Raw genomic sequence first — 55,731 nt, 5'->3', positions numbered from 1 at the left:
CCGCCACGATGTTCACCATCTACCACCACAGCGGCAACTGGCTAGGCCGCGCCACTGCCTAGCCGGCACTTGGGAACTGGCTAGGCCGCGCCACTGCCTAGCCGGCACTTGGGAACTGGCTAGGCCGCGCCACCGCCTAGCCGGCACTTGGGGACGTTCCTTTTCTGCCGGCACATAGGGACGTTCCTTTTCTGCCGGCACATAGGGACGTTCCTTTTCTGCCGGCACTTTGGGACACTCCTTGGGAAGTAATTTCGCCTTTTTCGGAGACTCTGTTTGTCGTGCCCTGTAAACTGTCAAAACGGGCTTAGCAAATTAGATCGTCCGCGCCTATCAGATGTTGCCCGGTGGGTTTGTGATGGGAGGGCGATATGCCAAGAACGGGTAGAGTCGTTTCGTTAACAGGCTATAACCACATAATCGCACGCGGTAATGGCGGCATCTGCATCTTCGAAGACGATGAAGATCGCTATCGGATGCTTACGCTGTTCGAGGATAAACTTGTCGGTAATGGCGTTGGCGTTACAGCATGGTGTCTCATGTCGAATCATTTCCATCTTATGGTCGACGATCATCATGAGAAGATATCTTCGTGCATGAGCGGCGTTCTTACCTCGTATGCGATGTATTTCAATCGCAAAACAGATCGAGTTGGGCACTTGTTCCAAGATAGATTTACTAATATTCCGGTCGAGAATGATGTACAAGCAATTTCGCTTGCCGACTATATTCATATGAATCCGGTCAAGGCAGGCATTTCCGCCGTTGATACATATCGTTGGTCCAGTTACCGAGCGTATGCTTACGGTTATGATGGATTTGGATTCTGTGACCCCGGGATTGTTCTAGATCTCGTGGGTGGATCTCTTGAGTATCGTCACTATCTTGCCGATCGAATTGACCAAGCGCCCTACGATGCTGAGCCTCGACCACGCATCCTGGATGATGAGGCTCTTGAGGTCGCCAAAAGCGTTGCCGCCCCTATATCACTTCCCGAGCTTGCTTCCATGAAACCATCTGAGCGGAAGCCCATTCTCTGCAAATTGAGAAGAGCGGGTCTCACGATTAATCAAATAGTGAGGGTCGTTGGCATTGGTCGTACGTCTGTTGTTTCTGGTACGGCAGGTTGGAAGAAGATTTAGGTTACTGGATAGGTGACGGCGCAGGAGTGTCCCCAACTGCCGGCAAAAAAGAAACGTCCCCAAGTGCCGGATTAGTATTCGATGCCTTGGCGGGCTAGGAGGCCTTCGTCGAAGTAGTGTTTGATGGGACGCATTTCGGTTACTAGGTCGGCAAGGTCGGCGAGGGGCAGCAAGCCGCGGCCGGTGAGCACGAGCTCTGTGGTGGTCGGTTTCATTGCGATCAACGCTTCGACATCTTCGCGCGTCACAAAGCCTCGGCGCATGGCTTCTCCCAGCTCATCCAAGATCAGCATGTCTACCTGGCTAATCTGCTCGCGTGCGAGCTCCATGATCTGTGCAGCGCAGGCTTCGGGTGTGTCGCGGTTGGCTTGTACGATGCGTAGCCCCAATCGAGGAGCTGCGTCATGTTCGGCGCAGTGCAGCTTCTTGGCAAACTGAAGCATGAGTACGTTAAGTCCATAGCCCGTGGCGCGCAGCGCGAGCCCCAGCGCAGCCGTCGTCTTGCCCTTGCCGTCGCCCGTGTAGATCTGAACCTTGCCGACTTCCAGTGATGCCATCTCTGTCCTTTCGTGCCCGGCGTCGGTTTATCGCCGTCCGCGTTGGGTATTCTAGATAGCATTATCAACCCCAGTAGATGGAGTTCAAGCAGATGGAGATGGATGACAACAAACGTAGACGGAATATGATCCTCTACGTGCTCATCGCCTTCGTCGTCTACCTCGTGCTCTCGACCGTTCTGTTCCCCAACATCGGTCACACGCAGCAGATTACGAAGACCGATTACTCGACGTTTGTCAAAGCGCTCGATAAGAAGAGTGTCGACAAGGTCGAGTACAATACCGACGATTACACCATTTATTACACCAAGAAGGGTGAGGACGAGAACATCGCCTACAAGACGACCGGTGTGCCGAATGACGCGGGCTTTACCGATCGTGTGCTTGAATCCGGTGCGTCCCTGGAGTCGGTCGTTCCCGATAAAAACTCGGGTCTGATGACCTACTACCTGCTTACGCTTATTCTTCCCATGGCCATCTTCTTCCTGATCGGTTGGTGGCTTAACCGCCGTATGAAGAAGGCTATGGGCGATGACGGCCCGTCGATGAACTTTGGCGGCGGTGGCTTTGGCGGCGGTGGACTGGGTAAGTCCGGCGCTCGCGTTATCGCCTCCAAGGATGTGGGCGTGACCTTTAAGGATGTCGCTGGCCAGGAAGAGGCCAAGGAATCCCTCAAGGAGGTCGTCGACTTTCTGGAGAAGCCGCAGCGCTACGAGGAAATTGGCGCCAAGCTGCCGCGCGGTGCTCTCCTTGTTGGCCCTCCGGGTACCGGTAAAACCCTGCTCGCTAAGGCTGTTGCCGGCGAGGCGGGCGTGCCGTTCTTTAGCATTTCGGGTTCTGAGTTCGTCGAGATGTTCGTCGGCCGTGGCGCCGCCAAGGTCCGCGATCTGTTTAAGCAGGCCAAGGAAAAGGCCCCGTGCATCGTCTTTATCGACGAGATCGATACCATCGGCAAAAAGCGCGATGGCGGCGGCTTTAGCGGCAACGACGAGCGCGAGCAGACGCTCAACCAGCTGCTGACCGAGATGGACGGCTTCGATAACCACAAGGGTATCGTTGTCCTCGCTGCTACCAACCGTCCGGACAGCCTTGACCCGGCCCTGCTGCGCCCCGGTCGTTTTGATCGCCGCATCCCCGTTGAGCTGCCCGATCTGACCGGCCGCAAGAACATTCTTGAGCTGCATTCCAAGAGCGTTAAGACGCAGCCGCCGATCGACTTGACTGCGATTGCCCGCGCCACGCCCGGTGCTTCGGGCGCCGACCTGGCCAACATCATCAACGAGGGCGCCCTGCGCGCGGTCCGCGAGGGTCGTAAACGCGCGACCCAGGACGACTTTGAGGAGTCGGTGGAGGTCGTCATTGCTGGTCAGCAGCGTAAATCCACGGTGCTGTCCGACCACGAGAAGCAGGTCGTTTCCTACCACGAGATCGGCCATGCTATCGTCGCAGCCCGCCAGAAGGGCTCTGCGCCGGTCACCAAGATCACCATCGTGCCGCGCACGAGCGGTGCTCTGGGCTACACCATGCAGGTCGAGGAGGATGAGCGCTTCCTGACCACGCGCCAGGAGGTGCTGGACAAGCTCGCTGTCTACTGCGGCGGACGTGCCGCCGAGGAGCTCATCTTTGGCGAGATGACGACCGGCGCAGCCAACGATATCGAGCAAGCAACCAAGCTCGCCCGCAACATGGTGACGCGCTTTGGTATGTCCGATGAGTTTGGCATGATGGCGCTCGGTACCGTTCAGAATGCGTACCTCAACCAGGATACGTCGCTCACCTGCGCCCCCGGTACGGCCGAGCGCGTGGACGCAATTGTCGCCAAGCTGATCGAGGATGCGCACGACCGCGCCCTGCAGATCCTGAAGGAGAACAAGTTTAAGCTCCATGAGCTGGCTCGTTATCTGTACAAGAAGGAGACGATCACGGGCGAGGAGTTTATGAATCTCCTCACGCGCGAGAATCCGCTGATGCCTAAGCAGCAGTAGCGTTGCATTCGGGTCAGTAAATATCGACGCCCCATTTGAGTGCCTATCTCAAATGGGGCGTTTTGCTTGGGAGGGATATGTATGAAGATCGTGGTGAGTGCCTGTTTGATGGGCGAGAGCTGCAAGTATAACGGCCTCGATAATTACCACCGCGCGTTGGTCGAGGCTTGCGAGCGTACGGGGACCGAGGTCCTCTTGGTGTGCCCTGAGGTCTTTGGCGGCCTGCCCACGCCGCGTGACCCGTCCGAGATTGTGAACGGCGAAGTCCGTACCTGCGCGGGCGTGTCCGTTGACCGGGAATTCCGCCTGGGCGCTCAACGTGCGCTCGACATGTGCGAGCAGGCGGGCGGCCCTTCCGAGATTGCTGCGTGCATCTTGCGGGACCGCAGCCCCTCGTGCGGCGCGGGTCGCATCTACGACGGCACCTTTAGCGGTACGCTCACCGCGGGCAACGGCGTTTTCGTCGATCTGTTGCTGCGTCACGGCTACCGCGTCATTCCGGCTAGCGAGTTCGACCCCAGCATGTTGGAACATTGTCCACAGTACTCGAACCCAACACTTCCTCACGGGTGACCGTTTTGGCATCATCCGTGAATTTGATATTGAGTACGACCCGGTCATCAAAGACGTAGACCGAGTTGACAGGCGCCGTACCCAGGCAGCCCCTCCCCGCGGCCCTCGCGCAGGAACGCGTACACGGCCCTCCCGTCTTTTGCGCCCCTCCCGGAACTGTCCACATCAGTGTAGCCAATCCAGTCCGCCAAGGGCTGCAGCCCGGACAACGCGGCGATGGAGGGCTTCTTCGGCCTGCCCAAGAAGGATTTCTGGCACGGCAGGGACTGGTCGGACTGGACCCCCGCGCGCTTCATCGAGGAGCTCGGGGGCTGGATCGGCCGATACAATACGGAGAGGCGCAGCGATGCGCTCGGTGGCCGCACGCCGGCCGAGTTCCGCTCCGCGCTGGGAAGGGTCGCGTAACGGTCCAAGAAATCGTCCGCAGTCCCCATTCTTGCCCCTTTGGGACGGCTTCTTGTTGGGGCGTGCCTGCCCCAAACCCTGCTAGGAACGAGTGCAGCAAACTGGAATTTTAAATTAGTCTTTGCAAATAACCTTTGAACCTTCACCATCAATTACAATTCCCTGACGATTGTTAATTGGGTATAGATTCAAATCCGAAAACTCAGTCATTATTTTCTCGGTAACTTTCTTAAATGGTGCTGTAAGAAAATGCGGAAGAACATAGAAATCAATCAAATTAAGCCCTGCATCATCCTTTTGTGAGTAGTCCTCCGGCTTTTCATCCATTTGCTCGATATATTGGATGCTTGGAGCGCATACAATCGCACCTGCCGATTCACCAATCATTAGTTTTCCCTTTGCCAATTCTTTCTTCAACAGCTCATCCGTTCCCGTTTTACGGAGCTGGTCTATAAGGAAAAAAGAATTTCCGCCGGTAAAATAGATTACATCCGCATCTTCAAATAGAGACTTTATCGTTGAATAAGCCTCCGTTGAAATATCAATTTCAGTTACGATTGCTCCCAACTTTTTGAATAATTTTCGAGCCGAGCCGACATAACCGGTGTAGCCTTCACGCAGCGAAGCTGTTGGAATAAATGCGACTTTTTTATTTTCAATTTCTTCCGTTATCAGACTTCCTACACTTGAAAAGTGCGAACATAAAAACATTTTCATCAATATTCTCCTTCATATATAAATTCTTATTTGTTGAACTAAGCCGTGTATACCATACTCTCCAATGAAAGAACGCCCTGATATAGCGTAATTTGCTGTTTTCCTGCGTACGTGCGTACACACTCCACAGGAATTCTAAGGGCCCTGCCCCCTTAGCACACGGACTTTGGAACAAAGTCTAGTGTGTTACGCCTTGCCAGAGGTGTACAGGCTCCCGGTACGCACGTACGCAGCAATTGCCATCAATGCGCCATATAAGTGGCGATCAAGTTCGTATAAAGCGACCTTGGTTCCGCAAAACAAAAGGCAGGATGCCATCACCACGATGACACCCTGCCTCTGTTCGTTCCTGTTTACCGTTCCGAGTAGTCCTTCCGCAGAATTTCCGATAAACAAAAAACGTACCCGAACCCTTTCTCGTAAAGAATCGGGTTCGAGTACGAACTGAATGCTGGAGCAATAAAAAACCACCACAAAGGTGCCTGTCCCCTTTGTGGTGGTTTTGGGCTTGGCCTAGAGTGTGTGGCCGTAGGCGTTGGCGGCCTTGATGGCAGCGGCGAACTTCTCGTCGGTGAAGGGCTCCGGGTTTCCCTGCTTCCACTCGTTGGTGGCGTGCGCGTATTCGCACAGGGCCGGGATATCTGCCTCGGTAAGGCCAACCTGCTCAAGCGTTACGGGCAGCCCCATCTGCTTGTTAAAGGCGGCGTAGCGCTCAAGGTTTTCGGTGTCGCCCGTATAGGCGAACAGTACTAGCACACCAAGGCTCACGACCTCGCCGTGTAGGTAGGAGCCCTCGCGCGGAATGCTGCAGGTGGCGTTGTAGAACGCATGCGCCACGCTCGAGTTGTAGTAGTAATCGTTTTGGTTGGTCAGGTTCGAGACATAACCCGTGTTGACCACGATGTCGAGCGCGATCTGCTTGACGGCTTCGGTCGACTGGTCCTGGCGCACGTCCTTTAGACCCTGCACACCATAGGTAAACAGCGGCTCGGAGCAGGTGTGGGCGAGTGCCAGGCCAAGACCGGCGGTGTGCTCCAAGTTGCCGGCGCTCGTGGCGTACTCCACCTCGGGCTGTTTGGACAGGGCATCGCCTACGCCCGCCCAGAAGTACTCTGCTGGCGCCTCGGCGATGATCTTGGGGTTGATGAAGATGTGAGCGGGGCGGTTGGGGTACGAATAGCCCTCGAGCGAGCCGTCGTCGTTGTAGACAACGGCAATGGCGGTCGCGGCGGAGCAGTTGGAACAAATCGTCGGGACGGTGAAGACGATCTTCTTGAGCTCGATGGCCGCCGTCTTCACGGTATCGAGCGCCTTGCCGCCGCCACAGGCAATGAGCACGTCGGCTTCCTGGCAGGCAGGGGAGTTCACGACCTTGGCGATATTGGCACGCGTACTGTTGGTACCGTAGACACGCGTCTCCAGAATCTCGACGTCGGTACCTGCCAGCGCAGCTTCGATACCGGGAAGTGCTGCGGCCAGTGCCCGCTTGCCACCGATGATCGCGACCTTTGTCGCGCCGTACTCCGCCAGTGCGGCGGGCAGCTCGTCAAAGCAATCCTCGCCAACGGTGTAGTCGCTCATTCCAATCGTGCGCATAGCAACCTTCTTTCGTTCGATAGAGTGCTTTCAGGTATTTTGCTCCTAGAGCAGGGCTGTAATAGCGAGAAATTTCGAACGTATAAAACCAGTGTTGAGGGTTTTTCGCCGGCGAGGAACGTGCTAGCATACTCCGCATAAGCGTTGATGGGGACGAGTAGTCGGCCGTCCGCATGCTACAGAGAGCGGGGAGCGCTGAGAGCCCGTGCATGCGACCGATGAAAATCACCCCGGAGCTGCGATCCCAACGGACGTGCCTCGTAGGCACGTCTTAGTAGATATCGCCGAGATGGTCGTCGATACAGGCCAGCCGAGTAACGGATGCGAGCGCGCGATAACGCGGGCGAGGGCATCTAAGCTGGGTGGTTAAGCGAAGAGCTTTTGCGGGCGCATAGTCCGTTTCGTGGCGCTTCGTCCCAGCTTGTAGGGACGGGCGCTATTTTGGTGCCCAACGGGCGTGCGCGCCCACGACATGAAAGGGGTACCGTGGCAAACGAGTACAAGCAGACGATGAATCTGCCCAAGACCGGTTTTCCCATGCGTGCCGGTCTTTCCAAGTCCGAGCCCAAGCGACTCAAGGACTGGCAGGACAACAAGGTCTACGAGCAGGTTCTGAAGAAGAACGAGGGTCACAAGAAGTTCGTGCTGCACGACGGTCCTCCGTACGCCAACGGCCCGATCCACATCGGCCACGCCATGAACAAGATCTCCAAGGACATGATCAACCGCTACTGGATGATGCAGGGCTATGAGGTTCCCTATGTCCCCGGTTGGGACTGCCATGGCCAGCCGATCGAGCATAAGGTCGAGGAGAAGCTCGGCACCGAGAAGTTCAACCAGACCCCCACGGCCAAGATCCGTGAGCTCTGCAACGAGTTCGCTGTCGAGAACATCGAGCTTCAGAAGGCCGGCTTCCGCCGTCTGGGCGTGCTCGGCGACTGGGACAACCCCTACCTGACGCTCTATCACCAGCACGATGCCGCCGACATCGAGGTCTTCAAGGCCATGTTCGATAAGGGCATGATCTATCGCGGCCACAAGCCGGTTCACTGGTGCAAGCACTGCCACACCGCACTGGCCGAGGCCGAGATCGAGTACTCCGACGAGACGAGCCCCTCCATCTTCGTGCGCTTTGAGATGACCTCCAAGCCTGCCGGCCTCGAGAACTTCGACGGCCCGGTCGACTTTATCATCTGGACGACCACGCCGTGGACCATCCCCTCCGACCAGGCCGTTTCCCTCAAGCCCGGCGCCGCCTATGTCGCCGTTGAGCACGAGGGCCGTGCCGAGGTCATGCTCGAGGACCTGGCTCCCAAGTGCTGCGAGGAGTTTGGCTGGGAGTACACCCCGGCCATGGTCGACGGTAAGCCCTACGTGGTTCCCGCCGAGACCTTCCACCACATCCACTACAAGCAGCCGATCTTTGACGGTGTTGAGGGCGTAGCGCTGCTGGCCGATTACGTCGGTGTCGATGACGGTACCGGTATCGTCCACAACTCGCCCGGACACGGCGTCGACGACTACTTTGCCTGCCTCAAGGAGGGCATCACCGACATCTGCATGCCGGTCGACGACGACGGCAAGTTCTACACCGGTGAGGAGTTTGGCACCGGTGGCCCCTTCAGCGGTATGGATACCGACGAGGCCAACCCGCACATCATCGAGTTCCTGCGCGAGCGCGGCACCCTGGTCCTCGAGAAGAAGATCACGCACAGCTATCCGCACTGCTGGCGCTGCAAGCATCCGGTGCTCTTCCGTGCCACCGACCAGTGGTTTGTCTCGATGGACAAGACCGGTTTGCGCGAGCAGGCTGGCAAGGAGGTCCGCGAGAACGTCAAGTGGTATCCGGCGCATGCCGCCAACCGCATTGGCGCCATGGTCGAGCAGCGTCCCGACTGGTGCATCAGCCGCCAGCGCAACTGGGGCGTGCCGATCCCCAGCTACACCTGCGCCGACTGCGGCGAGAAGGTCATGAACGACGCCACGCTCGACGCCGTTATCAAGCTCTTCCACGAGAAGGGCTCCGACGCCTGGTTTACCGATGCTCCTGAGAGCTATCTGGGCGAGGCCTGCGTCTGCCCTAAGTGCGGTGGCCATCACCTCAAGGCTGATAAGGACATCCTTGACGTGTGGTGGGACTCCGGCGTGTCTTGGAAGGCCGTCTGCGAGTACCGTCCCGAGCTGGAGTACCCGGCGGACGTCTACCTCGAGGGCTCTGACCAGCACCGCGGTTGGTTCCAGAGCTCGCTGCTCACCTCGGTGGGCGCCAACGGCCACGCTCCGTACAAGGCGGTCGTCTCGCAGGGCTTCACCCTCGACGGCCAGGGCCGTAAGATGTCTAAGTCACTCGGCAACGTCATCGACCCCAACAAGGTCTGCGACGAGATGGGTGCCGACATCATCCGCCTGTGGGTTGCCTCCGTCGATACCAGCTCCGACGTTTCCATCGACCACGAGATTCTCGCTCGTACGTCCGATGCCTACCGTCGTTTCCGTAACACGCTGCGCTTCCTGCTCTCCGAGCTCGAGGGCCAGTTTGAGCCCGAGACCGACGGCGTCGCTTTTGCCGACCTGCTGCCGCTCGACAAGCTCATGGTTGCCCGCCTGACCCAGGTCCAGGCCGAGGTCGACGACGCTTACTCTTGCTACGAGTTCCCGCGCGCCTACCGCGCGCTCTACGACTTCGTGGTTACCGAGCTCTCTAACGTGTATCTCGACGCTCTGAAGGACCGTCTGTACTGCGACAAGCCCGGCTCGCTCGAGCGCCGCAGCGCCCAGACCGTGCTGGCTGAGCTCTTCTCGATGCTCATGCGCGACCTGCAGCCGATCCTGTCCTATACGGTTGACGAGGCCATGGCCTATGCGCCTTCTGGCTGCGTCGATCACCAGAAGTACGCCGCGCTGCTCGATTGGTATAAGTCGCCCATTACGGTCGACGAGGCCAACGAGTTTGAGGGCGTGCTCGAGGCTTCGCTCGAGCTCCGTAGCGCCGTGACCAAGGCCCTTGAGGATGCCCGTTCTGCCGGCACCTTCACCAAGAGCCAGCAGGTCCGCGTCAAGGCGGTCGTTCCCGCCGAGATGTACGCGCTGCTGACCGGCGACAAGGCCGTCGACCTGGCCGAGTTCTACATCGTTTCTGATGTTGAGCTTACCCAGGGCGAGGAGCTTTCTGTTGCCATTGAGGCCGCCGAGGGCGAGTGCTGCGACCGTTGCTGGAATTACCGCACCACTGTCGGCGAGTACAACGGCCATGCTCACATCTGTAAGCGTTGTGCGAATGCCCTTTAAGGCACGGTAACTCGGCATTTTAGTTATAGGGAGAATTTGGGCGCCTTCGGCCCATTTGCTCCGCTGAATAAAAGCGGCATTCTGTTTTTCGGAATGCCGCTTTTGTTTTATGCTGATTATTTCGCTTGCGTTGGTGGATATGTCGTGCGCTCTGCGTGTGGCAATATAAGATGGTTAATTGCGTTAAACGGAATTCGATTGTTTTGAGGGTAGGGGATTGATTTGGGTCGTACTGGGGATATGACGCCGCCTTTGCGTTGGCGGTTGGGTGTTGCTGGTGGGGTAGCGCTGGCTTTGCTGCTTGTTGACCAGCTGACCAAGCTTGCGGTTCGTGCCGTGGGCGACGCTTTGCATGCGACCATCATCCCTGATGTCATCGACTTTATGTTTGTCCGCAATATCGGTGCTGCCTTTAGCATGGGCGAGGGGCATGGCATCGCGTTTGCCGTGCTGGCGTTGGCGGTCATTATCGCTATTTTTGTGTACCTCGTTCGTGCACCCCAGCTTGCCCATCTTGAGGTTGTGGGCATGGCGATGGTTGCGGGCGGTGCTATCGGTAACGCAATCGATCGTTTGGCCTTTGGCTTCGTGACCGATTTTATTGCCACCACCTTCATCGACTTCCCCGTCTTCAATGTGGCCGATATCGGCATTACGGTCGGTGTAGTGCTCGCCCTCTTCGGTTACATGTTCTTGAGCCCCGCGGCCCGTGAGGTCGATGCGACCGCCGAGCTTAACGCCCGTGATGAGGCCCGCGCCAAGCGCAAGGCTAAACAACGTGGGGAGCGTGCCCGCAAGATTCGTGAAAGGAATGAGCGCTAATGGCCGACATCCATATCCTTGTTGCCGACGATGCCGCTGGTCAGCGTCTTGACGCCTATCTGGGCGCCAATGACGGCTGCCCTACGCGCTCTGCCTGCGCGCATCTGATTGAGGGTGGGGCCGTAGTGGTCAATGGCGAGACCTGCCTGTCCAAAAAGTACGCCGTGCGAGCCGGTGACCGTATTTCGGTTGATTTGCCCGAGCCGCACGATCCCACCGATGTGATTCCCGAGGCCATCCCGCTCGACATTCGCTACGAGGACGACTATCTCATCGTGCTCTCCAAGCAGCGCGGCCTGGTGTGCCATCCTGCGCATGGTCATGAGAGCGGTACGCTCGCGAATGCCCTGGTCTATCACTGTGGTATCGACCATCTGGGCACCGTGCAGGGCGAGGACCGCCCCGGCATCGTGCATCGCCTGGATCGTGACACCTCGGGCCTTATGCTCGCGGCAAAAGACGACGACACCCAGCGCGCGCTCCAGAATCTCATCCGCACGCGCACGCTCGACCGCCGCTACATTACGCTCGTCCACGGCCACATTGCCATGGACGAGGGCACCATTAACACCGGCATTGCCCGTTCTACGCGCGACCGTGTCAAGATGGCGGTTTCGGACGATCCTTTCGCGCGCCAGGCCATTACGACCTTTAGGGTCCTCGAGCGCTTCGATTCCACGCGTTTTGACGATGGCTATACGCTCGTCGAGTGCCACCTGTTTACGGGTCGCACGCATCAGATTCGCGTGCACATGCGCCATATCAACCACGCCTGCGTGGGCGATCCGCTCTACGGTAAGTGCGATGCGCGTGCCGACCAGGGTTTGACCAGGCAATTCCTCCATTCCTGGCGTGTGGCGTTCGATCATCCCGTGACGGGGGAGCGCATTGAGTGCCGCGATGAGCTGCCGTGGGATCTCGCCGCCGTTCTGGATGACCTAGCCCCGCGCTCGCTCGGCCGCACTGCCGCCGGCGACGAAATCGCACCGCAGCTCGGTCTGCTCGAACCCTAACCAGTATTAGGTGGTTTCTTGAACTCGGTTAGCCTACGGTAAGATATACGGTTGTTTACGTAACGCGTTCTCGGGAGCCTGCATGCTCGCCTTTTTACAAACCAACACGCCCATCGTGATCTTTAATCAGATTGTGGTTACGCTACTCACGGTCTGCTTTCTGTACCAGGTGGTCTTCTTTGTCATTGGCGCTCTTCGTGGCGAGGTCGCGCCTCCCAAGGCCAAAAAACTCCACCGCTATGCCTTCTTTATCGCGGCGCATAACGAGGAGGCCGTGATCGCCAATCTCGTACGCTCTATCAAGGATCAGGACTATCCGTCCGAGCTCATCGAGGTCTTCGTGGTCGCCGATGCTTGCACCGACAACACGGCGCAGCTCGCGCGCGAGGCCGGTGCCATTGTTTACGAGCGCAATGACCTGGCCCGCAAGGGCAAGAGCTGGGTCATGGACTTTGGTTTCGATCGCATTCTCAACGAGTATCCCGACACGTTTGAGGGCTACTTTATCTTCGATGCCGACAATGTTATCTCCCGCGATTACGTCTCCAAGATGAATGATGCCTTTGACCAGGGCTTCCATGTGGTCACGAGCTATCGTAACTCCAAGAACTTCGGCAGTTCGTGGATTTCCTCTGCCAACGCCACCTGGTATTTGCGTGAGGCCCGCTTCCTCAACAACGCGCGTAATATCTGCAAGACGTCCTGCGCCGTCTCGGGCTCGGGCTACCTTATCTCCGCCAGTGTTATCGAGGGCATGCACGGCTGGCAGTTCCATACACTGACCGAGGACATCCAGTTCACCACGTTCTGCGCCATTCACGGCATCCGCATCGGTTATGCGCCGGCGGAGTTCTTTGACGAGCAGCCGGTGACGTTTAAGGCGTCCTGGAAACAGCGCATGCGCTGGACCAAGGGCTTCTACCAGGTCTTTTTTACCTACGGCAAGCATCTGGTCAAGTCGACGTTCCGCTATCATCGCTTTGCCGCATATGACATGTTTATGACCATCGCTCCGGGCATGCTGCTGTCCCTGATCTCCATGCTCGCCAATGCGACGTTCCTGATCGTGGGTGGCCTTTCGCATGGTTTCTTGGCTACCGAGGTCGAGATGCAGGCTTGTGCCGCCTCGCTTATCATGACGTTCGTGATGATGTACCAGACCTTCTTTATCCTGGCGCTGCTCACGACCATCTTTGAGTACAAGCACATTCATTGCGCTCAAAAGTGGCGCCTGGTGACCAACCTGTTTACCTTCCCGATCTTTATGTTCAGCTATATCCCCATCACGGTTGCCGCGCTGTTCCTGAAGGTCGACTGGGTGCCCACGCAGCACGCCGTTAACGTTACCCTCGACGAGGTCATGCAGGGCGCCAAGTAACCACGACCAGAACCACCGCAAAGGGGGTGCACCTTTGTGGTGGTTTTTGCTTTTGAGAGGGCTGTACCGGGAGGTGTCCTTTGGTCTATATCCCATTTTGGATCTGCGTCTTTGCCGGCGCGGCGATTGATGCCCGTGAGCGACGCTTTCCCAATGAGCTTGCCGGCGCGTGTGCGGTGGCGGCGTTTGCGGGCGTGTGGCTGGATGCGGGCTTGAACACGGCACTTGACCACGCTGGCCTTGCGGTCATCGTGTACCTTTCTCTTGTGCTGACTGAGTCGCTTTGGCGGCGCCTCCGTCAAGCCACGGGCATCGGCATGGGGGATGCCAAGGCGCTTTTCGCGCTTTGCACGGTCGATCCTCTAGGCGGCATCATGGCATTTGCCGTCGCGCTCCTGGTCCTTGCCCTCTCATGCCTCTTAACAAAATCGCGCTCCCTGCCATTGCTCCCGTTTTTGGTGCCGATTTTTGCCATAATCGAGGTCGTGGGCTGCACATTGTAACCGATTGCGCATCCTTCTTAAGGAGCATGCCATGGCAACTAATCAAGAAACGGCCGTCATTACGGCGCGCATGGACCGTATTCCCTCGGCGTTGTCGCCCGAACTTGTCGAGCGCATTTCCGCCGATCGTGCTTCGGGCTATGTCAATCCCTATCGCTGCAACGATGATCAGGTCATTCGTCGTATTGATCGCGCTGCCGACAAAGGCACGCTTATGCGTCCGGCGTTTATGCGCGATACCGAAAAGATTCTTCATCTTCCGGCGTACACGCGTTATGCAGGCAAAACGCAGGTCTTTAGCTTCCGCAGCAACGATGACCTGTCGCGCCGCGGCCTGCATGTGCAGCTTGTCTCGCGCATCGCTCGCGATATCGGTCGCGCCCTAGGTCTCAACTGCGATCTGATCGAGGCGATTGGCCTGGGCCATGACTTGGGACACACGCCTTTCGGCCATGCCGGTGAGCGCTTTCTCAACGATATCTATCACGAGCGTACCGGCCGCTTCTTTTTCCATAACGTGCAGTCGGTACGCGTGCTCGATGCGCTGTATGGCCGCAACGTGTCGCTCCAGACGCTCGATGGCGTGTTGTGCCATAACGGCGAGTACGAGCAGCGCGTGTTTGAGCTGTCACACATGGTATCCTTTGGCCAGTTCGACCGGACGGTTGAGGACTGTATCGCCACGGGCTATAGTGCGGTTGAGCACCTGCGCCCCATGACGCTTGAGGGCTGCGTGGTGCGTATCTCGGATATCCTCGCCTACGTCGGTCGCGATCGTCAGGACGCCATTGCGGCGGGCCTGCTCGACCCCGACGCTTTTGACGATGGTCGGGGCGGCGCCTACAACAGCTGGATCCTCACGCATGCTTCCATCGATATCGTCGAGCATAGCTACGGCAAGCCTCGTATCGAGATGAGCGAGGACCTGTTTGAAGAGATCCGCCGGGCCAAGCGCGAGAACTACGAGAAGATCTACAGTAAGGGCGGTATCGAGGGCGATTCCGAGGCGGAGCTGCGCGAGGCATTCGAAAAGCTCTACGACCGCTGCCTGCAAGATCTTAATAAAGGCGACGAGTCCTCGTACATCTTTAAGCATCATATTTCGCGCATCGAGCAGCAGCTTTCCTACTACGATCGCACGTATGCCTGGCAGGACGACAAGGATCAAGCGGTGGTGGATTACATCGCGAGCATGACGGACGGCTATTTCTGCGAGCTGACGAGCAAGCTATTCCCTGGTCTGCAGTTTCCGCATCGTACCTATATTAACGAACGGTAGTTCGTATCTTTTCGGTATACTGTTCGTGGTAAAGTTTTGATTGATGCACGGGATGGCTATGGATGATCTTTTTTCTGCTTCGACGCGTGAGCGTTCCTTTCAGAATGCGCCGCTTGCGGTTCGCATGCGCCCCAATTCGCTCGACGAGTATGTGGGCCAGCAAAAGGCCGTCGGTAAGGGCTCATGGTTGCGTGCCGCGATTGAGCATGATGTGCTATCGAGCGTGATTCTGTACGGGCCGGCCGGTACGGGCAAGACGACGCTGGCCCACATTATCGCCAGCCATACCAAGAGCGAGTTTGTCGAGGTCAGCGCCGTGACGGGCACCGTAAAGGACCTGCGTCGCGTGATCGACGAGGCAAAGACGCGCCTGAATACGTATGACCGGCGTACCATCTTGTTTATCGACGAGATTCACCGTTTTTCGAAGTCGCAGCAGGATGCCCTGCTGCATGCCGTTGAGAACCGTACCGTCATTATGATTGGCGCCACGACCGAGAATCCGTACTTCGAGGTCAACTCCGCGCTGTTGTCGCGTGGGCGCGTGGTAGAGCTTGAGCACTTGAAAGACGAGGATATCGCCACGCTCATTGAGCGTGCGCTCGAGGCACCGCAGGGTTTAAACGGTAAGTTCTCGGCCGATGAGGATACCGTCAAGACCATTTGCACGCTGGCTGCGGGTGATGCGCGCTCGGCTCTGACGACCCTTGAGCTTGCGAGCGAGATTGCCGTCACGCGTCCCGATACCGAAGGGACGCCAGCGCCGGCGGCGGGGGAGCGTTATCCCATCACCGTGGATGACGTTAAGATTGCCAATCCACGCCGAGGTTTTTCGTATGACAAAAACGGCGACATGCACTATGACATTATCAGCGCGTTCATCAAGTCTATGCGCGGTAGCGACCCCGATGCCACGATCTACTGGCTTGCACGCATGATCGATGCGGGGGAGGATCCCAAGTTTATCGCCCGACGCATCATGATTCAGGCTTCCGAGGACGTTGGCAATGCCGATCCACAGGCGCTGCTGGTGGCACATGCCGCATTTACATCTGCCGAGGTCATTGGCTATCCCGAGTGTCGCATCAACCTGGCACAGGCTGCGCTCTATGTATGCCTGGCGCCCAAGTCTAATGCGTGTGAGGCCTCGATCGATGCGGCGCTGGCCGATATCCACAGCAGTGGTCTTCGCGAGGTGCCCAGCTACCTGCGCGATCGCCATCGCCCGGGCAGCGATGAGTACGGTGTGTACAAGTATCCGCATGATTATCCCGAAGGCTGGGTCGATCAGCGCTATTTGCCCGAGGGGCTGGAGCGCGGTGCGTTTTGGCAGCCTGCCGGCCGCGGCTGGGAAGAGTGGCGCGTAGAGCAAAGCGAGCGCGACCGTAGCGGGAATGCTCCGAAGTAGCTGCTGATTATTTTGTCCCACGATCTCACACTTGGCATGTTCGGTCCCCTTTGGGGTACTATGAAGAGCGTCTGTATTTCGATTCATTTGGGAGGCTTGTATGAGTCCCATTCAAATCGCCTTGCTGCTACTTGCCGTTGCCGGCGTGTGGGCTGTTATCGAGCTCGCGCTCACGCTGCGCAAGACGCGCACCGTCGTTGATTCGCTCGACAAGACGGTGGGCGACCTCAACAACACGCTCGCCGAGGCACAGCCCGTGGTGGCAAAGCTCGATGGTGCCGTTGATGAGCTTACACCGGCACTTGCTCAGGTGGAGCCGCTCCTCAAATCGAGCAAGACTGCCGTTGACGCCCTGACGTCCAACCTTGTTGAGGTTGAGGCGGTCGTTCGCGACATTTCTCAGGTCACGGGCAGTGTGGCCGAGGCCAGCAATGCCGTGTCGAGCGTGACCGACTCTGCGGCCGGTGCCGTGCAGAAGTTATTTAACAAGGTGAAGGCTCCTGCAGCCGACGCCGATCGCAAGCTCGCCACTGCCGCCGAGGCCGAACAGCCTACCGTGCACGTTCTGATTGGTGAGGCTGAGGACGAGGCCGCCGATGGTGCAGATACGGCTCAGAAGCCCGCAGCCAAGCCTGCTCAGTATTACACCTATACGCCCGCCGAGACCTCCGAGGAGTCCTGCGATGAGTAGCGAAACAACCTGCCCCATTACGCTGAGCGTTGCCGGTGATCCGCGTTTCGCGCGCTTGGTGCGCATGACGGCCGCCAACGTCGGCGCCCTGTGCTCTATGTCCGTCGATCGCATCGAGGATATTCGCATGGCTGCCGAGGAGGCCTTCATCTTTGGGTGCACCGCGGTCGACTGCGACGATATCTCGATCAAATTCGATGTCGACGAATCTCATGTGGGAATGACCTTTACCTTTGGCGGTCAGGCGACTGTCGATGAGGATGACCAGGCTGCCGTGTATGCCGAACTCATTCTTGCAAGCGTGTGCGATTCCTACGAAAAGACCGCGGCGCCCCTGACGCTTTCCCTCGACCTCAAGGCGGATATCTAATATGACCGAACGTTCCCGGAGCGGTAAGACCGCTTGGGACAAGGAGAAAACCCGCGAGCTGTTTCGTCGCTACAAGGAGACCGGTGATCCGGATGCCCGCGAGCAACTCGTCATGTCCCACATGAACCTGGTAAGGTTTCTTGCCAACAAGTTTAAGAACCGCGGTGAGCCGCTCGATGACCTTTTGCAGGTCGGCTATCTGGGCTTGCTCAAGGCTATCGACCGTTTTGACCCTGAGCGCGGGCTCGAGTTCACCACGTTCGCGACACCTACTATTCTGGGAGAGATTAAGCGCCACTTCCGCGACAAGGGCTGGAGCGTGCGCGTGCCGCGTCGTCTACAGGAGCTCTCGGCCAAGGTTAACCAAGCCACCGATAAGCTCACCAACGAGCTGCAGCGTTCTCCTAAGGTTGAGGAAATCGCTGAATATCTGGACGTGACCGTCGACGAGGTGCTCGAAGCTATGGAATCGTCCTCGGCCTACACCTCGGTACCCATCGAGGCCCCCGGTGCGTCCGATTCCGACGATGCGCCTTCGATTCTCGATCGCTACGCCGACGACGACAACGAGCTCGACTTTACCGATGACCGTCTGGTGATTGAGGAGGCCATTCGCGATTTCTCCCCGCGCGAGTGCGAGGTGATCGAGCTGCGCTTTGTGAAGGGCATGACCCAGATCGAGATCGCTAAGAAGCTGGGCATCTCCCAGGTGCAGGTTTCGCGTCTGCTGCGCCGTACGCTTAAGAAGATTCAGGACAAGATTGACCCCGACGGAGTAATGGTTCGTTCATGAGTGAACACCCCCAACAAACTGATCGCGTGCTGCGCGACACCCGCATTCTGACGCTGCGCATTTGGGCCGTCGTCGGCTGCATCGTGATCGCTGCCGTCATCTTTAACCTCATGGGGATTCTGGCGCCGGTTATTGAGTTTTTGGCCGTCGGCTCCATTATTGCCTTTGTAATGTCGCCGATTACCAACTGGCTTGAGCATCATGGGGTGGGCCGTGGCATCGGCTCGCTCATCGCGCTCATTGTGGTCGTAGCCGTGCTCGTCGGTGTCGTCTGTATCCTGTCGCCGATTCTCTTTGGCCAGATCATGGAAGTCCTGAGCCGCCTGCCTGAGCAGCTACGTGTTGCGGGCGGCGACCTTAATGAGATGATCTCGCGCGCCAAGACGCTCAACAACACGCCGGTCAAGGAGTACCTGGACGATAACCTTTCTTCGCTCGTTACGGTGGCGTCCAAATATGTCTCACAGATTGCCGCCGAGCTCGGCCGCGGCGTGTTTCCGCTTATCACCAACACGGCCTCACAGCTGTTCGTGATCTTTTTGGGTCTGGTGCTTGCCTATTGGCTTGCCTGCGATTATCCCCGTATGCACCACGAGGTCTGCACCATCATCGGTCAGGAAAAGGAGACCTCGTACCGCTTTATGGTCGCGATTCTTTCGCGCTCAGTCGGCGGTTACATGCGTGGCATGGTCGTGACGTCCATCTGCGGTGGCATCCTTGCCTTTATCGGCTTTACGATCATCGGGCATCCGTATGCGGCGCTCATGGCCATCTTTACCGGCATCATGCACTTGGTCCCGGTTGTCGGTCCCTGGGTGAGCGCTGCGATTGCCACGGTGCTCGGTTTCATGTTTAGCCCGATGCTGGCGTTGTGGACCTTGGTTGTGACCATGGTGGCACAAAACGTCACCGATAACGTCATTTCGCCTAAGGTCATGCAGAGTTCGGTGCAGGTGCATCCCATCATGAGCCTCACGGCCCTTGTTATTGGCTCGGCGCTTATGGGCCCCATCGGCATGGTTATCGCCATCCCGCTGTGTGCGGCCCTCAAGGGTATCTTCGTGTACTACTTCGAAAACGAGACAGGCCGCCAGCTCGTTGCCTACGAAGGCGCCGTGTTTAAGGGTACGCCGTATCGCGATGCCGAGGGCAACCCGGTCGCCGCCTATGACGCGCTTGGCGACGACACGTTCATCTATGAGTCTGAGCTCATAGGCAATGAGACTGCGCCTGAGGCCAAGGCCATGCCCAAGCCCGAGCTCGATAATTCCTGGATCAAGCTCTCGGGTCTTCAGCCCGACGCGACGGGCTTTTTCAAGAACCCCTTCGCCAAGGACGACGATTCCAATACGGACGATGACACCAAAACCGGCATCGACGGCTCCATGGATGATTCGGATTCCTAAGAGGCCCTGTTAGAATAGGCCCTGTTAGCGTTTTTTGATGTTGTAAAAGACAAGAAACACGAGCAAAGCGATTGATAAGGGGCCGGCTACATAGAAATAGAGAACGTCAATTGCTCGCAGAGGGCAACAGGCCTTATCGCCGGACATTACTGCATATAATACGTAGCCAAATGCTGGTTGGTTTGAATACCAGTGGGAGAAGGCCAAGAGCGCTAAAAGTGCTACAACCAGAAGTGCATTCAGGATAAATCGTTTGGTATTCATCGGTCGCTCCTTCCGGATGATTCTTATATAGTATTATAGTATTTTCATATTAAAAAAACAGTTAATCCTAAGACTAACTGCTTTGTGTGTATGGATATAAAATTGTCAAACTGAAATTTTGTTATTTCATTTTTTCTTGACATTCGCTACATTCTTTATCGTGAATAGAAATAATGCCACCGCATTTAGGACAAGTATATTTTACTTTCTGCTGTTCCATGAAATGTTCCAAACCATGTTCTTGAACAAAACGGCTATTTTCTATAAGACTTGCTTGATACCGTTTATTATAGCTTTTTTCAAGATTTTTAATCAACTTACATGGATATTCAGCACATTCAAAACAATAGGATAACGATTTTCCTTTGATGCAATCCTTTATTTTGCATTTACGACAATGTTCTGGTTTCCCTTTATCACTATTCAAGCACCCAGAACAAGGTTTTTTATTGTAACAGTGCTTATAACAAACCTTACAATTCATTCCGCATGGGGCAAACATGCTTATATCAATTTTTTCTTTTGACATTTTCATAGTTGTTTGCTCCTTTCATTTTGGGAATAAAAATAGCACTCCAATAAGAACGGGTGGAAATAGAAAAGGAACGTCATTTTAGGCGTTCCATAGTCTATAAGTTATTCAATTTTTTCTTGTTTCAATACTGACGTGCTGTACCATATCTTTGCATATCTAGGAAAACTTGCGTATCAAGGCTCATTCGTTAGTAGTAAATAAGTAGTAAACTGATGTGTTTGTTTCCTTGAAAATGCTGATAGATACTGTGTTTTAGCGGATAATCAGATTTTTATTGTGTTTTTGAAGTTAAATTAGATGCTAAAAATTTGTAATTAAGAAGGAGTGATTACATGAACAAAAATATAAAATATTCTCAAAACTTTTTAACGAGTGAAAAAGTACTCAACCAAATAATAAAACAATTGAATTTAAAAGAAACCGATACCGTTTACGAAATTGGAACAGGTAAAGGGCATTTAACGACGAAACTGGCTAAAATAAGTAAACAGGTAACGTCTATTGAATTAGACAGTCATCTATTCAACTTATCGTCAGAAAAATTAAAACTGAATACTCGTGTCACTTTAATTCACCAAGATATTCTACAGTTTCAATTCCCTAACAAACAGAGGTATAAAATTGTTGGGAATATTCCTTACCATTTAAGCACACAAATTATTAAAAAAGTGGTTTTTGAAAGCCATGCGTCTGACATCTATCTGATTGTTGAAGAAGGATTCTACAAGCGTACCTTGGATATTCACCGAACACTAGGGTTGCTCTTGCACACTCAAGTCTCGATTCAGCAATTGCTTAAGCTGCCAGCGGAATGCTTTCATCCTAAACCAAAAGTAAACAGTGTCTTAATAAAACTTACCCGCCATACCACAGATGTTCCAGATAAATATTGGAAGCTATATACGTACTTTGTTTCAAAATGGGTCAATCGAGAATATCGTCAACTGTTTACTAAAAATCAGTTTCATCAAGCAATGAAACACGCCAAAGTAAACAATTTAAGTACCGTTACTTATGAGCAAGTATTGTCTATTTTTAATAGTTATCTATTATTTAACGGGAGGAAATAATTCTATGAGTCGCTTTTGTAAATTTGGAAAGTTACACGTTACTAAAGGGAATGTAGATAAATTATTAGGTATACTACTGACAGCTTCCAAGGAGCTAAAGAGGTCCCTAGCGCCTACGGGGAATTTGTATCGATAAGGGGTACAAATTCCCACTAAGCGCTCGGGACCCCTTGTAGGAAAATGTCCTAAGTGTGGCAACAATATTGTATTAAAAAAATCGTTTTATGGTTGTTCAAATTATCCTGAATGTACCTTCACTTTAGCTGAACATTTTAGAAAGAAAAAACTCACCAAAACAAATGTAAAAGAATTACTAGAGGGAAAAGAAACCCTGGTAAAAGGAATCAAAACGAAAGATAGAAAGTCCTACAATGCCGTTGTAAAAATCGGAGAAAAGGGATATATTGATTTTATCTCTTTTTCAAAATAAGCATAAAAGCCCTTTAAAGAGGGCTTTTATATATTAATCACAAATCACTTATCACAAATCACAAGTGATTAATCACAAATCACTTGTGATTTGTGATTCCTAATGATACAATATTACTATACAAAAAAAGAATGGGGCGTAGTTATGGAGAAGGAAGAACTCAAAATACTTGAAGAATTAAGACGTATTTTAAACAGTAAAAATGAAGCGATTGTTAATATAAACATTTTTTTCAAAGGATTGCTTAGTCCTAAATAACATGCACTTTCGCTGGAGGGTCGCTGTTTGGCGGCCCTCTTTTTTGCACAGCCGCGGTGGGATGGTAATATCGTTACGTTTGAACTGTTTCGATGTGAAACCGAGGAGATTCCCTCTATGAGTGCTGACTACCCGTCAATGACTACGGCCGAGATTCGCTCTAAGTTCCTCAACTTCTTTGAGGAGCGCGGTCTTAAGCTCTATCCTTCTTCGTCCCTCGTCCCCGACGATCCTTCTCTGCTGCTTGCCAACGCCGGCATGAACCAGTTTAAGGAGTACTACCAGGGCAAGAAGACCATGAAGGAGATCGGCGCGATCTCCTGCCAGAAGTGCGTCCGCACCAATGACATCGATTGCATCGGCGAGGACGGCCGTCATCTGTCGTTCTTCGAGATGCTTGGCGATTTCTCTTTTGGCGGCGTCTCCAAGGAGCAGGCTTGCGCTTGGGCCTTTGAGCTCATCACCAAGGAGTTCAAGCTGCCGCTCGACCGCCTGTACTTTACCGTCTTTACCGAGGACGACGAGACCCACGACGTGTGGCGTTCTCTGGGCGTTGCCGAGGACCACATCTCCCGCCTGGGCGAGGACGACAACTTCTGGGCCGCTGGCCCCACCGGTCCCTGCGGTCCGTGCTCCGAGATCTACTTTGACATGGGCGAGGAGGTCGGCTGCGGCAGCCCCGACTGCAAGCCTGGCTGCGACTGCGACCGCTTCCTTGAGTTCTGGAACCTCGTGTTTACCCAGTACGACCGCCAGGAGGACGGCTCCATGCCGGAGCTGCCGCACCGCAACCTCGATACGGGCATGGGCCTGGAGCGTATGGCCGCTATCATGCAGCACAAGACCGCTAACTACGACGGCGATCTGATGCAGCACCTCATCAAGCTGGGCGAGGAGATCAGCGGCAAGACCTATGACGCCGACGATTACTCCGGCGCCAGCCGTTCTCTTCGCATCATCGCCGACCACTCCCGTGCTGTCGACTTTATGATCTCGGACGGCATCCTTCCCGGTAACGAGGGTCGTGAGTACGTCCTTCGCCGCCTGCTCCGCCGCGCCGTTTTCCACGGTCGCCTGCTGGGCATCGAGGGTGCCTTCCTGACCAAGTTTATCGACGAGGTCAACGCTCAGATGGGCGAGGCCTATCCCGAATTGCTCAAGAACGTCGCGCTCGTCAAGGGTATCGTTGCCTCCGAGGAGGAGCGCTTCTCCACGACGCTCGACAACGGCCGCGTTTACCTGGACGAGGCTCTGGCCGCGCTTGCCGAGGGCGCTGTGCTTCCGGGCGATGTTGCCTTTAAGCTTCACGACACCTTTGGTTTCCCCATCGACCTGACCGTCGAGATCGCCGGCACCGCTGGCCACGACGTCGACATGGACGGCTTCACTGCCTGCATGGAGGACCAGAAGGCCCGCGCCCGCGCCAACGCCAAGGGCGATGCCTGGGGCAGCTTCAACGACGTGTGGGTCGAGCTTTCCGACAAGGTCGCTGCGACCGAGTTCGATGGCTATGACAACGACGTCATCGAGGGCGCCAAGGTTGTCGCCATCGTGCGCAACGGCGAGTCCGTCGAGTCCGCTGCCGCCGGCGAGGACGTCGAGGTCGTGCTCGACCGCACCCCGTTCTATGCCGAGATGGGTGGTCAGCAGGGCGATGCCGGCAAGCTTTCCGCCGAGGGCGTTGTTCTGACCGTTGCCGACACCAAGAACCACAACGGCCTGTATGCCCACGTCGCGCACGTTGCCGATGGCACGCTGACTGTCGGTGCCGCTGTTACCGCCGCGCTCGACGCCGAGCGCCGTGGCTTCCTGCGCCGCAATCACACCGCCACGCACCTGCTCGACGCTGCCCTTAAGCAGGTCCTGGGCGAGCACGTCTCCCAGGCCGGCTCGCTGGTGACGCCCGAGCACCTGCGCTTTGACTTTACGCACTTCGAGGCCCTTTCCTCCGAGCAGCTCAAGGCTGTAGAGGACCTGGTCAACCAGCAGATCTTCGCCTCCAAGCCGGTCGTGACCCGTGTTATGGGCATCGACGAGGCTAAGGCTGCCGGCGCTGTCGCTCTGTTTGGAGAGAAGTACGGCGATGTCGTCCGCGTCGTCTCCGTGGGCGCCGAGGACCAGCCGTTTTCTCGCGAGCTCTGCGGTGGCACGCACGCTGCCAATACCGCCGAGATCGGCCTGTTCAAGATTATTTCCGAGTCCTCTACGGGCTCGAACGTCCGCCGTATCGAGGCCGTGACCTCTAAGGGTGCTCTCGACTATATGGCCGACCGCCTGGCGCTCGTTGACGCCGCCGCCGCTGCGCTCAAGTGCCGCGTCGACGAGGTTCCCGCTCGCGTGGAGAACCTGCAGGCCGAGCTGCGCGAGACGTCCAACAAGCTCAAGAAGGCGCTGACCGGTGGCTCCTCCGACGCCATCTCCAGCGCCATCGAGGGCGCCGTCGAGCTCGATGGCTACAAGCTCGTCGTCGCCGAGCTGCAGGGCCTTGAGGCTGCCGACCTGCGCAACGTATGGGATACCGTGCACCAGAAGGTCGCCGGCCCTGTCGCCTGCGTCGTCGCGAGCGTGACCGAGAAGGGCACCCCGGCCCTGCTCGCCGCTGGTTCCGATGACGCCGTCAAGGCCGGTTTCCACGCCGGCAATGTGATCAAGCAGATCGCGGGCCTGGTCGACGGTCGCGGTGGCGGCCGTCCCAACATGGCCCAGGCCGGTGGCAAGAACGCCGCCGGTATCGCCGATGCCCTCGCGGCCGCCAAGACCGCGCTCGGCGCCTAAGAATCTAAGAAGTCACTGTGGTCGCGCTTGCGTTGGACATAGGGGAGACCAGGATTGGCATCGCCGTCTCGAGCCGTGATGGCAAGATGGCGATGCCCGTCAAGGTGCTCCCGGCCGCCGAGGTCACCGGTATGGCCAAGACGTTCCGCTACCTGGTCGAGGACTATGAGCCCGACATCCTGGTAAGCGGACGTCCCCTGACCATGGCCGGTGAGCCCGGCCCTCAGGCCGAGCGCGTTGCCGCTGTGGCGCAAAAGATTGCCGACGAGCTCGATCTTCCGCTGGAGTTTGAGGACGAGCGTCTGTCCTCGCAAGAGGCCAAGCGTATCCTGCGCGAGCAGGGACTCAACGAAAAGCAGATGAGGGGCAAGATCGACATGATTGCCGCCAGCCTGTTTTTGCAGACGTGGCTCGATCGTAAAAACGAGGAGGTCCAGCATGCCTAGTGCTTCCGATCCGCGCCAGCCGAATCGTACACGTCAGCCGGAGTCGCGCCCTGCCCAGCCTGGCCAGCGTCCGGCACAGCCGACGCAGCGCGCAGCTCAGCCTGCCGCGCGCCCGGTGCAGTCCTTCTCTCGTTCGGCCCAACCTGTTCAACGGACGGGTCAGCAGCCTTCTGCTCGTTCGGTTCAGCATCCGGCTTCTCATGCGGCTCAGCAGCCTTCTGCTCGTACGGCCCAGCCTGCAGGCGGCACCCGCTTTAAGCAGCAGGTACCTACCCAGCGAACGCAGACCCCCCAATCGCATTCGCATCACGCTCGCGGTTCGCATGGCGTTGCTCCGGCGACCCGTTCGAGCTACAACACGCATGCTCGTCGCGGTGCTCAAAAGAAGAGTTCTCCGGTTCCCATGATCATCGGCATTGTGGTGGCGGTGCTCGCGCTTGCTGCGATTGCTTTCTTTGTCGTGCCGGCCGTCAAGGGCTTCTTTGCCGGTGAGGATACGAAGGTCACGGCTGGTCAGCAGGTTACGGTGACCATTCCCGACGGTGCATCGGGCGATACGATCGCTTCGATTCTCTCCGAGAACCATATCGTCGAGAATCCAAAGGATTACTATGCGGCGGTGAAAAAGCTCAACGCCGATATGTCGCTCAAGCCTGGTACTTATTCGTTCACCACACTCATGGATGCGACCAAGGTTGTTCAGCAGCTCATGGAAGGCCCCAACGCGGGCTCCAATGCGCTGACTATCCCTGAGGGCCTAACGGTCGATCAAGTTGCCGACCGTGTGGCCCAGGCCTACGGCGGCATCTCTAAGGAAGACTTCCTCAACCAGGCCAAGGCCTCCAACTACGTGGACGACTATAGCTTCCTTAAGGGCGCCGCCAACGACTCGCTTGAGGGTTTCTTGTTCCCCAAGACCTATTCGTTGGGTGATTCGCCGACGGCCGATGACGTGATTCGCGCTATGCTCGATCAGTTTAAGACCGAGTACAAGTCGCTTGACTTTGCGAGCTGCGAAGCCAAGATCAAGGAGCGCTACGGTGTGGAGATGTCCGACTACGACATCGTCAACTTGGCCTCTATCGTTGAGCGCGAGGGCCTCAACGCCGATCAACGTGCGCACGTGGCCTCGGTCTTCTACAACCGCCTTGCCGGCAAGCTCGACGGTCTGCGCTATCTCAACAGCGATGCGACCATGATGTATGTCACCGGTGGCGAGGTTACCGCCGACGACCTGCAGAGCGATAGCCCGTATAACACCTATAAGCATGAGGGCCTGCCGCCCACGCCCATCTGCTCTCCGTCGCTCGAGGCACTCAAGGCCACGCTTGAGCCGACCGACTCCGATGACCTGTATTTCTACATTACGCAGGACGAGGAGTACTTCTCGCAAACCTACGAAGAGCATCAACAGTCTTGGAATTAGCATGAGGATTTTTAGCCCCAAACGATACGTTGCCTCGGTCGATCGCATCGACCTTGATACCCTGTGGGCCGACGGCAAACGCGCCATTCTGCTCGATCGCGATAACACCCTGGTGCCGCGCGACACCGAGCAGGTTCCCGCCGCGGTTTCCGCTTGGCTCGATGCCGCCCGCGCCAAAGGCTTTAAGCTGTGCATGGTGTCCAACAACTGGCATCGCGACCAGGTCATGAGCTCTGCACGCGAGCTGGGACTCGAGGCCATCAGCCACGCCATGAAGCCGGCGCCGTTTGCCCTCAAGGCGGGTCTTAAGCGCCTCGGCGCCACGGCCGACGAGGCGGTGCTGATCGGTGATCAGCTCTACACGGACGTGTGGAGCGGCAACTTCGCCGGCGTCGATACCATCTTGGTAAAGCCGCAGGCGACGCAGGACCTGTGGTATACGCAGATCTTCCGTATCTTTGAGCGCCGGGCCCTGCGCGACCTTCCCTGCGAGGATTAGGTCTCGCTATGTCCCAGCACACCAAACACGGCTGCGACCATATCTTCTTTATCGGCTTTTTGGGCGCGGGCAAATCGACGCTCGCGCGCAACGTCGGCACTATGTTTAAGCGGCGTTTTATCGATACCGACCGCCTGGTCGTGCGCCGTTGCGGCAAGTCGGTAACCGAGATTTTTGAGACCGAGGGCGAGGATCGTTTTCGCGAGCTCGAGACCTCGGCGCTCCGTTCGCTCCAAAGCGAGCGCAGCCTGTTGGTTTCGTGCGGGGGCGGTATCGTCGAGACGCCGGTGAATATTGAGCTGATGCACGAAATGGGTACGTGCGTGTACCTCGAGGGCGACTTCGAGGATTCGATTCGCCAGATTCGTCGGTCCGACACGCGCCCCGATTTCCGCTCGCCCGAGCATGCTGCGCGCCTGTTTGAGCATCGCCGTCCGCTGTATCGCCAGGCCGCTGACCTTACCCTTGATATTCGCAACAAGTCCTTCGAGGACGTTTCCTACCTTTGTGCCGAGATGCTTTTGGAGCGTGGACTGCTATGATTCGCCGTCAACTGATCAATTTCCAAAACCGCAGCGTCGATGTCCGCGTCGGATTGGGCGCGTTCGAGGAGCTACCGCGCATGTTTGCCTCTGCTGTGGGCAAGCCTAAGCGCGCGATGGTGGTTTGGGACGACGCCACATCCGAGTGTTTTGGTGAGGTCGTCGAGCATGCTCTGGTCGACGCCGGTTTTGCCGTGTCGCTGCTAGTCCTCGAGGTTTCGCCTGCTGGTGCCACGCTGGCCGATGCCGATGCTATCTTTGGCGCCCTGTCTGTCAACGGCATTACCTGCGACGATCTGGTTGTCGCCGTTGGCGATGTCGCAACCTGCTCGGTTGTTAGCTGGTGCGCCAACCAGTGGTGCGGTCGCACCGAGTGCGCGCTGCTGCCGACGACGTTCGACGCCATGCTCACGGTCGCGACGACCATGAAGCCGCTCGTCGCCTCGTCGGCCAATGCGCTTCCCGCTATCGCGTTTCGTCCCGAACCGGGCTTGGTCGTTTGTGACCTCGACCTTGTTCGCGAGACGGACCCCGAGGACCTCAAGCTCGGCTTTGTGGTACTTGTTGGCACCATGCTTTCGAGCAGTAAGTCCCGCTGGAATCAGTTTATTGAGACCGTCCCCGAGATTCTCTCGGGCGAGGAAGTCGCGCTCGTCAATGCTGTTCAATGGTCTCAGACTGCCCGCAAGGACGTACTGATGGCCACGAACCCGAGCGCCCGCCATGCGCTCGATTTTGGCAAGACGGGGGAGCGTACCCTGCGCGCTTGCTTGGGCGATGCCGCCTCGCAGGTCCCTGCCTACCAGCTGTTGTCCGAGGGCATGCGCTTTGAGGCGCGCCTAGCACATGATGCCTGCGACTTCGATATCGATTACGTCTTTGAGGTCGATGACTGCTTGGAGGACTTTGGTATCGAGGAACTTGCCTTCGATCTGGAGCCTGCCGCATATATCGAGGAGTTCCGTAGGCAGCAGTTCGCGCGCTCAAACCGCAGCATGCTGCCGCTGCCCGCGGCACTCGGCGCCATTCGCCTAACGAACGTTGAGGACGAGGTTCTTGAGCGCCATGCTCACGCTTACTTGGCTTCTCGCAAAGAACTTCTCTAAGATTTATTGACTTCCATCGTCTTTCGTATCATGTTGAGGGGCGGGTTTCCAATCGGTTGCGGATCGCATGCGATTCCGTCGTTCGGTTGAGACCCGTCCCGTCTATATAGAGACAACAAGAAAGGAATCTGCATGTCTGAGTTTGCTGCCGGTCCTGCCGGTCGTATCGAGCGTGTCCGTGCCCTGATGGTCGAGCGTGGCTACGACGCCATCGTGGTGCGCGACGAGGCCAACCTTCGTTGGCTTACGGGTGTGAAGGGCGTCTTCGACTACACCTTCGAGTTCCCGCACGCTGCGTTTATTACGGCCGACCAGTGCCTGTTCCATACCGACTCGCGCTACCTCAACAGCTTTGAGGAGAACACGCCCGGCGGCAGCCCCTGGGTCTACGACATGGATGAGGGCACCATCCCCGGTTGGGTCGCCGGCAAGATCGCGGCCAACAAATGCCGCGTCTGCGCTGTCGAGGACGATATGCAGATTAATTTCTACCAGGGTATTCAGCGCGGCCTGGAGGACCGCTCCGTCGCCTGTATGTTGCCGCTGATGCACGACGACATCCGCAAGATGCGCGCCATCAAGGACGCCGAGGAGATCGAGCTCATGCGCCATGCGCAGTCGATCACCGATGCCGCCTTCCAGCACATGCTCGGCTTTATTAAGCCCGGTATGACCGAGAAGCAGGTACGCAACGAGCTCGAGAACTTTATGTTCGCCAACGGTGCCGACAGCCTGGCCTTCGGTTCCATCGTCGCGAGCGGCCCCAACACCGCCAACCCGCATGCCGTCCCGAGCGACCGCGTGATCGAGAAGGGCGACTTTGTCCTGATGGACTACGGCGCGGGATACTGCGACTACCGCTCCGACATGACTCGTACCGTCGTGATGGGCGAGCCCACCCAGGAGCAGCTCGACCTGTACGCGCTCGTGCGCCGTACGCACGAGGAGTGCGTCGCCGCCATCCATCCGGGCGTCGAGGGCAACGACATCTTCAAGCTCTCCAAGAAGATCATCGGCGATGCCGGCTATGGCGATTACTATAACCATGGCCTGGGCCACGGTGTCGGTATCGATATCCACGAGCTGCCCAACTTCAACCGCAGCAAGAACACCATCGAGGTCGGCTCGGTTATCACCATGGAGCCCGGCGTCTACCTGCCCGGCGTGGGCGGCGTGCGCCTGGAGGACTATGGCGTGGTCACCGAGAACGGCTACGAGCCCTTCACCAAGACCCCGCACGACCTGCACGTTATCGACTGCTAGTCTACTTCGGTAGATAGTTTGGGGCGGGGCGTCCGGATCGATTCGGACGCCCCGCGTTCTCTTTTTATGCGCTCGCCGCAGGCGCCGTCTGCAAGTGTATAATTTCGGTCGTATGTAAATTGGACGCTTGTGCGTTCTGCCCATAACAAGAAAGGTCGCTATGCCTACCATTTCTACCGCCGACTTCAAGAACGGCCTCGGTCTCCGCATTAAGGACAAGGTCTACACCATTGTCGAGTTCCAGCATGTCAAGCCGGGCAAGGGCGGCGCGTTTGTGCGCTACAAGACCCGCGACATCAAGAGCGGCCGCGTCGTCGAGAACACCTGCAACGCCGGCACCAAGTTCGAGAGCGTCATGCTCACCACCCGTGAGTTCCAGTACCTCTACAACGATGGCGCCGACTACATCTTCATGGACAATGAGACCTATGAGCAGGTTCCTGTTCCCGAGGACATGGTGGGCGAGAACTCCAAGTGGCTGCGCGAGAACGACATTTGCCAGCTGCTCTTCGCCGACGATGAGCTCATGGGCGTGACCCCGCCGATGTTCATCGAGACCACCATCGTCCAGACCGACCCGGGCTTTAAGGGCGACACCGTCCAGGGCTCCACCAAGCCGGCCACGATCGACACCGGCGCTGTCATCCAGGTCCCCATGTACCTCAACGAGGGCGAGGTCATCAAGGTTGACACCCGCGACGGCAAGTTCGTCTCCCGCGTCTAGCAACCAACTCTTCTAGGAGGACTCATGCCCCAGGAAATCAAGATTGACGGCATCGGCATTTCGCCCGATGTTCTGACCGCCATCGTCTCGCGCGCCGTGTCCGATGTCGAGGGCATCGCCTCCGTTGGCGTCAAGGACCTTGCCACCAACCTTGTCTCCATGATGCTCTCGTCTAAGGCCCCGGCTTCCGAGCCGGCGGTCGAAGCCGAGGTCGTCGGCGACAAGCTCGCACTCACCGTGCGTGTCGTGGTGTTCTTTGGCTATCCGTTCAAGAAACTCGCCGAGGCCGTTCGCGCCGCTGTAGTCGCCGCCATCGATGCCCAGGTGGGTGTCGAGGTCGAGCGCGTTGACGTTTGCATCGACGGCCTCGTTTTCCCCAAGGAGTAACCTTTGAGCCTTAAGGTTTATCGCGGGCGCACGCTTGCCCGCAGTCAGGCGCTGCAGCTGCTGTTCCAGGCCGAGGCCACGGACAGCCCGCTCGAGCGCGTCCTCGAGGGCGATTTCCTGATCTCGAAGGGCCCCCTCGACCCCTATGCTCTGGAGCTGTGCCGCGGTGCCTACGAGCATATCGATCGCATCGACTGTGCCCTGCGCGCCGTCGCCAAGAACTGGGATCTTATGCGCATGCCCGGCGCCGACCGCAATCTGCTGCGTATCGCCGTCTACGAGATGCGCTTCCTCACCGACGAAGAGGTCTCGGACGCTATCGTGATCAACGAGGCCGTCGAACTTGCCAAGGCCTATGGCACCGACCAGTCCGCCTCGTTTGTCAACGGCGTGCTGGGCAAGATCGCTCGCAGCGAGGAGCTGCCGGGCGAGGACCTGTACCAGGAACTGCTGGCCGAGGATCGCGCTCGCGAGGAGGCCCAGGCTGCTGAGGCTGCCGCCAAGGTCGCTGCCGCTCAGGCTACCGCCGGTGTACTTGCCGAGGATGTGGACGCTGCTGAGGCCGTCGAGGCCGACTCCGTCGAGGAGTAGCCATGCCAGAGGGTTCTGTCCGCAACTTTGACGAGATCTCGGACCGTCTGGACCAGATCATTGCTACCGTTCGCTCCAAGGATACGTCCTTGGAGCGTTCACTCGATCTGTTTGACGAAGCGATTGAGCTGGGCTCCCGCGCGGTCGATATGGTCGACAAGTTTGAGCTGACGCCGCGTGAGGCCGATAAGCTCGAGCAGGAATACGATGAGGATGCGGCAAACGAATCCCAGGATAGCTAGCCGCATCTCCGGATACGAATGGTTGATGGCATTCATGAAACGCGTGCGTCTTGATGACGAACTGATTTCACAGGGCATCTGCGCCGATCGCGCGGATGCCCTTCGCACTCTTATGGCCGGCTTGGTTTCGAGCGGCGGTGAGCGTTTGGCCTCTCCGGGGCTCAAGGTGACGCCGGGCCTGCCGCTGCACGTTAAGGGGCGCATTCCGTACGTTGGGCGCGGCGGCCTTAAGCTTGAGGGTGCGCTCGATGCGTTTTGTATCGACCCCACGGGCCTTGCCTGCCTGGACGTAGGCTGCTCTACCGGCGGCTTTACCGATTGCCTGCTCAAGCGCGGAGCTGCGACCGTTGTCTCGGTGGACGTGGGTCGCGCACAGTTCGATTGGTCGTTGCGTCAGGACGATCGCGTGACGCTGCATGAGCGCACCAACGTGACGCAGTTGCCTGAGCTTGGCTATGCCGGCGCCATCGACCTGGCTGTTTGTGATGTCTCGTTTACCGGCATCGCGAATATCATCGACGCCGTGCTGGCGTGTCTGAATCCTTCGGGTTCGTTCTGCACGCTCGTAAAGCCCCAGTTTGAGGCGCCGGCTGCGCTGGTGGGCGAGGGCGGTATCGTGACCGACCTCGCCGTCCGCCGCGATACGCTCGTGGCGGCGATTGAGCTTTTTGCCGCCAAGGGCCTGTTCCCGCTTGACGTGTGCGTGTCGCCCATCCATGGCGCTAAGGGCAACGTTGAGTTTTTCCTGTACGGCACAAGGTTTGCCCCTGGCGAACGCACCGACGATGAGCTGCAATCCCAGGTATCGGTTTTGAGCGAGAAAGCTGCAACGCTATGAAAGTCTTTCTGGTTCCCAATTACTACAAGCAAGAGGCGGTCGAGAGCGGCCTGATGCTCGAGCTTTGGCTTTCGCGCCAGGGCTACGAGGTCGCATGGGCTGCCGATCAGCGCTCCAAGATCCAAAGCGCGCCCGATGTTGACGATGCCGACCTGGTCATTACGCTCGGCGGCGACGGAACGCTGCTGCGCGCGGCTCGTATCCTCAACTACCGCGAGATTCCCATTTTGGGTCTTTCCTATGGTCATCTGGGCTTTTTGACGGCAGCGAGCCCCGAGGAGCGCGACATTTTAAAGGTTGTGAGCGATGCTCTGTCCGGCGAGCTCCACGTGAGCCGCCGCGCCACCATCGCCGCCGATATCGTTTCGGTGCGCGAAGACGGCACGAAGGATGTCGTGCGCACGTTTGCCCTCAACGACATGGCACTTACGCGCGGCCCCCTTTCCGATATGGTTGAGTTTGACATTACGGTGTCCGGCCATCATATCGATCGCCTGCGCGGTGACGGTGTCGTCGTGTCGACGGCGACTGGCTCTACCGGCTATGCGCTGAGCGCCGGCGGCCCTATCGTGAGCCCCGATTATACGGGCATGGTTTGCGTGCCCATCGCGCCGCACACCATTCAGGCTCGCGCTTTCTTGACATCGCCAAGCGATGTCGTTGAGATCTTTATGTCCGACGACCGCCCGAGTGTGCCTGCCATCGCTATCGACGGACAGTTTATTACCTGCGACGGCACGGTCGAGAGCGTGGCTGTGCGTCGCGGTCCCGGCGATGTGCTGCTGCTGGATTACGGTCCCGAGAGCTTCTATAACTCGGTGAGTCGCGTGTTCTATGGAGTGCGTCATGATCGATGAGCTGCAGGTTTCCAACATTGCACTCATTCGCGAGGCGACGTTGGTTCCGAGTGCGGGTCTAACGGTTCTGACCGGCGAGACCGGTGCTGGTAAGACCGCACTGCTCTCGGCACTCAAGCTCATTTTGGGCGAGCGCGCCGATTCGTCGACGGTTCGCGAGGGCGAGGCGCTTGCCAGCGTCGAGGCGCGTCTGTTTGACGGTCCGCACGACACGGAGGGCTTCACCGTGCAGCGCAGCCTTTCTGCCGAGGGCCGCAGCCGCGTAAAAATTGACGGCCGTATCGCCAGCGTGCGCGAGCTTTCGGAGCGCGTTGGCGTGATGATGGATCTTTGCGGCCAGCATGAACATCAGCGCCTGCTCGACCCGGCGCACCATGTTGCCATGGTCGATGCTTGGGCTGGGCGCGCGGCGCTTGAGGCGCTCGAGAAGTATCGTGCCTGCTTTAAGGCTTCGCGTGCTGCCGCCAAGGAGCTTCGCCGTGTGGAGGAAGCCTCACGTGCGCAGGGGAGTCGCGTCGAGGAAGCGCGTTTTGCCCTCGAGCGTATCGCCGAGGTCGACCCCAAGCCAGGCGAGTACGAGGAACTCGAGGAGCTGCTGCCGCGCTCGGAGCACGCTGAGGTCTTGGTGGCGACGGCCAACGAGGCCCATGCATCGCTTGCTGCCGAGGGGGGAGCGCTCGATGCCGTGAATGGCGCCGTGGCCGAGCTTTCACGCATGACGACCGTTGACCGCAAGCTCGGTGACATTGCCGATGCGCTTTCGGATGCCTGCATCTCGCTTGAGGATTGCGCCAACGAGCTGCGTGCCTATCGCGATGGCGTTGCGTTTGACCCTCGTGAGCTCGCTCGCATGCGCGAGCGGTATTCCGACCTCAAGGGCCTGCTGCGTCAGTGGGGTCCCACCATGGACGATGTCTTTGCCATGCGCGACCGCTCACGAGAGCTGCTGTCTCTAGTCGATGATGGTGATGAGCAGATCAAGAAGGCTCGCGAGGCACTCGGGTGCGCTGAACGCGATCTTTTTGCTGCTGCTAAGGCGCTTAAGCGCGCGCGGAACACCGCTGCCCCGCGCTTTTGTCACGAGGTTGGCCGTCAGATGGCGCGCCTGGAGATGGGCGGTGCCGAGCTGGTCTGGGAGTCGCGCGATCTTCCGCGTGCCGAATGGACGCCGGCGGGCCCTTCAAGCTACGAGCTGCTATATCGCAGCGGCGCTGGCTTGACACCTCGTCCCTTGCGCCGCATTGCGTCGGGCGGCGAGCTCAGCCGCGTCATGCTGGCAAGCAAGGTTGTCCTCGGTAACGCGGACGGTGTTGATACGTTGGTGTTTGACGAGGTCGATGCTGGTGTCGGTGGCTCCACGGCGCGTGCACTTGCGGGCGTGCTGACAGATCTCGCCGCTACGCATCAGGTGATTGTCGTAACCCACTTGGCGCAGGTCGCCGTCATGGCCGACAAGCATTACGTGGTCAGTAAAGAGCCCGGCGACTTTCCCCAAACGCATCTGGACGAGGTGACCGGCGATGCCCGTACCGCAGAGATCGCCCGTATGCTGAGCGGCGATCAATCGGAGGCAAGCCTAGCGCACGCCAGGCAGATGCTGGAAGAAGCGCGTGCTTAGGCCGTGCCGCCACATGCATGTCCGACCTGTCCGCCACGAAACCGGCCCATCTACTACGTTTAATAGGCCATCGGGAACCATGTCAAGAATTGCAAAAAGAAAACCGCAGGTAGAGCGCCTGCGGTTTTCTCTATTTTCGGTATGTGGTTGGGCCATACGGATAAAACGTAGTAGATAGGCCGGTTTCGTGGCGAGTGGCGTTTATCGGCTCCCTAAAATGTCTACTCTACGACCTTATCCGGCTGGATGAGCTCTTCGTAGTAGCTGATGTGCTCGCGCGCGTCCTCGATTTCGGGCAGCAGGAAGTTGTAGATGACCTCTATGATCATCGTGGCGCTCATCTTGGAGAACGCGAAGTCGCCCGTTGTCAGCAGTGCCTCGTGATTGACGGTATTAAAGGTGTAGTCGGCTAGGCGCGCAAGTGGAGACTTGCTGTCGCTGCTGATGACGACTACAGTGGCGCCGCAATCGCGAGCTGCTTTTGCCATGCGGTTCAGTCGACGCGACTTGCCAGAGTTCGAGATCAACACGATAACATCACCAGGGCGCAACGTGAGCGCGAAACCAATCGAGGTCTCGCTGATGGTGCTTGCCATGCAGCGAAGGCCCAGCTGCGAAAACTTAAATGTCGCATCGAGCGCGACCGCGTTCGTATTGCCCACGGCGGCGAACTCAATAACGCCGGCATTCTTAAGCGCGTGCACAACTGCGGCCAACGTGTCGTGATCAATGCCGTCGATGGTCGCATTAAGCTCACTCACCTTGGCGGCGAGGATATTTTTAAGGCTCTGCTCCATGTTGTCGAGCGAGACCTCGTCGGTCAGGCCCTCGTTGCGCTGACTCTCCAAGTCGCGAGCCAACGAAAACTGAAAGCTGCGGAAGCTGCCAAAGCCCAGCTTGCGGCAGAAGCGCGAAACCGTCGCCTCGGACGTGGCAGCGGCTCGTGAGAGCTGGGCGGCCGTCAGGCGCGGCGCCTCGGACTGGTGCTCCAATATATAGTCGACAATGCGCTGCTCGGAATCGCTGTACCCTTTGTGTGTGCTAATAAGGGAGAGCGCGCTCTTGCTGCTATCGGTCATGGATGGCTCCTGGTTGGCATTGAAAATCGGACTCGTTTTTCAATGCCATAGTATACGGGCATTTTCAATTACAAGATACACCTTGCCGTTTCAAGTGTTGATGGTAAACTTTCACTTACCGTTTACGGTTATGAAAGAACCTTTCACCGGAGAATTGCGCCTTATCTCTTCTCACGCGGACGGTAGGTTGGTATCTTTCAAGTGTGGAAAAACGCGCATTGAAGCGCGTTTAGGGGAGCGCCTGCGGGCGCAGTACTCAAGAAGGAGGGACACATGGCTAAGTTTGACATCATCGCCGCGACCGGTTGCCCGACCGGCATTGCGCACACCTTCATGGCGAAGGAGGCGCTGGAGAAGGCAGCTGCCGAGCGAGGTCTGACCATTAAGGTCGAGACTCATGGCCAGGTCGGTGTCGAGAACGAGCTCACCAAGAGCGAGATCGCCGGTGCCAAGGCCGTCGTCGTCGCAGCCGATAAGGATGTCCAGGCTGAGCGTTTCGCCGGTAAGCCCATGGTTTCCGTCGGTGTTTCCAAGGCCCTGTCCGTCGAGGCCGCCGGAAAGCTGATCGACCGCGCGCTCGCCGCCAAGGGCGACGACACGGTTGCCGCTGCCGCCGATGTCGAGGACGAGGTCGAGGAGAAGGAGTCCATCGGTCACGTCATCTACAAGCACCTCATGAACGGCGTCAGCCACATGCTGGTCTTCGTCGTTGCCGGTGGTGTTCTGACCGCCATTTCGTTCCTGTGGGGCATCACGTCCTTTGATTCGACGGCTGCCGACTACAACAGCTTTGCCGCGATGCTCAAGATTATCGGCGGTATCGCCATGAACCTCATGGTTCCGGTGCTCTCCGCCTACATCGCCGAGTCTATCGGCAAGCGCCCGGCGCTCGTCCCCGGTTTCGTCGCCGGTATGATTGCCATCCAGGGTCTGCCCGTTAACGCCGATACTGGCATGATCGACGCTGGAGGCTCGGGTGTGGGCTTTGGCTTCCTGGGCGGCATCGTCGGCGGCTTCCTCGCTGGCTATGTCATCCTGCTGCTCGAGAAGGTTTTCTCTAAAATTCCCGCGAGCCTTAATGGCCTGAAGGCAATCTTCCTTTATCCGCTGTGCTCTACCGCCATCGTCGGCCTAGTCATGCTCGGTATTTCCGGCCCCATGGCTGCCATTAACCAGGGCATGATGGATTTCCTGCAGAGCCTCGGTAACTCCGGTCCGGTGATCCTTGGCCTGGCCATCGGCTGCATGTGCGCATTTGACATGGGCGGCCCGGTCAACAAGGCTGCTTACGCTACTGGCACCTTCCTGCTCGGTACCGCTCTCGAAGCTGGCGTCGGCACCGAGACCTACAACTTCGGCACCAACTTCATGGCTGCCGTCTCCGCCGCTTGCATCGTTCCGCCGCTGATCACCACCTTCGCCGTCGTTGTCGGCAAGAAGTACTTCAGCCAGGAGGATCATGACGCCGGTATCGTCAACCTTATCCTTGGTTGCACCCACATCACCGAGGGCGCCATTCCGTTCATGACCAAGAACATCTGGCCCGTCATGCCCATCATGATGGTCGGTTCTTCCATCGCTTCCATCTTGACCATCTTCTTCAACGTTCACGATCCGGCGCCTCACGGCGGCTTCCTGGTCCTGCCCGTTGTCGAGAACGGCCCGCAGTGGGTCCTCGCGATCCTCATCGGCGCCGTGGTCGGTGGCATCCTGTTCGTGGCCTTCAAGAAGTACGACTTCGAGAAGAATCAGAAGGCCGCTCCTGTAGCCAAGCCGGTTGAGGCTTCCAAGGCCGCTGCCGTTGAGGCCCCTAAGGTCGAGGCTGCCGACTTCGTGAAGGTTGAGAATGTCTTTGTCGCCGAGGACTTCGCTTCTCGTGACGAGGCTCTGAGCTTCGTTTCCAACCAGGCTGTCAAGGCTGGTATCGCCAGCGACGCCGACGCCGTGATGAACGCCTTCCTGGCCCGCGAGGCCGAGGGCACCACGGGAATGATGGAGGGCTTCGCCATTCCGCATGCCAAGTCCGACGCCATTACCGAGGCTGCCGTCATCGTCGTTAAGGACGAGTCCGGCGTGACCGGTTGGGATACCATGGACGGCGCTCCCGTCAACGTGGCCATCGCTCTGCTCATCCCTGGTGCACAGGCTGGCACCACGCACCTCAAGATCCTGTCCAAGGTCGCCGAGGCGCTCATGGACGAGGACTTCCGTGCCACCGTCAAGGGTTCCACCGACGCCGCCGAGATCGCCAAGACGATCAACGCCCGCCTGGTCTAATTCCGCAGTACGCGAATAACATCGCCCCCTGTAACAAAGGCGAGGACTCCCTACGGGTCCTCGCCTTTTTTCATGCCACCCGGCACTTAGGGACGTCCTTTTCCTGCCGGCACCCCGGGCCACTCCTTAGTCCCCAACAGGGCATTAATAGCCCTCATCGACTGAATCACCCACGCCAACAATAATTCAGCCAGAATTCCTTTCGCACGATATTACTTTGGATCGACCGAGTTTCCGCAGCTCGCCCGCCCGGCGGGGCGATTAAGTTTGTCGCGAGTTCCGCACGCAAAGGAAAGCACTTAATGTGCTTTCCGTCTTGCGCAGGACTGTAGAGCAGCAAACTTAATCGCCCCGCCGGGCGGGCGAGCGCAGGGATACGACATCTGTCCAACAATTCGTGTGAAACACAATGAAAAACCGTTTGATGTGAGTTAATATAAACAACGTCGTGAATCTGACTCCTGCCACATGCATGACAGGGGTTAAACACAAAAAGGAGTCAACTATGGTTTCTGAGAAGGCTACCCTCGTTAATCCTCAGGGTCTGCACATGCGTCCGGCTGGTCTGTTCGCCTCCACCATGGGCAAGTACGCCTGTGACGTGACGGTCGTTACCCCCGAGAAGGAGGTCAACGGCAAGTCCCCGATGGCCCTCATGGCTGCTGGTATCCCCTGCGGCACTGAGGTCGAGGTCAAGTGCGACGGCGCTGACGAGGCCGAGGCTCTGGCTGCTGCCATCGAGCTCATCAAGAGCGGTCTTGGCGAGTAGAACTCAAACGGGTCGCATGTTGAACAACTAAGTTCATATTTGGGGGCGCAGTGACCTGTTGTAAGGTAGCTGCGCTCTTTTGTCATGGATATGGCAAAACGCTTTATCACATGACACGGAGAGAGGAATGGGAATGTATCAGGGAGTCAACGCTTCCGAGGGCATCGGTATCGGCACCGTCATGGTCGCCGTCGATCCCGACTTGACGTTTGAGCCGCACGAGGTTGCTGATTCGGCAGCAGAGAAGGAGCGCTATCAGTCCGCTCTTTCGGTCTTCTGCGAGAAGACCCAGGCTCAGGCCGACCATATGAAGGAGACGGTGGGCGAGGCCGAGGCCGAGATCATGAGCGGACACATTGTCCTGGCTCAGGACCCGGGCATGACTGACGCCATCAACGCCGCCATTGACGGCGGTACCTGCGCCGAGCAGGCGCTCATGGACACCTCGACCATGTTCGAGAACATGTTCCTGTCCATGGACGACGAGATGTTCCGTCTGCGCGCGGCCGACATCGCCGACATCCGCACCGGTATTCTGGCCGAGCTGCTGGGCAAGGAGGTCGTCGACCTCTCCGTCCTGCCTGAGAACACCGTCGTTGTCGTGCACGACCTCACGCCGTCCATGACCGCCACGATCGATAAGGCCCACGTTGCCGGTATCGTCACCGAGACCGGTGGCCGCACGTCGCACTCCGCGATCATTGCGCGCGCCCTTGAGATCCCGGCTGTCCTTTCGGTTTCCAACAGCTGCACCGCGCTGCGCAACGGTATGACCGTTGTCGTCGACGGCGGCAAGGGTATCGTTGAGGCCGATCCCGACGAGGAGACGCTCGCTGCCTACACCGCCAAGGCCGAGGCCTTCGCTGCCGAGAAGGCAGCCCTCGAGGCCTTCCGTGGCAAGCCGTCCGTGACTGCCGATGGCATCAAGAAGATCATCGCCTGCAACATCGGTAACCCCGATGACGTGCCCAACGCGCTCGATCACGACGCCGAGGCCATCGGTCTGTTCCGCTCCGAGTTCCTGTTCATGGACTCTGCTGAGCTTCCTTCCGAGGAGGAGCAGTTCAACGCCTACCGTAAGGTCGCCAGCGCGCTCAAGGGTGCTCCGGTCATCATCCGCACACTCGATGTGGGTGGCGACAAGGAGATCCCGTATCTGCATATGGTCAAGGAAGACAACCCCTTCATGGGCTTCCGCGCCGTGCGTTACTGCCTGGCCAATCCCGACCAGTACAAGGTCCAGCTCCGCGCTCTGCTGCGCGCTAGCGCCTTCGGTGACGTCAAGATCATGATCCCGCTCGTCACCTGCGTCGAGGAGGTCTTGGCTGTCAAGGAGCTCGTCGAGCAGTGTAAGGCCGAGCTGACCGAAGAGGGTCGCAAGTTCAACGAGAACATCGAGGTCGGCATCATGGTCGAGACGCCCGCCGCTTCGTTGCTCGCAGACCGTCTGGCCGAGGTTGCCGACTTCTTCTCCATCGGCACCAACGACCTGATCGGCTACACCATGTGCGCCGACCGTGGTAACGACACCATCTCCAACCTGTACCAGGTTTACTATCCCGCCGTGCTCCGCTCGCTCAAGAACATCATCGAGAGCGGCGTGAAGGCCGGCATCATGGTCGGTATGTGCGGCGAGGCCGCTGCCGATCCGCTGCTCGAGCCGCTGCTGATCAGCTGGGGCCTGGAGGAGTTCTCGATGAGCGCTCCGTCGATCCTGCGCGCCCGCAAGACCATCAGCCAGTGGACCAAGGCCGAGTGCGACGAGCTCGCCGAAAAGGCGCTCGCCTGCAACACTGCCGCCGAGGTCAAGGCACTGCTCGAGTCCGCAGCTCGTTAATTTGGTATCAGAGGTAACCGCGTGGTTGGAATGGGCCGGCCACGCGGCCCTCACATATACAGGGGGTACTGTAAATGTTCTACACGCTAACTGCTAACCCGGCTGTCGACATGACGGTTTCGAGTTCTCCGCTCGAGCCCGACGAGAACGTCCGCACCGGCTCGGCCAGCTACACGGCTAACGGCAAGGGCCTCGACGTGTCCTTCGCCTTTAAGAAGATGGGCGTCGACACCGTCGCGCTCGGCTTCTTCGCTGGCTTCACGGGCAAGTTCATCGTCGAGGAGGTCATGAACCTGGGTTGCCTCTGCCGCCCGGTCTGGACCGACGGTATCACGCGCATTAACACCTACGTCAACGATGGCCAGCACGAGTACGGCATCCTGAACCCGGGTGCTCCGATCACGCCGCAGCACCAGGAGGAGCTCTACAACATCCTGGACACCGCGGGCGATCTCGAGTGCCTGATCGTTTCCGGCTCCGTGCCTCCCAAAGCTACGCCTGACTTCCTGGCTCAGGTCATGGAGCACGCTCAGGCTCGTGGCGCCGACGTCGTCCTGGACCTGTCCTCCGATAAGCTCAAGGAGCTCGCTCACAAGAAGCCGCTGCTCATCAAGCCGAACCATCACGAGATGAAGGCCATCTTCGGCGTGCCGGTCGACACCGACGACGAGGTTCGCGTTGCCATGAAGATGGCTCACGACGCTGGCGTTCAGAACGTGCTGCTCACCCGTGGTAGCCGCGGCGACGCTTACTTCTCCAACGGCGAGGACATCTGGTACGCCAAGCGTGAGTTCAACATCAAGCTGGTTTCTTCCGTCTGCGCCGGCGACTGCACCCTCGCTGCGTTCCTGCACAAGTGGTACAGGGATCGCGACAACGTCGAGGAGGCCATGAAGCTCGCTATGGCCACCGGCGCCAACGTTGCCGAGTCCGTCGGCATCGGCGACTTCGGTCACGTCGACGAGTACAGCAAGCGCGTTGCTGTCCGCAAGCTCGATCGTCAGTAATCGAAACGCGACATATTCGTGCGCATGCGGCGCCCCGGTTTCGGCTGGGGCGCCTTTTTTGTTCCGTCATTGGAGAGAGATGTTCTGCCGTACTTCATCGCTTCCACACCGTTCACCGAGTTGTCCTAGCCCTTTACCGATGGGTGGAATATACTTTCATCAACACGTTGCTTCGTGAAAGGAACATTCATGATTTACACGCTCACTGCAAATCCCGCCATTGACTACAACATCGCCTGCGACGGCCTTGCTGCCAACACCGTCACGCGTACCCGTAACGCCGTCTACACGCCCAACGGCAAGGGTCTCAACGTCTCGTTCACCCTCGATCACTACGGTGTCGACACCACGATTCTGGGCTTTTTCGCCGGTTTCTCGGGTGAGTTCATCGTCAAGGGCGCCGAGGCCCTGGGCGTGCCCGTCAAGCCCGTGTGGACCGACGGCATCACGCGCGTCAACGTGTTCCTCAATGCCGGACCCGACACCGAGTACAACATGGTCAACGCCGGTGCCGCCATCAACGAGGCCAACGAGCAGGAGATGTTTGAGCTCATCGATTCACTCGATGACATGACCTGCCTGGTCATCAGCGGCTCGCTGCCTCCCAACACTTCCGAGGGCTTCCTGGCCGAGGTCCTGCGCCGTGTCAAGGCCAAGGGGGCCGAGTTCGTCCTCGACATCTCGAGCCATCAGCTGGCAGACCTCATTGCCATGGAGCCGCTGCTGATCAAGCCCAATGACGACGAGCTGCTCGACATCTTTGGCATTAAGGTGAGCGGTGGCGACGATGAGTCCGTCAAGGGCGCTATGGCCGAGCTGCACGCCAAGGGCGCCAAGAACGTGCTGCTGACCCTCGGTGGCGCCGGTGCGTACTTCTCCAACGGCGAGCACATCTGGTTTGCCAATCGCACCTTCGACGTCAAGCTGCTGTCGACGGTGTGCGCCGGCGATTCCTCGCTCGCTGCCTTCCTGTCCGTATGGCACGACGCTCCCGAGCGAGTCGAGGACGCCCTGCGCCTTTCGATGGCTACCGGCGCCAATGTGGTCGAGTGCCCCGGTCTGGGCGATTTTGCCAAGGTGGACGAATATAAGAAGCACATCGAGGTTCGCCAGGTCTGCTAGCAGCATCGATACGTCGTTGCCGAACACCCGCTTTGGATTACCAAGGCGGGTGTTTTTTTGCGCGCTGAACGTATGTGGCGTCTGCTGTCACGTTTTATCTAATCGATGACGCGATTGCGTGTGCGCGCTTTCTCGTTTCTTGTTAGACTTCTTGAGAACCATCGATTAACGCTCACAAGTGCAGGAGGCCATAGGCATGTGCAATGTTTCGCTCAACGGTACGCAACCGTCCGATGCGTCCCTGCGCGTCCTGCGCGCGCTTGAGGCGGCTGGTCTTGAGGCTTGGTACGTGGGCGGTTGGGTGCGCGACGCCCTGATGGGGTGCCCCAGCCACGATGTTGATATGTGCTGTAGCGGCCTGTGGCAGGAGTCCAAAGCGGCGCTCGAGGCCGCCGGCATCGCGGTTGTGGAGTCGGGCATTAAATTTGGCGGAATCACGGCTATTTCCGATGGCGAGCGTATCGAGGTCACCACGTACCGTCTGGATGGTTTTTACACCGATGGTCGCCATCCTCAGAGTGTGGAGCGTGCCGCCTCGCTCGAGGACGATCTGGCGCGCCGCGACTTTACCGTCAATGCCATGGCCTGGCATCCCGAGTGCGGGCTTGTCGACCGCTACGACGGCCAGGGTGACTTGGAGCGCAAGCTGATTCGCGCTGTCGGCGATCCCAAGCGTCGCTTTAACGAGGACGCCCTGCGCATGCTGCGTGCGGTGCGCTTTGCCTGCCGCCTGGACTTTATGATTGAGCCCGAGACCAAGCGTGCGCTTGCCGAGTGCGCGCCGCTGCTCGATGCCGTGGCGCGCGAGCGTGTGGGCATTGAGCTTGAGGGCATCCTTTCGACCGGCCACGGGGGAGATGCCATGCTGCGCTACCCCGAGCTCATCTGCGCCGCCGTGCCCGAGTTGGCAGCGGGTCGCGGGTTTGATCAACGAAGTGTCTATCATGCGTTTAACGTCTACGAGCATATCGCTCGTGTTCTGACGGTGGCAGGGGAGCTGGCGCTGTGCGACGGCGTCGCGCCCTCGTCGAGTCTTATGTGGGCGGCGTTTTTGCACGATGTGTCCAAACCCGAGTGCTTCACGGTCGATCACGCCGGCAGCGGACACTTCTACGGTCATCCCGAGCTCGGTGCCAAGAAGGCGCGCGTCATTATGGATCGCCTGGCGCTCTCGCACGACTTGGTGCGCGACGTGTGCCTGCTCATCAAATACCATGACATGCCGCTGCGCCCCGAGCGCTCCTGTCTGCTCAATATGATGCGCGCGCTTTCGGGTGAGGGCGTCGACACGGCCCGCCTGATTGACGAGCTCATGGACCTTAAGCGTGCCGACACACTTGGCAAGGCCCCGTCGTGCTTCTATTACGTTGAGACGATTGAGGAGATGCGCGCGATGGCGCACGAGCTGCTGAGGGCGGGGGAGCCCTATACGCTCAAGATGCTCGCCATCAACGGCGGCGACCTGATCCGTGCTGGAGTCAAGCCCGGGCCGGAACTGGGGCAGCTTCTCAACTCCGCCCTCGACGCCGTGATCGAAGACAACATTCCCAACGAGCGCGAAGCTCTTTTGGTCCATCTCAACTTGAATTAGCTACCTAGTTTACCTGCGTGTTCCATAACCTGCCGACAATTTTTCGGCAATTTGGAATTTCTTCTTGCGCTGACGTTTTTTGTCCCGTAATATATCTCCTCGCAGCACGGCAGTGCAGATGTCATGTGGCCCGTTCGTCTAGCGGTTTAGGACGCCGCCCTCTCAAGGCGGAGATCACCAGTTCGAATCTGGTACGGGCTACCACTTCTTTTCTGCTGAGGCTTATGGCCCGTTCGTCTAGCGGTTTAGGACGCCGCCCTCTCAAGGCGGAGATCACCAGTTCGAATCTGGTACGGGCTACCACGCATCTGATACCCGGACTTCCTATGGAAGGCCGGGTTTTTTATTTTCAAACAACCGTCTGCAATTCCCGTTTGAACCAGAGCTTTGCGTTCTGTCTATGGTCCTTGCGGGTACAATATCCAAGATATTTTGACTGTTAGAAGGAGTCTCATGACGGAGTCCTCTCAGCATACGTCTAAGCCCCAGGTCGAGGTTGAGGCCTCGGGCGGAGATGACAATAAGAGCGCACGCCGCGGCGCCATCTTTATCGGCGTCGTGCTGGTGGGTTATATCGTCTATCTGGTGGTAACCGGGCAGATGGGGCAGTTCTGGGCCGCTATGTCGAGCGTCCAGGCGTCATGGCTCGTTGTCGCGTGTCTCTGCATGTTCATGTATCTGTTCTTTGGCATTGTGGCCTATGCGATCGCTGTCTGGCTCGACCCCAATTCACCCGTCGGCATTCGCGACCTCATTTCGGTCGAGGCGAGCGGCATCTTCTTTGGCAACCTCACACCTATGATGATGGGCTCGACTCCTGCTCAGATCTACCGCCTGACCAAGGCGGGCCAAAATGTCGGCGAGGCCGGAGCCACGCAATTCACGCGCTTTATCGTGTATCAGTTTGGCCTCGTTGCCTGGGGCGCTATCCTACTGCTTGCTCGCATGCCGTTTTTTGCCGAGCGCTATGGCGACATGACGCTGCTGTGCGTCTTTAGCTTTGGTGGGCACTGCTGCATCTTGCTTGGCATCTTCGCCGTCGCGCTCATGCCTAAGACCGTCACGCGCGTCGCCCACTGCATCATCAATTGGCTTGAGCGCATTGGTGTCTCGGCCACTAAGATCGAGGGATGGCGCACGTTTGTCGATGGCGAGATCTACTCCTTCTCCGAGAAGTTCAAGCTTTCAGCCGGACATTTTTCTTCCATGCTGCTCACCGTGTTTATCACCATGCTGCAGCTCGCGTTTTTCTATCTGGTGCCGTATTTCCTGATGCTTGCCTTTGGCCACCACGAGGTCGACTTTTTCTCGGTCATGGCCGCGAGCGCCTTTGTCCAGCTGCTGAGCTCTGCGGTTCCCTTGCCCGGTGGAACTGGTGGTGCTGAGGGCGGCTTTGCATTGTTCTTGGGTCATTTCTTTGGGTCGGCTTCGACCGCCGGCTATCTGCTGTGGCGCCTCATTACGTTTATTGCGCCGACCATTTTGGCTGCGCCCCTGCTGGGACTTAAGAGCGCCCACAACGAGAGCATCCATGCGCGCTGGGATCGTGTGATGCGCAAGCTCGGCCGCACGTCTCAGACGCCCTCTGCGCCCACTAAGCCGCACCCCACGAATGCTGTTACCGTTGATCCCAAGAAGCGCGCTCAGAAGGCTTCTGGGACCGCTAAGCCGGCTCATAAAGCCTATGTGCGCCAGACAGGCGATGGTATTCGCGTATCTCCGTCGGCACTTAATAAGAAGAAGCATCCCAAGTCGCAGTAGGGCAGTCGTGCGTTCTTCATGATGCGGGGCATATTTGTGCTGTATGGGGGATAATCCTCTTACGTAGATTATCTCTCATCTGTTGATGAATGCTCGCATATCGAAGGGACACGCCCATGGCAACCAGCAAACCGCGTCTTGACCGCCGCATCGTTCGCAGCCGTAATGCCATCCTTTCGGCTTTCGAGCGCCTGCTCATGGAAAAGCCGCTGGCAGACATTACGGTGAGTGCCATCGCGCGCGAGGCCAATGTCGACCGCAAGACCTTTTACGTACACTTTGGTACGGTTGACGGCCTGCTCGATGCCATTGCCGTCGATGTGGTGGAGATGATTGTCGACTCGGTCGAGAAAACGCTTGCTTCTATGGACGGTGACACCAACGAGCGCGCTCTTGGCGCGGCGGCGACCTTCTTTAAAACCGTTAATGAGGCACTGTGCAACAACTTAGTGCTCAATCGTCAGCTGATCGAGAATATTCCGCTCGATGATTTCATGGCTCGTCTTCGTGCGCCGCTCGAACATGAGATTGCCGAGCGCGATCTGCTGCCCCAAGGTCTCAAGGACGAGATGTTCGACTATTATCTGGCGTTTTTGCTGTCGGGTATTATCGGTATCTATCGCACGTGGGCACTGTCTGACGGCTCGGTTCCTATCGAGCGTGTCTCTGAGGTCGCCAACGACCTAACTCTCAATGGTCTGTCGAGTCTGGAATCTCGCTTGGATTAGGCCTAGTTGGGCTCGTCGGCGTGGAAATGCCTGTTCACGAGGTTCTCTGGCGCCTTGTAGACCTCGTCGGCGTAGGAGCTGTAGCCTGAGGATCTTTAAAAGAAAGTCCAGTTTATCCTTCCCACTCCAATTTGGAATCTTCCGATGCGCCTTCGCGCGCTCGCATGACCTCGATACCATGTGAGCGTGCGAAGTCGACGAGCTCTGCGTTGCGGGCGTTTAGGGTGCCGAAGGCGGCGGGGCACACGATAAGGCGCGCGCAGTGGACGAGGAGCTCTTTGGCGCGGGCTATGGTTTTATCCCCAATCGGCTCGAAGGCACGCTCGGCCACGCATTCCGTCGCCAGGTCGCGCGCGAGCTCGCAGTCGATGTCCCCTTCGTGCAGAATGCCCGCGTAGAATGCCTTGCCCTGCCGGATGAGCTGGCGAAACACAGCTGACCCCGTACCTGCGCCGGCGATGACGAACGTGTGCGCATCGCCGTGTGGGCGCCCAATTTCCACGCTGCCGAAGCGCTCGTTGAAGGTGCCATGTTGAAGGCCGTAGAGCTCGCCAATCGTCTCGCGCGTGAATATGTCCTCGGGTGCGCCGGCGCGGAAGACCCGGCCGTCCTTCACGCAAATCACCTTGTCGGCGCTTTTCTGCGCGAGCTCGAGTTCGTGGATGGACATGATGACAGCCACATTCCGCGATTTCGCAAGGTGGCGAAGTATTCGCAGCAGGTCGATCTGGTAGCGGATATCGAGATACGACGTGGGCTCGTCGAGCACGAGCACACGCGGATCCTGCGCGATGGCGCGTGCGAGCATGACGCGCTGGCGTTGCCCGTCGCTTATCTGCATGAAGTCGCGCTCGGCGAGCTCTTCCACATGTGCGGTTTTCATGGCCTCATCGACCCGACTATGGTCGTCGGGCGAGAGTGTGCCCATTCGCCCGGTGTAGGGATGCCTTCCCGCCTCCACGATATCGCGGCAGGTGAGGAGCTCGGTCCGGGGGCGATCTGTCAGCATAACGGCAAGGTTCCTTGCGAACTCCGCCGTCTTCCATCGGGAAATCTCCCGCCCGTCGAGCTCGACCGCGCCGGCAAGCGGTGCCAGATGGCGTGTGATGGTTTTCAAGATGGTCGACTTGCCCGAGCCGTTCGGCCCGATGAGTGCCACGACGTCGCCCGCGCGAACCTCCAGATCGACGCCTTCGACTACGACCTTCTTGTCGTAGCCCGCCGACAGGTCGCTTATGCGGAAAAGCGGCGCTCCATCAGCCTGCGTTTCGACCGGGGTTTCGAGGTTCGACTCCGCTCGAAGGAGGCGTTCCGCGCGCAGTTCCGCACGAGCCGAAAGTGCCTTCTGGCGCTTTCGTGCGAGCTCAGGACTGGCCAAGCATGGAATGTTCCTTCCGAGCGTTTTGGGCCGCGGCACGAATTCCCCCATCTACCTCACCCGTTTCTTCAACATGAGCGCGATAACCACCGGCGCGCCGAAGATGGCGGTGACGGCGCTGATGGAAAGCTCGACGGGAGAGAACAGCGTGCGCGCGATCAAATCGCAGCCCGCGCAGAAGATGGCGCCTCCCAAGAAGCACGCAGGAATCACGCGGATGGGCTTCGACGACTTCAGCGCCGACTTCACGAGATGCGGAACCGCGATGCCTACGAACGACACCGGACCAGCGAACGCGGTCACGCAGGCGGAGAGAATGCTCGCTAGAAGGACGAGCACCACGCGGAAGCGTGCGACGTTCACGCCGACGCTTTTCGCGTAGGCTTCTCCCAGCTGGAAGGCGGAAAGGGGCTTCGATATCGCGAATACGCATGCGCTCACGGTGATCACCACGACCGCGATGACCGCGATGTCGTCCCAGCTCGAACCCGAGAAGCTGCCCAAAGACCAGTTGTGCAGGTTCACGATGGACTGGTCGTCGGCGAAGGCGATGAGGAAGTTCGTCCCCGCCGAGCAGATGTATCCCACCATGACGCCCGCTACGATGAGCATGGCCATGGAACTTATGCGCCGTGCGATGAGGAGTACGAAGCCGATGGTGATAAGCGAGCCCAGAAACGCTGCGGCCACCATGGCCGGCGAGGACATGGCCTGGTTCGCGCCCAGAAGTACGATCATCGTAAGCGCGACGACGAACTTTGCGCCTGAGGAGACGCCCAAGATGAACGGGTCGGCGATGGGGTTGTTGAAAAACGTCTGCAGCAGGAACCCGGAGAGCGAAAGTGCCCCGCCGAGAAGCACGGCTGAAAGCACGCGCGGCAGGCGAATCTCCCAGATGACCTGGCTTTCCATGGAATTGGCCGCGCCGCCCGAAAGGATGCCGGGGATGTGGTCTGCGGGCACGAGCACGCTCCCGATGCACAGGTTGGTCCCGACGAGCACGATGAGGGCAACAGCGAGCAGCGCCGTCACGACGCGACACCGCGCGGCGCGCCCCGATTCGTCGTATGCCATGGAAAGTCGGCTTCTCATGGTGCTAGCCGAGCTTCCTCAGATAATGGAAGTCGCTCGCGTCATCGCCGGCGAACGCCCCGTGCAGCTCGTCGATAATGTCGGCGGTAGAAGTCATCTGCTGGTACATGTCGGCGCTTGTGACCCAGACGTTGCCGTTCTTCACGGCTTTGAACTGCGACAATAGCGCGTTTTTGCCTACGAAGTCGTTCAAGGTGGCAACCGATTCGTCGATGGTGCCGTTGTAGACGATGATGTCGGCATCCTTCGCCGTCGCGTAGAAGCGCTCCATTTCGAGCGTTACTGACGAACCTGACGTCGACGCCGTCTGCGCGTCATCGAGCGCGTAGCTGCCGCCTGCAAGCTCGATCATCTGCGCCACGTAGTCGCCTGCCCGCCGCGTGACGGCGGCCCCGTTCGAGTTAATGTAGAAATACGCCACGGTTTTACCTGAAGACGCGAGCCCCGACGTTTGCTCGACGCGGGCCTTCTGCTCGTTGAACAGGCGTGCGGCCTCGTCTTCCTTGTCGAACAGGACGCCGAAAAGCTTAATCCACTCGACGCGCCCGAGTGCTTCGGGCTCGCTCGACGACTGTTCGGTGAGCACGACGAGCCCGAGCTTCTGCAGCTTTTCCTTCACATCGGGCGTGTGGTTGATCATGGTGTTCTCGATGGCGAGCGTGCAGCCCGAGGCCGATATTCGCTCGTAGTCGGGCGCGCTGTACTTGCCGCCGTAGGCGATCGCTCCACTTTCGAGCGCGCTTTTGAAGCCCGCGACCGAGCAATCGTCGGCCTTCGTGCCCGACATTAAGATATTGTCGTTCGCATCGAGCGCGTCGACCAGGCACATCGTTGCCGACGACACGAGGTACACCTTGTCGGCGGGGCGCCTTATGACCGCGATGTCGGGGCTCAACCCATCAGGTACCTTCGCATCCTGCGGCACCACGAGGAAGCGCTCCCCGTTCGAAATGCAGATAAGCCGCAGGCCGCCTTCGTACTCGTCGACAGTGAAGTGCTTGGCGTATTCAAGCTGAAGCGCCCCCGTCGGCTCCCAGCCGCAGCCCAAATCGGCGTTGTGGAAGTCGGCCGCGGCGCTTGAAGCCGTTCCCGCAGGGGAGCCGCCGCTTGCATCGTTGCCCGATTTCTCCTTCATGGTGGATGAGTCGAAGTGGAGCGTGTAGTCGATGGTGTGCGGCGTCGACATGGCGACGGTCTCGGCCGACACGGCGATGTCCTCGTCGAGTGTGACGGGTATCTCGAACGTGGAGTTGCCGCCGTCGTTTACGGGCGCGTAGTCCACGCCGTCGGCGGTCATCTTGTCGTAGTTCGAACTCGACCAGGTGATGGTCGCGGTGTAGGTGTCGCCATCCTTCACAATTGTGGTTGGTGAGGCGATGCTTGCGCGCCCTGACCCGCCGGAAAGCGAGACGCTCACCGTGTATTCCTGAGAGCCCGCCGTGGCACCGGTCGCGTTCGGGCTCGCACTGCACCCCGCGAAGGGAAGCGCGAGCAGGGCGACGAGAACGCAGGCGATTACGCGCGCCGCGATGCTGCGGCACTTCCTGTTTTCCCCCTTGGGAAGAATCGACCGCATGGCGTTACTTCAGTGCGTCGGCGCGCAGATCGACGCCGGCGGATTCGAACACGAGCGTGCGGTCGTACCACCGCTCCCTTTTAATGCTCCACGCGGCGCAGGCGGTGTCCTCGTCGAGCGCTTCAACGGGCACGTCGTAGGTGTACTTGCCTTCCGCGTTTTCCACATAGGGGATGAAGTCGGCCTCGCTCGCGGCGGCAGCCTCGTCGCCCGTGCCCATGAAGAGCTTGCCGTAGCCCGTGCCGGAAAGTGTCATCACGCAGTGCATGGAGCCGTTTTCCACGATGAGCTGGGCGTCCACAATCCTGAACATGTTCGAGCTGGAATCTACGGTGATTGGATAGGTGCCGTCAGCCACCTTGTCGGCGGTAATGGGGGCAGCGCTTGCGCCCTCGGGCGCATCGGCCGCCTGTTCGGTCTTTTCCTGGGAATCGGCATCGCTTGCCATTGCGCTGTCGATTGAATTTCCGCCGCAGCCGGCGAGCGAGAACGCGAAAAGCGCCGCCGACAGGGCGAAGACGAGGGTTTTCTTCAACATGGAGGGGTTCCTTTCAATCGCTTCGACCGCCCGCGCCGTGCGGTGGGCGGGCGGGATGCGAATGCAACGGGCATGCGTCGTCAGTCGGGGAAAGGCGCATGCCCGTTGCACGGGGACGCGACCGGCGCCCCCGTGCGCGGCGAGTTTACAGCTTGGCGATGGCGTCGTCCACGTGCGAGACGTAGATGTCGTCGACCGCGACGTTCTGTCCCAGACCCTGGAGTAGGCACGTCACTTCGAAGCCGGCGGCCACGAACTTCGAAGCCCAGCTGTCGGGGTCGGTCTCGTCTGCCATGTCGTTGTTCGCGTGGTCGCCCGCGACCACCATGAACGGCGCGAGCACGGCCTTCTTGTAGCCTGCGGCGCTCGCGGCGGCGATAACATCCTCGCAGGTCGGTTCAGCCTCGACGGTGCCGACGAAGAACTGCGTCAAGCCCTCGTTCTTGAACACTTCCTGCATCTTGGCATAGTCGGCGTTGGAATCGGCTTCGGTGCCGTGGCCCATGAGGCACAGCGCCGTCTTGCCGTCGTCGAAGGACGCCATGTTCTCCTTAATGGCTGCGGCCACCTTCTTATAGTCATCGTCGGAGGTGAGCAGCGGGTCGCCGAGCGAGATTTTGTCGAACTTGTCGGCGTACTTGTCGAGCTCGTCTTTCACGTCGGTGTATTCCAGGCCACCCATGAGATGCGTCGGCTGCACGACGATTTCCTTCACGCCGTCTTTCACGCAGCGGTCGAGCGCCTCGGTCATGTTGTCGATCGTGATGCCGTCGCGCTTCTTCAGCTTGTCGATGATGATCTGCGCGGTGAAGGCGCGGCGGATGTCGTAGTCCTGCCAGTACTTCTCGCGAATAGCGTCTTCGATGGCGCCGATGGTGATGTGGCGCGAGTCGTTGTAGCTCGTGCCGAAGCTCGTGACGAGGATGACCGGCTTCACGGCCTTCTCCTTTTCGCTCGATTTCTCGGAACTTGCGGAGGTGCTGGAGCAGCCCGCGAGCGCGACTCCGGCGAGCGCGACGGCTCCGGTTGCTGCGGCGCCCATGAAGCCGCGGCGTGACATCTGGTCGGACATGGTTTTTCCTTTCCTCGGTTTGCCGGTCCCCCGGCGACAGTTGCTTGTCGGCACAAGCGAAAGAAAAGCGCACCCCTCGGGGTTCACAAGGAGCTAACGCCACGGCGATGCCGTGAGGAAAAGGCGAAGCAGTCTGGCTTGGGGCGCGAGGCGGTTCGCCCGCGCGTCCTATACAGTAATGTCCCTTGCCCAGGATTCCCACCTGGTTCCCTCCGCAAGCCAGCGCGGGCTGTGCGGGCGCCGCGCCGGTCATTTCCTTTTATCCGATTGTCATATGCTCGTTGCCGAAACTTTTACTATGATAGTGGGCACTTGTGAACGTGTCAAAGCCAGGGCGGGCGGCATTGCGCCTCCTGCCTGCGTATTTGCGCCGATTGCCGCCGCAGGCGCCGTGTTTTGTCCGCTGCGCGAATGGCGGCGTAAACGGTTGCGATGAGAAACGGGAAGGGAAGGCTCGGATGATTCATATCGTTGGCGCAGGCTCGGGCGCCGCCGACCTTATCACGCTGCGCGGGGCGCGCCTTCTGCGCGCGGCCGACGTGGTCGTTTGGGCGGGGAGCCTTGTGAACCCCGAGCTGCTCGCCGAGTGCAAGGAATCCTGCGTCGTCTACGACAGCGCGCACATGACCTTGGAGGAAGTGCTCGACGTGATGTGCGCGGCGGATGCACGGGGCGAGGAAGTGGTGCGCCTGCACACGGGCGATCCGTGCCTGTACGGCGCCATCCAGGAGCAGATGGACGCGCTCGACGCGAGCGGCGTGGACTACGAGGTGGTGCCCGGCGTGTCGAGCTTTTGCGGTGCCGCGGCGGCGCTTCGCCAGGAATACACGCTGCCGGGAATCAGCCAGTCGGTCGTGATCACGCGGCTTTCCGGGCGCACCCCCATGCCCGCGGGCGAGGGCATGCGCACCATGGCGGAAAGCGGCTCGACTATGGTCATCTTCTTGAGCTCGGGTATGCTCGCCGAGCTTTCCGCCGAGCTTTTGGCCGCGGGCCGCAGCTCCGACGAGCCGGCGGCGCTCGTGTACAAGGCGACCTGGCCTGAGGAGCGCGTGGTGCGCTGCACAGTGGGCACGCTCGCCGATGCGGGTGCGCGAGAGGGCATCGACCGCACGGCGCTCGTGGTGGTGGGCCGCGTGCTCGGAGCTCGCGGCGGGCTTGCGCACGACGGCGCGCAAGCGGAGCCGTACGAGCGCAGCAAGCTTTACGACCCTTCGTTTGCCACGGGGTATCGGAAGGCGAGCAGCTAGCGTGGCCTTCGAGCACTACATATATACCGGGACGACCTGCCTGCGCTGCGGCTATACCACGGGGAGCTGCGCCACGCTCGCGGCGAAGGCGGCCTGCGAGATGCTCTTATCACGAAAGCCCGTCGGCCACGTGTCGATCGTCACCCCCGGCGGGCTGCCCGTCGAGACGGACGTGGTCGATGCATGCATCGGCGAGGGGTGCGCCCAGTGCGCCGTGCAAAAGGACGCAGGCGACGATGCCGATGTGACCGACGGCGTGCTCGTGTACGCGCGCGTGGAACATGCGGGGTCGGGCACGGGCGCTGCGGGCAGCAAGGGCGTGCCCACGCGCGAATCGGAAGTTTCCGTCGATGGCGGCGTGGGCGTGGGGCGCGTGACGTTGCCCGGGCTCGAGCAGCCGGTGGGGGCGGCCGCCATCAACGCGACGCCGCGCGCGATGATCACTTCGGCGGTGCGCGAGGTGTGCGCCGCGCACGGCTTTTCTGGAAATATTGCTGTGACGATTTCGGTACCCGAGGGTGTTGCCCTTGCCGAAAAGACCTTCAACCCGCACCTGGGGATAGAGGGCGGCATCTCCATCCTGGGCACGACGGGCATCGTCGAGCCGCGCAGCCTCGCTGCCTTGCGCGACAGCATCGAGCTCGAGATCCGGCAGCATGCGGCTATGGGGCGGCGCGGAGTCGTACTCACGCCCGGCAACTACGGCGAGCAGTTCATCTCGGGGCATTTTCACCTAAACGGAGCGCCGGTGGTCTTCATCTCCAACTTTGTGGGCGATGCGATTGATTGCTGCGTTCGCGAGGGATTTACCAATGTTCTTCTTGTGGGACACATCGGCAAGCTGGTGAAGGTCGCTG

At 58.6% G+C, this 55,731-nt stretch carries 51 protein-coding genes, 2 tRNA genes and 2 pseudogenes (1 of these 55 cut by a window edge); 44 read left to right on the top strand and 11 right to left on the bottom strand.

The features are described from left to right. Positions 1-371: 371 nt before the first annotated feature. Positions 372-1,142: a transposase gene (locus DW024_RS00510; protein WP_117820268.1), complete on the top strand. Its 771-nt coding sequence runs from the start codon at positions 372-374 to the stop codon at positions 1,140-1,142. 71 nt (positions 1,143-1,213) lie between these two features. Here DW024_RS00510 and DW024_RS00505 read toward each other — a convergent pair whose 3' ends face one another. Then, on the bottom strand, positions 1,214-1,699 hold the full coding sequence (locus DW024_RS00505) for a cob(I)yrinic acid a,c-diamide adenosyltransferase (RefSeq protein WP_118376684.1): 486 nt from the start codon (positions 1,697-1,699) through the stop codon (positions 1,214-1,216). 92 nt (positions 1,700-1,791) lie between these two features. On the opposite strand from DW024_RS00505, the gene ftsH reads away from it, so the two are divergent. From ftsH to DW024_RS00485, 3 genes are all read left to right on the top strand, one after another. Next, a complete protein-coding gene (ftsH, locus tag DW024_RS00500; protein ID WP_199576893.1) occupies positions 1,792-3,684 on the top strand; it encodes an ATP-dependent zinc metalloprotease FtsH in 1,893 nt (630 codons plus the stop codon). Positions 3,685-3,765: 81 nt separating this feature from the next. Next, a complete protein-coding gene (locus DW024_RS00495; protein ID WP_118376682.1) occupies positions 3,766-4,257 on the top strand; it encodes a DUF523 domain-containing protein in 492 nt (163 codons plus the stop codon). Between the two features lie 216 nt (positions 4,258-4,473). Continuing rightward, entirely contained in the window at positions 4,474-4,662 is a 189-nt protein-coding gene (locus DW024_RS00485) for an IS3 family transposase (RefSeq protein ID WP_369834730.1), read from the top strand. Positions 4,663-4,776: 114 nt separating this feature from the next. Here the strand turns inward: DW024_RS00485 and DW024_RS00480 are convergent, their stop codons facing one another. Together DW024_RS00480 and DW024_RS00470 are read right to left on the bottom strand one after the other, a co-directional pair. Further along, entirely contained in the window at positions 4,777-5,379 is a 603-nt protein-coding gene (locus DW024_RS00480) for a Type 1 glutamine amidotransferase-like domain-containing protein (protein WP_118376680.1), read from the bottom strand. A gap of 513 nt (positions 5,380-5,892) precedes the next feature. Next, positions 5,893-6,975, bottom strand: a complete 1,083-nt coding sequence (locus tag DW024_RS00470) for an iron-containing alcohol dehydrogenase family protein (RefSeq protein WP_118376678.1) — start codon at positions 6,973-6,975, stop codon at positions 5,893-5,895. A 510-nt stretch (positions 6,976-7,485) separates the two neighbouring features. Here DW024_RS00470 and ileS point away from each other — a divergent pair. The 11 genes from ileS (at position 7,486) to DW024_RS00415 (ending at position 19,926) form a co-directional block, all read left to right on the top strand. Further along, the gene (gene ileS / locus DW024_RS00465; RefSeq protein ID WP_369834731.1) at positions 7,486-10,263 is read left to right on the top strand and encodes an isoleucine--tRNA ligase; all 2,778 of its coding nucleotides are present in this window, start codon (positions 7,486-7,488) and stop codon (positions 10,261-10,263) included. A 294-nt stretch (positions 10,264-10,557) separates the two neighbouring features. Beyond that, entirely contained in the window at positions 10,558-11,085 is a 528-nt protein-coding gene (gene lspA, locus DW024_RS00460) for a signal peptidase II (RefSeq protein ID WP_233541287.1), read from the top strand. Then, positions 11,085-12,098 carry an RluA family pseudouridine synthase gene (locus tag DW024_RS00455; protein ID WP_118376675.1) on the top strand — a complete coding sequence of 338 codons (1,014 nt, stop codon included), beginning with the start codon at positions 11,085-11,087 and terminating at the stop codon, positions 12,096-12,098. Before lspA ends, DW024_RS00455 begins: the two co-directional genes overlap by 1 nt. An 82-nt stretch (positions 12,099-12,180) precedes the next feature. Beyond that, entirely contained in the window at positions 12,181-13,476 is a 1,296-nt protein-coding gene (locus DW024_RS00450) for a glycosyltransferase family 2 protein (protein ID WP_117635141.1), read from the top strand. Between the two features lie 80 nt (positions 13,477-13,556). Continuing rightward, positions 13,557-13,979, top strand: a complete 423-nt coding sequence (locus DW024_RS00445) for a prepilin peptidase (protein ID WP_118376674.1) — start codon at positions 13,557-13,559, stop codon at positions 13,977-13,979. A gap of 31 nt (positions 13,980-14,010) precedes the next feature. Beyond that, entirely contained in the window at positions 14,011-15,258 is a 1,248-nt protein-coding gene (locus DW024_RS00440) for a deoxyguanosinetriphosphate triphosphohydrolase family protein (protein WP_118376673.1), read from the top strand. 58 nt (positions 15,259-15,316) lie between these two features. Then, positions 15,317-16,666, top strand: a complete 1,350-nt coding sequence (locus DW024_RS00435) for a replication-associated recombination protein A (protein ID WP_199576892.1) — start codon at positions 15,317-15,319, stop codon at positions 16,664-16,666. Positions 16,667-16,766: 100 nt separating this feature from the next. After that, on the top strand, positions 16,767-17,357 hold the full coding sequence (locus DW024_RS00430; RefSeq protein ID WP_118376671.1) for a hypothetical protein: 591 nt from the start codon (positions 16,767-16,769) through the stop codon (positions 17,355-17,357). Then, the gene (locus tag DW024_RS00425) at positions 17,350-17,727 is read left to right on the top strand and encodes an ATP-binding protein (protein ID WP_118376670.1); all 378 of its coding nucleotides are present in this window, start codon (positions 17,350-17,352) and stop codon (positions 17,725-17,727) included. Before DW024_RS00430 ends, DW024_RS00425 begins: the two co-directional genes overlap by 8 nt. A 1-nt stretch (position 17,728) precedes the next feature. After that, positions 17,729-18,520 carry a SigB/SigF/SigG family RNA polymerase sigma factor gene (locus DW024_RS00420; protein WP_117786784.1) on the top strand — a complete coding sequence of 264 codons (792 nt, stop codon included), beginning with the start codon at positions 17,729-17,731 and terminating at the stop codon, positions 18,518-18,520. Further along, complete coding sequence (locus DW024_RS00415) at positions 18,517-19,926, top strand: AI-2E family transporter (RefSeq protein WP_117803275.1); 1,410 nt, start codon at positions 18,517-18,519, stop codon at positions 19,924-19,926. Before DW024_RS00420 ends, DW024_RS00415 begins: the two co-directional genes overlap by 4 nt. Before the next feature lie 24 nt (positions 19,927-19,950). Here the strand turns inward: DW024_RS00415 and DW024_RS00410 are convergent, their stop codons facing one another. Next, complete coding sequence (locus DW024_RS00410) at positions 19,951-20,190, bottom strand: hypothetical protein (protein WP_117637743.1); 240 nt, start codon at positions 20,188-20,190, stop codon at positions 19,951-19,953. Positions 20,191-20,311: 121 nt separating this feature from the next. Beyond that, complete coding sequence (locus DW024_RS00405) at positions 20,312-20,725, bottom strand: DUF3795 domain-containing protein (RefSeq protein ID WP_118376669.1); 414 nt, start codon at positions 20,723-20,725, stop codon at positions 20,312-20,314. A gap of 332 nt (positions 20,726-21,057) precedes the next feature. On the opposite strand from DW024_RS00405, the gene erm(B) reads away from it, so the two are divergent. The 17 genes and pseudogenes from erm(B) to DW024_RS00320 all read left to right on the top strand — a co-directional run bounded on the left by erm(B) (position 21,058) and on the right by DW024_RS00320 (position 35,797). After that, complete coding sequence (erm(B), locus tag DW024_RS00400) at positions 21,058-21,795, top strand: 23S rRNA (adenine(2058)-N(6))-methyltransferase Erm(B) (RefSeq protein WP_002321849.1); 738 nt, start codon at positions 21,058-21,060, stop codon at positions 21,793-21,795. Between the two features lie 169 nt (positions 21,796-21,964). Further along, a pseudogene (locus DW024_RS10405) lies at positions 21,965-22,225 on the top strand (topoisomerase DNA-binding C4 zinc finger domain-containing protein); the annotation flags it as partial. Between the two features lie 102 nt (positions 22,226-22,327). Beyond that, positions 22,328-22,465 (top strand): annotated as a pseudogene (locus tag DW024_RS10155) (chromosome partitioning protein ParA); the annotation flags it as partial. Positions 22,466-22,600: 135 nt separating this feature from the next. Next, a complete protein-coding gene (gene alaS, locus DW024_RS00385) occupies positions 22,601-25,258 on the top strand; it encodes an alanine--tRNA ligase (protein ID WP_117769614.1) in 2,658 nt (885 codons plus the stop codon). A 17-nt stretch (positions 25,259-25,275) separates the two neighbouring features. Beyond that, positions 25,276-25,704, top strand: coding sequence for a Holliday junction resolvase RuvX (ruvX, locus tag DW024_RS00380; protein ID WP_022094586.1), 429 nt, complete (start codon positions 25,276-25,278; stop codon positions 25,702-25,704). After that, positions 25,697-27,130, top strand: coding sequence for an endolytic transglycosylase MltG (gene mltG, locus DW024_RS00375; RefSeq protein ID WP_233504583.1), 1,434 nt, complete (start codon positions 25,697-25,699; stop codon positions 27,128-27,130). The genes ruvX and mltG overlap by 8 nt, the downstream gene beginning before the upstream one ends. 1 nt (position 27,131) lies before the next feature. Next, positions 27,132-27,629 carry a YqeG family HAD IIIA-type phosphatase gene (locus DW024_RS00370; RefSeq protein WP_117769616.1) on the top strand — a complete coding sequence of 166 codons (498 nt, stop codon included), beginning with the start codon at positions 27,132-27,134 and terminating at the stop codon, positions 27,627-27,629. Positions 27,630-27,637: 8 nt separating this feature from the next. Next, positions 27,638-28,171: a shikimate kinase gene (locus DW024_RS00365; protein ID WP_006233986.1), complete on the top strand. Its 534-nt coding sequence runs from the start codon at positions 27,638-27,640 to the stop codon at positions 28,169-28,171. Next, positions 28,168-29,277, top strand: a complete 1,110-nt coding sequence (locus DW024_RS00360; protein ID WP_118376668.1) for a hypothetical protein — start codon at positions 28,168-28,170, stop codon at positions 29,275-29,277. Before DW024_RS00365 ends, DW024_RS00360 begins: the two co-directional genes overlap by 4 nt. Before the next feature lie 132 nt (positions 29,278-29,409). Next, positions 29,410-30,540 (top strand): Xaa-Pro peptidase family protein, encoded by a 1,131-nt coding sequence (locus tag DW024_RS00355; protein ID WP_118376667.1) that lies wholly within the window; start codon positions 29,410-29,412, stop codon positions 30,538-30,540. A gap of 160 nt (positions 30,541-30,700) precedes the next feature. After that, complete coding sequence (gene efp, locus DW024_RS00350; protein WP_117806186.1) at positions 30,701-31,264, top strand: elongation factor P; 564 nt, start codon at positions 30,701-30,703, stop codon at positions 31,262-31,264. Positions 31,265-31,288: 24 nt separating this feature from the next. Further along, positions 31,289-31,651, top strand: a complete 363-nt coding sequence (locus DW024_RS00345; protein WP_006233982.1) for an Asp23/Gls24 family envelope stress response protein — start codon at positions 31,289-31,291, stop codon at positions 31,649-31,651. 3 nt (positions 31,652-31,654) lie between these two features. Continuing rightward, the gene (gene nusB / locus DW024_RS00340) at positions 31,655-32,242 is read left to right on the top strand and encodes a transcription antitermination factor NusB (RefSeq protein ID WP_117806187.1); all 588 of its coding nucleotides are present in this window, start codon (positions 31,655-31,657) and stop codon (positions 32,240-32,242) included. A 2-nt stretch (positions 32,243-32,244) separates the two neighbouring features. Continuing rightward, complete coding sequence (locus DW024_RS00335) at positions 32,245-32,484, top strand: exodeoxyribonuclease VII small subunit (protein ID WP_006233978.1); 240 nt, start codon at positions 32,245-32,247, stop codon at positions 32,482-32,484. Between the two features lie 34 nt (positions 32,485-32,518). Beyond that, on the top strand, positions 32,519-33,322 hold the full coding sequence (locus DW024_RS00330) for a TlyA family RNA methyltransferase (protein ID WP_233540790.1): 804 nt from the start codon (positions 32,519-32,521) through the stop codon (positions 33,320-33,322). Further along, on the top strand, positions 33,319-34,179 hold the full coding sequence (locus DW024_RS00325) for an NAD(+)/NADH kinase (RefSeq protein WP_118065371.1): 861 nt from the start codon (positions 33,319-33,321) through the stop codon (positions 34,177-34,179). The genes DW024_RS00330 and DW024_RS00325 overlap by 4 nt, the downstream gene beginning before the upstream one ends. Further along, complete coding sequence (locus DW024_RS00320) at positions 34,169-35,797, top strand: DNA repair protein RecN (RefSeq protein ID WP_118065373.1); 1,629 nt, start codon at positions 34,169-34,171, stop codon at positions 35,795-35,797. The genes DW024_RS00325 and DW024_RS00320 overlap by 11 nt, the downstream gene beginning before the upstream one ends. Before the next feature lie 221 nt (positions 35,798-36,018). On the opposite strand, the gene DW024_RS00315 is transcribed toward DW024_RS00320, so the two are convergent. Next, entirely contained in the window at positions 36,019-36,876 is an 858-nt protein-coding gene (locus DW024_RS00315; protein ID WP_117637710.1) for a MurR/RpiR family transcriptional regulator, read from the bottom strand. Positions 36,877-37,149: 273 nt separating this feature from the next. Between DW024_RS00315 and DW024_RS00310 the strand changes: the two genes are divergently transcribed. The 10 genes from DW024_RS00310 to DW024_RS00265 all read left to right on the top strand — a co-directional run bounded on the left by DW024_RS00310 (position 37,150) and on the right by DW024_RS00265 (position 47,968). Then, the gene (locus DW024_RS00310; RefSeq protein WP_118288927.1) at positions 37,150-39,153 is read left to right on the top strand and encodes a fructose-specific PTS transporter subunit EIIC; all 2,004 of its coding nucleotides are present in this window, start codon (positions 37,150-37,152) and stop codon (positions 39,151-39,153) included. A gap of 505 nt (positions 39,154-39,658) precedes the next feature. Then, positions 39,659-39,922, top strand: coding sequence for an HPr family phosphocarrier protein (locus DW024_RS00305; protein ID WP_022094575.1), 264 nt, complete (start codon positions 39,659-39,661; stop codon positions 39,920-39,922). Positions 39,923-40,055: 133 nt separating this feature from the next. Beyond that, a complete protein-coding gene (gene ptsP / locus DW024_RS00300) occupies positions 40,056-41,759 on the top strand; it encodes a phosphoenolpyruvate--protein phosphotransferase (protein WP_035138206.1) in 1,704 nt (567 codons plus the stop codon). Between the two features lie 74 nt (positions 41,760-41,833). Then, complete coding sequence (locus DW024_RS00295) at positions 41,834-42,766, top strand: 1-phosphofructokinase family hexose kinase (RefSeq protein ID WP_006233969.1); 933 nt, start codon at positions 41,834-41,836, stop codon at positions 42,764-42,766. 189 nt (positions 42,767-42,955) lie between these two features. Continuing rightward, complete coding sequence (locus DW024_RS00290) at positions 42,956-43,888, top strand: 1-phosphofructokinase family hexose kinase (RefSeq protein WP_022094572.1); 933 nt, start codon at positions 42,956-42,958, stop codon at positions 43,886-43,888. Positions 43,889-44,084: 196 nt separating this feature from the next. Next, positions 44,085-45,479: a CCA tRNA nucleotidyltransferase gene (locus DW024_RS00285; protein ID WP_117769624.1), complete on the top strand. Its 1,395-nt coding sequence runs from the start codon at positions 44,085-44,087 to the stop codon at positions 45,477-45,479. A 127-nt stretch (positions 45,480-45,606) separates the two neighbouring features. After that, positions 45,607-45,683: transfer RNA gene (locus DW024_RS00280), tRNA-Glu, on the top strand. Between the two features lie 22 nt (positions 45,684-45,705). Then, positions 45,706-45,782 (top strand) — tRNA-Glu (locus DW024_RS00275). 150 nt (positions 45,783-45,932) lie between these two features. Further along, positions 45,933-47,240 (top strand): lysylphosphatidylglycerol synthase transmembrane domain-containing protein, encoded by a 1,308-nt coding sequence (locus DW024_RS00270; protein WP_117769625.1) that lies wholly within the window; start codon positions 45,933-45,935, stop codon positions 47,238-47,240. A gap of 116 nt (positions 47,241-47,356) precedes the next feature. Then, positions 47,357-47,968, top strand: coding sequence for a TetR/AcrR family transcriptional regulator (locus tag DW024_RS00265; RefSeq protein WP_157757975.1), 612 nt, complete (start codon positions 47,357-47,359; stop codon positions 47,966-47,968). Between the two features lie 112 nt (positions 47,969-48,080). Here DW024_RS00265 and DW024_RS00260 read toward each other — a convergent pair whose 3' ends face one another. From DW024_RS00260 to DW024_RS00240, 5 genes are all read right to left on the bottom strand, one after another. Then, a complete protein-coding gene (locus DW024_RS00260; protein WP_233504584.1) occupies positions 48,081-49,346 on the bottom strand; it encodes an ABC transporter ATP-binding protein in 1,266 nt (421 codons plus the stop codon). Between the two features lie 51 nt (positions 49,347-49,397). Continuing rightward, a complete protein-coding gene (locus DW024_RS00255) occupies positions 49,398-50,420 on the bottom strand; it encodes an iron ABC transporter permease (protein WP_117769627.1) in 1,023 nt (340 codons plus the stop codon). Positions 50,421-50,442: 22 nt separating this feature from the next. After that, positions 50,443-52,014, bottom strand: a complete 1,572-nt coding sequence (locus DW024_RS00250) for an ABC transporter substrate-binding protein (protein WP_147332602.1) — start codon at positions 52,012-52,014, stop codon at positions 50,443-50,445. A 4-nt stretch (positions 52,015-52,018) separates the two neighbouring features. Further along, on the bottom strand, positions 52,019-52,552 hold the full coding sequence (locus DW024_RS00245) for a hypothetical protein (protein ID WP_117769629.1): 534 nt from the start codon (positions 52,550-52,552) through the stop codon (positions 52,019-52,021). A gap of 145 nt (positions 52,553-52,697) precedes the next feature. After that, positions 52,698-53,624, bottom strand: coding sequence for a sirohydrochlorin cobaltochelatase (locus DW024_RS00240; protein WP_117847695.1), 927 nt, complete (start codon positions 53,622-53,624; stop codon positions 52,698-52,700). 458 nt (positions 53,625-54,082) lie between these two features. On the opposite strand from DW024_RS00240, the gene cobM reads away from it, so the two are divergent. Next, positions 54,083-54,874 carry a precorrin-4 C(11)-methyltransferase gene (gene cobM / locus DW024_RS00235; protein ID WP_117769631.1) on the top strand — a complete coding sequence of 264 codons (792 nt, stop codon included), beginning with the start codon at positions 54,083-54,085 and terminating at the stop codon, positions 54,872-54,874. Position 54,875: 1 nt separating this feature from the next. After that, positions 54,876-55,731 carry the 5' portion of a cobalt-precorrin-5B (C(1))-methyltransferase CbiD gene (cbiD, locus tag DW024_RS00230; RefSeq protein ID WP_233504585.1) on the top strand. The gene runs 329 nt beyond the window's last position, so the window shows 856 of its 1,185 coding nt (coding positions 1-856); it begins with the start codon at positions 54,876-54,878; the stop codon falls past the right edge of the window.

The organism is Collinsella sp. AF37-9, from assembly GCF_003475115.1.
GTDB lineage: Bacteria > Actinomycetota > Coriobacteriia > Coriobacteriales > Coriobacteriaceae > Collinsella.
This window is presented reverse-complemented; position numbering and strand designations above follow the sequence as displayed.

Excerpts from the sequence above, each read along its gene's own strand:
- DW024_RS00365 (WP_006233986.1), top strand. The coding sequence starts at position 27,638 with ATGTCCCAGCACACCAAACACGGCTGCGACCATATCTTCTTTATCGGC.
- DW024_RS00510 (WP_117820268.1), top strand. The coding sequence starts at position 372 with ATGCCAAGAACGGGTAGAGTCGTTTCGTTAACAGGCTATAACCACATA.
- alaS (WP_117769614.1), top strand. The coding sequence starts at position 22,601 with ATGAGTGCTGACTACCCGTCAATGACTACGGCCGAGATTCGCTCTAAG.
- DW024_RS00255 (WP_117769627.1), bottom strand. The coding sequence starts at position 50,420 with ATGGCATACGACGAATCGGGGCGCGCCGCGCGGTGTCGCGTCGTGACG.
- DW024_RS00270 (WP_117769625.1), top strand. The coding sequence starts at position 45,933 with ATGACGGAGTCCTCTCAGCATACGTCTAAGCCCCAGGTCGAGGTTGAG.
- DW024_RS00455 (WP_118376675.1), top strand. The coding sequence starts at position 11,085 with ATGGCCGACATCCATATCCTTGTTGCCGACGATGCCGCTGGTCAGCGT.
- DW024_RS00320 (WP_118065373.1), top strand. The coding sequence starts at position 34,169 with ATGATCGATGAGCTGCAGGTTTCCAACATTGCACTCATTCGCGAGGCG.
- DW024_RS00505 (WP_118376684.1), bottom strand. The coding sequence starts at position 1,699 with ATGGCATCACTGGAAGTCGGCAAGGTTCAGATCTACACGGGCGACGGC.
- DW024_RS00495 (WP_118376682.1), top strand. The coding sequence starts at position 3,766 with ATGAAGATCGTGGTGAGTGCCTGTTTGATGGGCGAGAGCTGCAAGTAT.
- DW024_RS00425 (WP_118376670.1), top strand. The coding sequence starts at position 17,350 with ATGAGTAGCGAAACAACCTGCCCCATTACGCTGAGCGTTGCCGGTGAT.
- DW024_RS00265 (WP_157757975.1), top strand. The coding sequence starts at position 47,357 with ATGGCAACCAGCAAACCGCGTCTTGACCGCCGCATCGTTCGCAGCCGT.
- DW024_RS00245 (WP_117769629.1), bottom strand. The coding sequence starts at position 52,552 with ATGTTGAAGAAAACCCTCGTCTTCGCCCTGTCGGCGGCGCTTTTCGCG.
- ptsP (WP_035138206.1), top strand. The coding sequence starts at position 40,056 with ATGTATCAGGGAGTCAACGCTTCCGAGGGCATCGGTATCGGCACCGTC.
- DW024_RS00330 (WP_233540790.1), top strand. The coding sequence starts at position 32,519 with ATGAAACGCGTGCGTCTTGATGACGAACTGATTTCACAGGGCATCTGC.
- cobM (WP_117769631.1), top strand. The coding sequence starts at position 54,083 with ATGATTCATATCGTTGGCGCAGGCTCGGGCGCCGCCGACCTTATCACG.
- DW024_RS00285 (WP_117769624.1), top strand. The coding sequence starts at position 44,085 with ATGTGCAATGTTTCGCTCAACGGTACGCAACCGTCCGATGCGTCCCTG.
- DW024_RS00325 (WP_118065371.1), top strand. The coding sequence starts at position 33,319 with ATGAAAGTCTTTCTGGTTCCCAATTACTACAAGCAAGAGGCGGTCGAG.
- DW024_RS00450 (WP_117635141.1), top strand. The coding sequence starts at position 12,181 with ATGCTCGCCTTTTTACAAACCAACACGCCCATCGTGATCTTTAATCAG.
- DW024_RS00315 (WP_117637710.1), bottom strand. The coding sequence starts at position 36,876 with ATGACCGATAGCAGCAAGAGCGCGCTCTCCCTTATTAGCACACACAAA.
- DW024_RS00250 (WP_147332602.1), bottom strand. The coding sequence starts at position 52,014 with ATGCGGTCGATTCTTCCCAAGGGGGAAAACAGGAAGTGCCGCAGCATC.
- ileS (WP_369834731.1), top strand. The coding sequence starts at position 7,486 with ATGAATCTGCCCAAGACCGGTTTTCCCATGCGTGCCGGTCTTTCCAAG.
- DW024_RS00415 (WP_117803275.1), top strand. The coding sequence starts at position 18,517 with ATGAGTGAACACCCCCAACAAACTGATCGCGTGCTGCGCGACACCCGC.
- DW024_RS00485 (WP_369834730.1), top strand. The coding sequence starts at position 4,474 with ATGGAGGGCTTCTTCGGCCTGCCCAAGAAGGATTTCTGGCACGGCAGG.
- DW024_RS00295 (WP_006233969.1), top strand. The coding sequence starts at position 41,834 with ATGTTCTACACGCTAACTGCTAACCCGGCTGTCGACATGACGGTTTCG.
- DW024_RS00405 (WP_118376669.1), bottom strand. The coding sequence starts at position 20,725 with ATGAAAATGTCAAAAGAAAAAATTGATATAAGCATGTTTGCCCCATGC.
- DW024_RS00470 (WP_118376678.1), bottom strand. The coding sequence starts at position 6,975 with ATGCGCACGATTGGAATGAGCGACTACACCGTTGGCGAGGATTGCTTT.
- ftsH (WP_199576893.1), top strand. The coding sequence starts at position 1,792 with ATGGAGATGGATGACAACAAACGTAGACGGAATATGATCCTCTACGTG.
- DW024_RS00305 (WP_022094575.1), top strand. The coding sequence starts at position 39,659 with ATGGTTTCTGAGAAGGCTACCCTCGTTAATCCTCAGGGTCTGCACATG.
- mltG (WP_233504583.1), top strand. The coding sequence starts at position 25,697 with ATGCCTAGTGCTTCCGATCCGCGCCAGCCGAATCGTACACGTCAGCCG.
- DW024_RS00420 (WP_117786784.1), top strand. The coding sequence starts at position 17,729 with ATGACCGAACGTTCCCGGAGCGGTAAGACCGCTTGGGACAAGGAGAAA.
- DW024_RS00310 (WP_118288927.1), top strand. The coding sequence starts at position 37,150 with ATGGCTAAGTTTGACATCATCGCCGCGACCGGTTGCCCGACCGGCATT.
- DW024_RS00360 (WP_118376668.1), top strand. The coding sequence starts at position 28,168 with ATGATTCGCCGTCAACTGATCAATTTCCAAAACCGCAGCGTCGATGTC.
- DW024_RS00440 (WP_118376673.1), top strand. The coding sequence starts at position 14,011 with ATGGCAACTAATCAAGAAACGGCCGTCATTACGGCGCGCATGGACCGT.
- DW024_RS00240 (WP_117847695.1), bottom strand. The coding sequence starts at position 53,624 with ATGTCCGACCAGATGTCACGCCGCGGCTTCATGGGCGCCGCAGCAACC.
- DW024_RS00290 (WP_022094572.1), top strand. The coding sequence starts at position 42,956 with ATGATTTACACGCTCACTGCAAATCCCGCCATTGACTACAACATCGCC.
- DW024_RS00335 (WP_006233978.1), top strand. The coding sequence starts at position 32,245 with ATGCCAGAGGGTTCTGTCCGCAACTTTGACGAGATCTCGGACCGTCTG.
- DW024_RS00430 (WP_118376671.1), top strand. The coding sequence starts at position 16,767 with ATGAGTCCCATTCAAATCGCCTTGCTGCTACTTGCCGTTGCCGGCGTG.
- DW024_RS00410 (WP_117637743.1), bottom strand. The coding sequence starts at position 20,190 with ATGAATACCAAACGATTTATCCTGAATGCACTTCTGGTTGTAGCACTT.
- DW024_RS00370 (WP_117769616.1), top strand. The coding sequence starts at position 27,132 with ATGAGGATTTTTAGCCCCAAACGATACGTTGCCTCGGTCGATCGCATC.
- DW024_RS00480 (WP_118376680.1), bottom strand. The coding sequence starts at position 5,379 with ATGAAAATGTTTTTATGTTCGCACTTTTCAAGTGTAGGAAGTCTGATA.
- DW024_RS00355 (WP_118376667.1), top strand. The coding sequence starts at position 29,410 with ATGTCTGAGTTTGCTGCCGGTCCTGCCGGTCGTATCGAGCGTGTCCGT.
- efp (WP_117806186.1), top strand. The coding sequence starts at position 30,701 with ATGCCTACCATTTCTACCGCCGACTTCAAGAACGGCCTCGGTCTCCGC.
- DW024_RS00435 (WP_199576892.1), top strand. The coding sequence starts at position 15,317 with ATGGATGATCTTTTTTCTGCTTCGACGCGTGAGCGTTCCTTTCAGAAT.
- DW024_RS00345 (WP_006233982.1), top strand. The coding sequence starts at position 31,289 with ATGCCCCAGGAAATCAAGATTGACGGCATCGGCATTTCGCCCGATGTT.